General features: G+C 35.0%; 51 protein-coding genes (2 of these 51 cut by a window edge). 23 read left to right on the top strand and 28 right to left on the bottom strand.

Going from position 1 to position 57,671, the window contains the following annotated elements; translation table 11 throughout:
* The 8 genes from D778_RS01170 to D778_RS01135 all read left to right on the top strand — a co-directional run.
* On the top strand, positions 1-1,137 hold the 3' portion of the coding sequence (locus D778_RS01170; RefSeq protein WP_007646925.1) for a homogentisate 1,2-dioxygenase. It extends 24 nt beyond the left edge of the window; 1,137 of the gene's 1,161 nt are visible here — the last part of the coding sequence; the start codon falls outside the window, past its left edge; its stop codon occupies positions 1,135-1,137.
* 14 nt (positions 1,138-1,151) lie between these two features.
* A complete protein-coding gene (gene hppD, locus D778_RS01165) occupies positions 1,152-2,312 on the top strand; it encodes a 4-hydroxyphenylpyruvate dioxygenase (RefSeq protein WP_007646924.1) in 1,161 nt (386 codons plus the stop codon).
* A 147-nt stretch (positions 2,313-2,459) separates the two neighbouring features.
* Entirely contained in the window at positions 2,460-3,284 is an 825-nt protein-coding gene (locus tag D778_RS01160) for a DUF3108 domain-containing protein (RefSeq protein WP_007646923.1), read from the top strand.
* On the top strand, positions 3,284-4,207 hold the full coding sequence (locus D778_RS01155; protein ID WP_007646922.1) for a tryptophan 2,3-dioxygenase family protein: 924 nt from the start codon (positions 3,284-3,286) through the stop codon (positions 4,205-4,207). Before D778_RS01160 ends, D778_RS01155 begins: the two co-directional genes overlap by 1 nt.
* A complete protein-coding gene (locus tag D778_RS01150) occupies positions 4,207-5,463 on the top strand; it encodes a M23 family metallopeptidase (RefSeq protein WP_007646920.1) in 1,257 nt (418 codons plus the stop codon). The genes D778_RS01155 and D778_RS01150 overlap by 1 nt, the downstream gene beginning before the upstream one ends.
* Positions 5,464-5,467: 4 nt before the next feature.
* Positions 5,468-7,111 (top strand): glucose-6-phosphate isomerase, encoded by a 1,644-nt coding sequence (gene pgi / locus D778_RS01145; protein ID WP_007646919.1) that lies wholly within the window; start codon positions 5,468-5,470, stop codon positions 7,109-7,111.
* Positions 7,112-7,272: 161 nt separating this feature from the next.
* Positions 7,273-9,813 carry a TonB-dependent receptor gene (locus D778_RS01140; protein WP_007646917.1) on the top strand — a complete coding sequence of 847 codons (2,541 nt, stop codon included), beginning with the start codon at positions 7,273-7,275 and terminating at the stop codon, positions 9,811-9,813.
* Between the two features lie 102 nt (positions 9,814-9,915).
* On the top strand, positions 9,916-10,356 hold the full coding sequence (locus D778_RS01135) for a hypothetical protein (protein WP_007646915.1): 441 nt from the start codon (positions 9,916-9,918) through the stop codon (positions 10,354-10,356).
* Positions 10,357-10,549: 193 nt separating this feature from the next.
* Here D778_RS01135 and D778_RS01130 read toward each other — a convergent pair whose 3' ends face one another.
* Positions 10,550-11,602 (bottom strand): endonuclease/exonuclease/phosphatase family protein, encoded by a 1,053-nt coding sequence (locus D778_RS01130; RefSeq protein ID WP_007646913.1) that lies wholly within the window; start codon positions 11,600-11,602, stop codon positions 10,550-10,552.
* A 138-nt stretch (positions 11,603-11,740) separates the two neighbouring features.
* Here D778_RS01130 and D778_RS01125 point away from each other — a divergent pair, with 138 nt between their 5' ends.
* The 3 genes from D778_RS01125 to D778_RS01115 all read left to right on the top strand — a co-directional run bounded on the left by D778_RS01125 (position 11,741) and on the right by D778_RS01115 (position 16,519).
* Positions 11,741-14,503, top strand: a complete 2,763-nt coding sequence (locus D778_RS01125) for a TonB-dependent receptor (RefSeq protein WP_040491392.1) — start codon at positions 11,741-11,743, stop codon at positions 14,501-14,503.
* A 39-nt stretch (positions 14,504-14,542) separates the two neighbouring features.
* The gene (locus D778_RS01120; RefSeq protein WP_007646908.1) at positions 14,543-15,967 is read left to right on the top strand and encodes a DUF5689 domain-containing protein; all 1,425 of its coding nucleotides are present in this window, start codon (positions 14,543-14,545) and stop codon (positions 15,965-15,967) included.
* A 99-nt stretch (positions 15,968-16,066) separates the two neighbouring features.
* Positions 16,067-16,519, top strand: a complete 453-nt coding sequence (locus D778_RS01115; RefSeq protein ID WP_238307538.1) for a hypothetical protein — start codon at positions 16,067-16,069, stop codon at positions 16,517-16,519.
* 88 nt (positions 16,520-16,607) lie between these two features.
* Here D778_RS01115 and D778_RS01110 read toward each other — a convergent pair whose 3' ends face one another.
* Positions 16,608-17,513 carry an endonuclease/exonuclease/phosphatase family protein gene (locus D778_RS01110; RefSeq protein ID WP_007646904.1) on the bottom strand — a complete coding sequence of 302 codons (906 nt, stop codon included), beginning with the start codon at positions 17,511-17,513 and terminating at the stop codon, positions 16,608-16,610.
* A 130-nt stretch (positions 17,514-17,643) separates the two neighbouring features.
* On the opposite strand from D778_RS01110, the gene hflX reads away from it, so the two are divergent.
* Complete coding sequence (gene hflX, locus D778_RS01105; RefSeq protein ID WP_007646902.1) at positions 17,644-18,855, top strand: GTPase HflX; 1,212 nt, start codon at positions 17,644-17,646, stop codon at positions 18,853-18,855.
* A 36-nt stretch (positions 18,856-18,891) separates the two neighbouring features.
* Here hflX and D778_RS01100 read toward each other — a convergent pair whose 3' ends face one another.
* From D778_RS01100 to D778_RS01040, 13 genes are all read right to left on the bottom strand, one after another.
* On the bottom strand, positions 18,892-19,833 hold the full coding sequence (locus tag D778_RS01100) for a DUF3078 domain-containing protein (RefSeq protein WP_007646901.1): 942 nt from the start codon (positions 19,831-19,833) through the stop codon (positions 18,892-18,894).
* Between the two features lie 120 nt (positions 19,834-19,953).
* Complete coding sequence (locus D778_RS01095; protein ID WP_007646899.1) at positions 19,954-20,469, bottom strand: DUF2480 family protein; 516 nt, start codon at positions 20,467-20,469, stop codon at positions 19,954-19,956.
* Between the two features lie 60 nt (positions 20,470-20,529).
* A complete protein-coding gene (locus D778_RS01090; protein WP_007646897.1) occupies positions 20,530-20,853 on the bottom strand; it encodes a DUF59 domain-containing protein in 324 nt (107 codons plus the stop codon).
* Between the two features lie 67 nt (positions 20,854-20,920).
* A complete protein-coding gene (locus D778_RS01085; RefSeq protein ID WP_007646895.1) occupies positions 20,921-21,343 on the bottom strand; it encodes a SufE family protein in 423 nt (140 codons plus the stop codon).
* Positions 21,344-21,391: 48 nt separating this feature from the next.
* A complete protein-coding gene (locus tag D778_RS01080) occupies positions 21,392-22,192 on the bottom strand; it encodes an META domain-containing protein (RefSeq protein WP_081602609.1) in 801 nt (266 codons plus the stop codon).
* 53 nt (positions 22,193-22,245) lie between these two features.
* Positions 22,246-23,460 carry an aminotransferase class V-fold PLP-dependent enzyme gene (locus tag D778_RS01075; protein WP_007646891.1) on the bottom strand — a complete coding sequence of 405 codons (1,215 nt, stop codon included), beginning with the start codon at positions 23,458-23,460 and terminating at the stop codon, positions 22,246-22,248.
* Positions 23,460-24,053 (bottom strand): outer membrane beta-barrel protein, encoded by a 594-nt coding sequence (locus D778_RS01070; RefSeq protein ID WP_007646888.1) that lies wholly within the window; start codon positions 24,051-24,053, stop codon positions 23,460-23,462. Before D778_RS01070 ends, D778_RS01075 begins: the two co-directional genes overlap by 1 nt.
* Positions 24,054-24,070: 17 nt before the next feature.
* Entirely contained in the window at positions 24,071-25,384 is a 1,314-nt protein-coding gene (gene sufD, locus D778_RS01065) for a Fe-S cluster assembly protein SufD (RefSeq protein WP_007646886.1), read from the bottom strand.
* 63 nt (positions 25,385-25,447) lie between these two features.
* Positions 25,448-25,837 carry a four helix bundle protein gene (locus tag D778_RS01060; protein ID WP_007646879.1) on the bottom strand — a complete coding sequence of 130 codons (390 nt, stop codon included), beginning with the start codon at positions 25,835-25,837 and terminating at the stop codon, positions 25,448-25,450.
* Positions 25,838-25,865: 28 nt separating this feature from the next.
* On the bottom strand, positions 25,866-26,615 hold the full coding sequence (sufC, locus tag D778_RS01055; protein WP_007646876.1) for a Fe-S cluster assembly ATPase SufC: 750 nt from the start codon (positions 26,613-26,615) through the stop codon (positions 25,866-25,868).
* A 52-nt stretch (positions 26,616-26,667) separates the two neighbouring features.
* Entirely contained in the window at positions 26,668-27,075 is a 408-nt protein-coding gene (locus D778_RS01050) for a hypothetical protein (protein ID WP_007646874.1), read from the bottom strand.
* Positions 27,076-27,170: 95 nt separating this feature from the next.
* Positions 27,171-28,619 carry a Fe-S cluster assembly protein SufB gene (sufB, locus tag D778_RS01045; protein WP_007646872.1) on the bottom strand — a complete coding sequence of 483 codons (1,449 nt, stop codon included), beginning with the start codon at positions 28,617-28,619 and terminating at the stop codon, positions 27,171-27,173.
* 73 nt (positions 28,620-28,692) lie between these two features.
* Positions 28,693-29,022: a HesB/IscA family protein gene (locus D778_RS01040; protein WP_007646870.1), complete on the bottom strand. Its 330-nt coding sequence runs from the start codon at positions 29,020-29,022 to the stop codon at positions 28,693-28,695.
* A gap of 386 nt (positions 29,023-29,408) precedes the next feature.
* On the opposite strand from D778_RS01040, the gene thiL reads away from it, so the two are divergent.
* Complete coding sequence (gene thiL, locus D778_RS01035) at positions 29,409-30,455, top strand: thiamine-phosphate kinase (RefSeq protein ID WP_007646868.1); 1,047 nt, start codon at positions 29,409-29,411, stop codon at positions 30,453-30,455.
* A gap of 288 nt (positions 30,456-30,743) precedes the next feature.
* On the opposite strand, the gene D778_RS01025 is transcribed toward thiL, so the two are convergent.
* Together D778_RS01025 and D778_RS01020 are read right to left on the bottom strand one after the other, a co-directional pair.
* The gene (locus D778_RS01025; protein ID WP_007646864.1) at positions 30,744-31,007 is read right to left on the bottom strand and encodes a hypothetical protein; all 264 of its coding nucleotides are present in this window, start codon (positions 31,005-31,007) and stop codon (positions 30,744-30,746) included.
* A 61-nt stretch (positions 31,008-31,068) separates the two neighbouring features.
* On the bottom strand, positions 31,069-31,914 hold the full coding sequence (locus D778_RS01020) for an alpha/beta fold hydrolase (RefSeq protein WP_007646862.1): 846 nt from the start codon (positions 31,912-31,914) through the stop codon (positions 31,069-31,071).
* A 53-nt stretch (positions 31,915-31,967) separates the two neighbouring features.
* Here D778_RS01020 and brnQ point away from each other — a divergent pair, with 53 nt between their 5' ends.
* A complete protein-coding gene (gene brnQ / locus D778_RS01015) occupies positions 31,968-33,248 on the top strand; it encodes a branched-chain amino acid transport system II carrier protein (protein ID WP_007646861.1) in 1,281 nt (426 codons plus the stop codon).
* 77 nt (positions 33,249-33,325) lie between these two features.
* Here the strand turns inward: brnQ and D778_RS01010 are convergent, their stop codons facing one another.
* Entirely contained in the window at positions 33,326-34,618 is a 1,293-nt protein-coding gene (locus D778_RS01010) for an aminopeptidase P family protein (protein ID WP_007646860.1), read from the bottom strand.
* 223 nt (positions 34,619-34,841) lie between these two features.
* Here D778_RS01010 and D778_RS01005 point away from each other — a divergent pair, with 223 nt between their 5' ends.
* The 5 genes from D778_RS01005 (at position 34,842) to D778_RS00985 (ending at position 41,198) form a co-directional block, all read left to right on the top strand.
* Positions 34,842-35,714, top strand: a complete 873-nt coding sequence (locus D778_RS01005) for a hypothetical protein (protein WP_007646858.1) — start codon at positions 34,842-34,844, stop codon at positions 35,712-35,714.
* A 162-nt stretch (positions 35,715-35,876) separates the two neighbouring features.
* Entirely contained in the window at positions 35,877-36,554 is a 678-nt protein-coding gene (locus tag D778_RS01000; RefSeq protein ID WP_040491181.1) for a succinate dehydrogenase cytochrome b subunit, read from the top strand.
* Between the two features lie 14 nt (positions 36,555-36,568).
* A complete protein-coding gene (locus D778_RS00995) occupies positions 36,569-38,581 on the top strand; it encodes a fumarate reductase/succinate dehydrogenase flavoprotein subunit (RefSeq protein ID WP_007646852.1) in 2,013 nt (670 codons plus the stop codon).
* A 7-nt stretch (positions 38,582-38,588) separates the two neighbouring features.
* A complete protein-coding gene (locus tag D778_RS00990; RefSeq protein WP_007646850.1) occupies positions 38,589-39,335 on the top strand; it encodes a succinate dehydrogenase/fumarate reductase iron-sulfur subunit in 747 nt (248 codons plus the stop codon).
* A 93-nt stretch (positions 39,336-39,428) separates the two neighbouring features.
* Positions 39,429-41,198 (top strand): MutS-related protein, encoded by a 1,770-nt coding sequence (locus tag D778_RS00985; RefSeq protein ID WP_007646848.1) that lies wholly within the window; start codon positions 39,429-39,431, stop codon positions 41,196-41,198.
* An 87-nt stretch (positions 41,199-41,285) separates the two neighbouring features.
* On the opposite strand, the gene D778_RS00980 is transcribed toward D778_RS00985, so the two are convergent.
* Entirely contained in the window at positions 41,286-43,403 is a 2,118-nt protein-coding gene (locus D778_RS00980) for a S46 family peptidase (RefSeq protein ID WP_007646846.1), read from the bottom strand.
* Positions 43,404-43,592: 189 nt separating this feature from the next.
* On the opposite strand from D778_RS00980, the gene D778_RS00975 reads away from it, so the two are divergent.
* Positions 43,593-44,735 carry a methionine aminotransferase gene (locus tag D778_RS00975; protein WP_007646843.1) on the top strand — a complete coding sequence of 381 codons (1,143 nt, stop codon included), beginning with the start codon at positions 43,593-43,595 and terminating at the stop codon, positions 44,733-44,735.
* Positions 44,736-44,810: 75 nt separating this feature from the next.
* On the top strand, positions 44,811-45,590 hold the full coding sequence (locus D778_RS00970; RefSeq protein ID WP_007646841.1) for an amidohydrolase: 780 nt from the start codon (positions 44,811-44,813) through the stop codon (positions 45,588-45,590).
* Here D778_RS00970 and D778_RS00965 read toward each other — a convergent pair.
* Together D778_RS00965 and D778_RS00960 are read right to left on the bottom strand one after the other, a co-directional pair.
* The gene (locus tag D778_RS00965; protein ID WP_040491179.1) at positions 45,582-47,189 is read right to left on the bottom strand and encodes an Ig-like domain-containing domain; all 1,608 of its coding nucleotides are present in this window, start codon (positions 47,187-47,189) and stop codon (positions 45,582-45,584) included. The genes D778_RS00970 and D778_RS00965 overlap by 9 nt on opposite strands.
* 58 nt (positions 47,190-47,247) lie before the next feature.
* Positions 47,248-47,925 (bottom strand): ComF family protein, encoded by a 678-nt coding sequence (locus D778_RS00960; RefSeq protein WP_007646835.1) that lies wholly within the window; start codon positions 47,923-47,925, stop codon positions 47,248-47,250.
* 161 nt (positions 47,926-48,086) lie between these two features.
* Here D778_RS00960 and D778_RS00955 point away from each other — a divergent pair, with 161 nt between their 5' ends.
* Positions 48,087-48,971, top strand: a complete 885-nt coding sequence (locus tag D778_RS00955; protein ID WP_007646832.1) for a hypothetical protein — start codon at positions 48,087-48,089, stop codon at positions 48,969-48,971.
* A gap of 63 nt (positions 48,972-49,034) precedes the next feature.
* Positions 49,035-50,576: a glycine--tRNA ligase gene (locus D778_RS00950; protein WP_007646830.1), complete on the top strand. Its 1,542-nt coding sequence runs from the start codon at positions 49,035-49,037 to the stop codon at positions 50,574-50,576.
* A gap of 208 nt (positions 50,577-50,784) precedes the next feature.
* Here the strand turns inward: D778_RS00950 and D778_RS00945 are convergent, their stop codons facing one another.
* The 7 genes from D778_RS00945 to D778_RS00915 form a co-directional block, all read right to left on the bottom strand.
* A complete protein-coding gene (locus D778_RS00945) occupies positions 50,785-51,162 on the bottom strand; it encodes a hypothetical protein (RefSeq protein ID WP_007646828.1) in 378 nt (125 codons plus the stop codon).
* Positions 51,163-51,164: 2 nt separating this feature from the next.
* Positions 51,165-51,746 (bottom strand): TlpA family protein disulfide reductase, encoded by a 582-nt coding sequence (locus D778_RS00940; protein ID WP_007646826.1) that lies wholly within the window; start codon positions 51,744-51,746, stop codon positions 51,165-51,167.
* Between the two features lie 64 nt (positions 51,747-51,810).
* Positions 51,811-52,287, bottom strand: a complete 477-nt coding sequence (locus tag D778_RS00935) for a hypothetical protein (RefSeq protein ID WP_040491175.1) — start codon at positions 52,285-52,287, stop codon at positions 51,811-51,813.
* A 356-nt stretch (positions 52,288-52,643) separates the two neighbouring features.
* A complete protein-coding gene (locus tag D778_RS00930; RefSeq protein WP_007646825.1) occupies positions 52,644-54,863 on the bottom strand; it encodes a TonB-dependent receptor in 2,220 nt (739 codons plus the stop codon).
* A 375-nt stretch (positions 54,864-55,238) separates the two neighbouring features.
* Positions 55,239-55,643 (bottom strand): alternative ribosome rescue aminoacyl-tRNA hydrolase ArfB, encoded by a 405-nt coding sequence (gene arfB, locus D778_RS00925; RefSeq protein WP_007646823.1) that lies wholly within the window; start codon positions 55,641-55,643, stop codon positions 55,239-55,241.
* Position 55,644: 1 nt separating this feature from the next.
* Positions 55,645-57,195 carry a DUF4301 family protein gene (locus D778_RS00920; protein WP_007646822.1) on the bottom strand — a complete coding sequence of 517 codons (1,551 nt, stop codon included), beginning with the start codon at positions 57,193-57,195 and terminating at the stop codon, positions 55,645-55,647.
* A gap of 4 nt (positions 57,196-57,199) precedes the next feature.
* Positions 57,200-57,671, bottom strand: the 3' portion of a protein-coding gene (locus tag D778_RS00915; protein ID WP_007646812.1) for an AAA family ATPase. 53 nt of this gene lie beyond the right edge of the window; only the last 472 of its 525 coding nucleotides appear in the window; the start codon falls outside the window, past its right edge; its stop codon occupies positions 57,200-57,202.

The raw sequence follows: 57,671 nt of genomic DNA, 5'->3' as shown, positions 1-57,671 counted from the left end.
AACATACCTCCTAAACGACACATACAGTTTAGAAAACCAGATGGAACACTTTACAGCGAACAGCTTTTTGGAACAATTGGTTTCGACGGAATGTCAACAAATTCATACCACCAGCAAAGACCAACACAGGTTAAGGCTATCAAAAAACAGTATAGCGTAGCGCCAAAAATAGCCAAAGAAAACAGCATTCAATCCTATCGGTTTAGAGGCTTTCAAATAAAACCGGAAAACGATTACCTGGAAAGCAGGAAAACAGTACTTACCAATAGCGATTGCAGCATCATTCTTGCTGCTCCAAAACAGTCTACGACAGATTATTTTTATAAAAATTCCGATGCAGACGAGCTCATTTTCATCCATAAAGGTACAGGAAAATTGCGCACTCACCTTGGGAATTTGGATTTTAAATATGGAGACTATTTATTGGTGCCTAGAGGAACCATTTATAAAATAGATTTTGATACAGAAGATAACAGGTTGTTTATAGTGGAGTCCAGAAGGCCCATCTATACCCCAAAACGTTATAGAAACTGGTTTGGACAGCTATTGGAGGATGCACCTTTTTGTGAAAGGGATATTCGTCAGCCTCAAGAATTGGAAACCTATAACGAGAATGGCGATTTCTTGATGAAAGTTAAAAAACAAGACGATATTTTTGAAATGGTTTACGCATCACATCCATTTGATGTTGTTGGTTATGATGGTTACAGCTATCCTTATGCGTTTTCTATTCACGATTTCGAACCCATAACAGGTCGTATCCATCAACCACCTCCAGTACACCAAACTTTTGAGACAGATGCCTTTGTTGTGTGCAGTTTTGTGCCAAGGCTTTACGATTATCATCCGTTGGCCATTCCTGCTCCATACAACCATAGCAATATTGATAGTGATGAAGTCCTCTACTATGTAGATGGCGATTTTATGAGCAGAAATGATATTGATGCTGGACACATTTCCTTGCATCCAGCAGGTATTCCTCATGGGCCACATCCAGGAGCAGCAGAACGAAGTATTGGAAAAGTAAGAACAGACGAGTTGGCAGTGATGGTAGACACCTTTAAACCCTTAAAAATCACAGAAGACGCATTAAAAATAGCAGACGAAGATTATTATAAATCTTGGTTGGATAATTAAAAAACATTAAAAAAATGAGTAAAGAAATAAAATCAGTAGAATACGGATTGGAAAAAATATTTGAAGGCGCCCAAGATTTCCTTCCATTATTAGGAACAGATTATGTAGAGTTTTATGTAGGGAATGCCAAACAAGCAGCACATTACTATAAAACAGCGTTTGGATTTCAATCTTATGCCTACAAAGGCCTGGAAACAGGATCCAGGGACGAAGTGAGTTATGTGTTAAAGCAGGACAAAATAAGATTGGTTTTAACCACGCCTTTAAACAGTAAATCTCCTATAAACGATCATATAGTAAAACATGGCGATGGCGTAAAGGTGGTTGCCCTATGGGTTGAAGATGCCAGAAGTGCTTATGAAGAAACCACCAAGAGAGGAGCCAAATCCTATATGGAACCAAAAGTGGAAACAGATGAGCATGGCGAAGTGGTTCGTGCTGGAATTTATACCTATGGAGAAACTGTTCATATGTTTGTGGAGCGCAAAAACTATAAAGGCAAATTTATGCCAGGTTTTAAAGAGTGGAAATCTGATTACAACCCAGAACCTACAGGTTTAAAATACATAGACCACATGGTAGGAAATGTAGGTTGGGGAGAAATGAATACTTGGGTTAAATGGTACGAAGATGTTATGGGTTTTGTGAATTTTCTGTCTTTTGACGACAAACAAATCCATACCGAATACTCAGCATTAATGAGTAAAGTAATGAGCAATGGTAACGGACGAATTAAATTCCCAATTAACGAACCAGCCGAAGGAAAAAAGAAATCGCAGATAGAAGAATATTTGGATTTTTACGAAGGTCCTGGAGTACAACATATTGCTGTAGCTACAGATAATATTATAAAAACCGTTTCCGATTTACGTTCCAGAGGTGTGGAGTTTTTATCAACACCACCAGAAGAGTATTATAAAGCTGTTCCAGGACGTTTGGATGAATTTAGTCACGAACTTCGTGAAGATATAGAAACACTTAAAAAACTAGGTATTATGATAGATGCAGACGAGGAAGGCTACCTATTGCAAATCTTTACCAAGCCAGTAGAGGATAGACCAACACTTTTCTTCGAAATCATACAACGTATGGGAGCACGTGGTTTTGGAGCCGGGAACTTTAAAGCTCTTTTCGAGTCTATAGAGCGCGAACAGGAATTAAGAGGTACATTATAACAAATATTTAACTAAAATAAACCTAAAAACTCTATCAAATTTTCTGATGGAGTTTTTTTGTTTCATACATTTGGAATGGTAATTGTAAATAAAAGGTTGAAACAAGAAAATAGGTTTCAATAAGTTACATTTACAGATATATAAATTATGAAAAAAACAGTTCTATTACTCTTATCCATTTTAATATTGCAAACCGTTTTTGGCCAAAGCGAAAACAAATCTGGAATAAATGGTAACAAATTTGTTCAGACAGAAAGCTCTTTTAGTCATGGAGAGTGGTTTCGGTTTGAAATGAGTTATAGCGGGTTTTTAAAAGCTGGGGAAGCAACCATCACGGTTAACGAAACCGTTTATAAAAACAAACCAGTATATCATGTGGTTGGCAAAGGTTGGACAACAGGAGCCATCTCATGGTTTTTTAAAGTGGAAGACAGGTATGAGAGTTATTTCGATAAACAAGACATTAAACCCTATAAATTTATTAGGGACATCAATGAAGGTGGCCATACCAAAAACATAGAAATTGAATTTGATCAAGTCAACCATAAAGCCTACGTAAACAATATCAAGCACAACAGAAAAAAAGTATTCGACACCAAACCGAATATTCAAGACATGATTTCCACTTTTTATTATTTAAGGGACAATCTGGACATAGATAATTTACAAATTGGAAACGAAGTGCATGTGGATATGTTTTTTGACGACGAAAACTATGGCTTTAAATTAAAATATTTGGGAAAAGAAACCATAACAACAGAATTTGGTAAAATAAGAGCGCTAAAATTCAGACCATATGTAATGGCAGGAAGGGTGTTTAAAGAAGAAGAAAGTTTGACACTTTGGGTCTCAAATGATAAAAATAAAGTACCTTTACGTATCCAAGCAGATCTAGCTGTTGGCTCTTTAAGAGCCGATCTGGATGCTTTTAAAGGATTAAAACACCCATTTAAAATTTTAGTAACAGATTAATGGAATTAAATAAAGAATTAACCAGTCAATTAAAAGAAAAATTCGATGATCTTGGGCAAGACCTGGAAGTTCACTTAAAAGGGTTGTTATATAGCAAACCCATAAATTATTGGGACTACATTCAAACAGATGCTCTGTTGGACCTTCAAACCCAACGTACGGTTTTACCAGATGAGATGGTTTTTATTATGTACCATCAAATTAACGAGTTGCTGTTTAAAATGATTCTGTGGGAAATTGACCAAGTGGCAAAAAATGAAAACCTGGACGCTGCGTTCTTCTCCAACAAGCTCATGCGAATTAGCAGATATTTTGATATGCTAACATCTTCTTTCGAAATCATGAAAGATGGTATGGAAGTGGAGCAATACAACAAGTTTAGAAACACCTTAACGCCAGCAAGTGGGTTTCAAAGTGCACAATACAGAAAAATTGAATTTGCTTCCACAGAGCTTATCAACTTGATAGATAACAGGTTTAGGGCAACCATAGATAGAAACACCTCTTTTGAACATGCTTTTAACCATTTGTACTGGCAAGCAGCAGGAAAAGACTACAATACAGGCAAAAAATCTTATTTATTAACAGTTTTTGAAGAACGATACAAAGATGAATTTATTAGATTTGCCAAATTCTATAACACCAATAATTTGTGGACCAAGTTTAAGCAGCTGCCACAGGAAGTTAGGGAAGATAAAGAGTTAATTAAGGCCATGCGTCATTACGATTACACTGTAAACATAACATGGGTCATGGCACATTACAATACAGCAAACCACTATTTGAACATAGGAGGAAAAACAGCTGAAGCAACAGGAGGAAGTGAATGGGTAAAATACATGCATCCAAAATATCAAAGAAGAATATTTTTTCCAGAACTATGGAGCGAACAAGAATTGAAAGATTGGGGAGAAAATGTCTAATGCTTTTTGCAATTATTTTAACCTTAAATAGTTGCAAAAATGAAAAATCGCCAGTTATTGAAGAAGAATTGGCCGTTGTAGAGCCAATTATTGAAGATGTTTATGAATTTGGTTTCAACCTAAACGATTTTCACGTTAAAAGAGATACCGTAAGAGCTGGAGACAGCTTTGGCGAAATCATGCAACGTAACAACATAGGTTATCCCAGAATATTTCAAATTGCTGAGAAAGCACGCGATAGTTTCGATATAAGAAAGCTTCAGATAGGGAAACCTTATACCATTCTTTGTACCAAAGACTCACTTCAAGAACCTAAATGCTTTATTTACCAGCCAAATAGGGAAGAATACATTGTCTTGAATTTTCAGGATTCCATTCATGCCTACACCAGCAGAAAACCTATAAAATATGTAGAAAAGGAACTTTCAGGAGTTATCACAAGTAATATTTCTGAAACTTTGGCCCAACAAGGTATCAGTTTTGTATTGGCATACAAAATGTCTGACATTTATGCTTGGACCATAGACTTTACCAGACTGCAAAAAGGCGACAGGTTTAAAGTTATCTATACAGATAAATATATAGACGATACCATTTATGCAGGAATAGACAACATAAAAGCTGCTGTTTTTGAACATAAAAACGAACCATTTTATGCCTTTGAGTTTGAAACCGACAGCATTAAAAGAATCAAAGATTACTTTAATGAAGAAGCCAACAACCTTCGTCGTGCCTTTTTAAAAGCTCCAGTGGAATACAAACGAATCTCATCCAGATACAACCTAAGAAGACGAATTGCGCTTTATGGCAACAAAATAAGGCCTCATAAAGGAACCGATTTTGCTGCAGATATAGGAACACCCATTCGTGCCACTGCCAATGGAACCGTTACCAAATCCAGTTTTACCAGAGGAAATGGTAATTACGTGAAAATTAAACATAATTCTACCTACGAAACCCAATATTTGCACATGAAAAAACAAAATGTAAAAGTGGGACAATATGTAAGACAAGGCGATGTGATAGGTTGGGTTGGAATGACTGGAAATACGTCTGGGCCACATGTATGCTACAGGTTCTGGAAAAATGGGGAACAGGTCGATCCGTTTCGTGAAAAACTACCCGAAGCAGAACCTATTTCAGATAGCTTAAAATCCAGGTATTTAGAATATATTGCTCCTATAAAAGTGCAATTGGACCAGATAGAATTTGAAGCTAAAACACCTTCAGATAAGTTAATTACCCAGGTAAATTAATTTTATGAGCTTACCAAAGATTGATCCAACATCTACACATGCCTGGAAAAAACTTCAGGTACATTTTCAATCTATGGAAGAGGTTCGTATGAAAGAGCTGTTTGAACAAAATCCAGATAGAGCAAATAAACTATCCCTTGAATGGGAAGATTTTTATGTGGATTTTTCTAAAAACAGGCTAACCGAAGAAACACTAGCCTTATTGTTTCAATTGGCAAAGGAAGTTAAGCTGGAAACTGCCATAAAAGCTTATTTTTCTGGAGAAAAAATTAACGAAACAGAACAAAGAGCCGTACTTCATACAGCTTTAAGAGCTAAGGAAACCGATGAAATTTTTGTGGATGGAGAGAATGTGGTCCCTAAAGTTTTTAAAGTAAAACAACATATAGAAAACTTTACCAATAGTATTGTTAATGGTTCTAAAAAGGGGTACACAGGAAAACCGTTTACAGATATTGTCAATATTGGGATAGGAGGTTCAGACCTAGGTCCAGCCATGGTTGTTAGCTCCATGGAGTTTTACAAAAATCATTTAAACACCCATTTTATAAGCAATATAGATGGCGATCATGTCCATGAGCTTTTAAAAAAACTGAACCCAGAAACCACTTTGTTTGTAGTGGTTTCAAAAACATTTTCCACACAAGAAACCCTTACAAATGCTCATACCATTAAAGAATGGTTTTTGCAAATAGCAAATCATGAAGCTATTTCCAAGCATTTTGTGGCCGTTACCACAAATACCGAAAAAGCTAAAGCTTTTGGCGTAAATACAGACAATATATTCCCTATTTGGGATTGGGTTGGTGGCAGGTTTTCACTTTGGAGTGCTGTTGGACTTTCCATAAGTCTTGCAATTGGTTTTGAAAACTTCAACAAACTACTTTCAGGTGCCAATAAAATGGACACCCATTTTAAAACAGAACCATTTCAAAAAAATATTCCAGTTGTTTTAGCCCTAATAAGTATTTGGTACAATAATTTTTTTAAGACCGAAACCGAAGCCGTTATTCCGTATTCGCAATACTTGAATAAGTTTTCAGCATATTTGCAACAAAGTTGTATGGAAAGCAACGGAAAATCGGTAGATAGAAATTCTAAAAATGTTTCTTATCAAACAGAAGGTGTGGTTTGGGGAACTCCAGGCACCAATTCGCAACATGCTTTTTTTCAATTAATCCATCAAGGAACAAAACTTATTCCAACCGATTTTATTGGCTTTGCAAACGCCTTGCATAAAAACAAAGCGCATCAGGACAAATTGATTTCCAATTTTATAGCCCAAACGGAAGCCTTATTATTTGGAAAAACAAAGGAAGCTGTATTACAAGAATTGCAAAATCAAAACGTACCAAAGGAACAAATGGAACGCCTTTTGCCTTACAAGGTTTTTGAAGGCAATAAACCAACCAATACCATTTTCATTCATAAATTAACACCAGAGAGCTTAGGAAAACTTATTGCCATGTACGAGCATAAAATTTTTGTACAAGGTGTTATTTGGAATATTTTTAGTTTCGATCAATTTGGGGTGGAATTGGGCAAGCAATTAGCTGGAAATATTTTAGAAAAAATGCAAAAAAACAGCTTTGATAATCTAGATGCTTCTACTTCAAAATTATTACAATTTTATAAGAAATTAACATAAAACATGTTGAAAAACATGTTAATAGCTTTTTCATTGAAAAAGTGTCAATAGCTTATTTATTCCTTATCTTCAAACAACAAAATTTCTTAACAATTAGATAATATTTATCAATTAATTAAGCGTAGTTTTGCAAAAAATTTAAAACAAATCTTTTTAATACAATGAAAAAAATTACAAGATTATTATTTTTAGCAGGAGCATTAATGTTTACTGCTTTTTCAATGGCTCAAACAGTTGTAACAGGAACTGTTATGGATGCTGAAATGGCTGCGCCACTTCCTGGTGCCAACATCGTTGAAAAAGGCACTACCAATGGTGTGTCATCAAATTTTGATGGTGAATTCTCTATCATTACCCAATCAACCGAAGGGGAAATTGTTATTTCTTATGTTGGTTATACCAAGGTGGTTGTTAAATTTAGTGGAAGCACAAATTTAGGAAACATAACCCTTAAGCCAGATAACACGTTAGAAGAAGTGGTTATTATTGGTAGTGGTGTAATCGATTTAGCTGAAGATAGAAAAACGCCTGTGGCTGTTTCTACCATTACAGCAAATCAAATTAGAGAAAAAGCTGGTAACTCAGATTTACCAGAAGTGTTAAAACAAACACCTTCTGTACAAAGTGTACAAGCTGGTGGTTTTGGAGACGGTCAAATGTTTTTACGTGGTTTCGACCAAACAAACACAGCGTTCTTATTAAACGGACAACCAATTAACGGCATGGAAGATGGTAGGATGTACTGGTCTAACTGGTCTGGTGTTTTAGATGTTGCTAACGCTGTTCAAGTACAACGTGGTTTAGGAGCTTCCAAACTTGCTATTTCATCAGTTGGTGGTACGGTTAACATTGTAACTAAAACCATAGATAGAAGAGAAGGTGGTTTTGTACAACAAATGGTTGGAAACGACAACTATATTAAATCAACTGCTTATTACTCTACTGGAGTAAATGATAAAGGATGGTCTTTAGGCGTGTTGTTTGGTCACTGGCAAGGTGATGGTTATGTAGATTATACACAAGGTCAAGGACAAACCTATTATATTTCTGTTGGGTATCAACCAAACGATAATCACGCCTTAAACTTTATGTTAACTGGTGCGCCACAATGGCATGCAGCTGCAGGAAGTGGAGATATTCAAGACTTTTTAGACAATGGGAGAAGATATAATTCTTGGAATTTTACTGGTGTTGATAGTGATAACAATTTACATGGAGGTGTGTATCCAGGTGGTAGAAATATTTACCACAAACCAGTGGCTAACTTAAGTTGGGATTGGACCATTAACGATAAATCTGAGCTTTCTACTGTACTTTACGGATCAATGGGTAGAGGTTCTTTCGCACAAGCAAGAACATCGGGAGATGAAGTAACTTATGCAAGAGGTTCAAACAACAACCACAACTGGTATGGTTTGGTTACTAACTTCAACAACCAGTTAACGGAGAATTTAAACTTTAACGTAGGAGCCGATGTACGTTTGTATAACGGTATTCATTTTAGAGATGTAAGAGAGTTTTTGTCTGTAGATTCTGTAAGTGCTAGTTCAGGTTATAGTGGTGGTGAAACCTATTATTTAACCGAAGCAGGAGGAATCAATCCTTGGAATGTGTTTTTTAACCCAAATACAGACCATCTACAACGCTTTGGATACGATTACGAAGAGCAAATTAACTATGCTGGTATATTTACACAATTAGAATACTCTAAAGATAATTTATCTGCTTTTTTCCAAGGTGCCTTATCTAACCAATCTCATGTTAGAACCGAGTATTTAAACACATCAACTCCAGGACAAGGGGAAGAGGGAGACAAAGTAAATAACATTGGATATAACCTTAAGGTTGGTGCTGCTTACACCATTACAGACATGCATAAAGTGTTTGTAAACGCAGGATACTATTCTCGTCAGCCTTTCCATGATAACTTATATAAGGATGATAGAAGTAGTAATGAATTACTACAACCAGAAGCAAAAAATGAAGAAATTACAGGTTTTGAAGCTGGGTATCAATTTGGAGGCGAGCGTATCCAAGCCAATTTAAACTTATACCATACTACTTGGGGTGAAGTTACTCAAACATTTACAAATGGTGAAGAAGGTGATGATTTTTTAAGCTTTCAAACACAAGGAATAAAACAAGTGCATTATGGTGTTGAGTTGGAAGTGTTTACACAACCTCTTGATAATTTAAGTGTAAATGGGTTTCTTTCTTTAGGAGAGTGGCAATATAAGGACAATGCAACTCAAAGAACTTTTGATATTGATGGGAATCAAGTTGGAGATGATTTAGATGTAGAAATAGATGGATTTAATGTTGGTGGAGCTGCTCAGGTAACTGCAGGAATCAATGCCAGTTATGAGTTTTTACCAAGATTAAGCGTGGATGGAGCATGGAACTGGTACAACGATATGTATTCTACTGGGTCTTTAGAAGAAGAAACTATTGCTATGCCTTCTTATGATTTGGTAGACGCTGGTCTGTCCTACAAAATGTTAGTAGGTAAAGACGATAGAAATTCATTGCAATTTAGAGTGAATATCAACAATATTTTCGACGAGGTATATTTAGAATCTGTTAATGGAAACACTGCAGCTTCTTCAAATCCTGAAGACAATTACAAAGGTGTTAACACTAGCAATACAGGACGTTTTGGTTACGGTAGAACGTGGAACACAAGCATCCGTTTTAACTTCTAGTCTTATTTAGATAAATTTAAAAAACCTCTTCCTCTCGAAGAGGTTTTTTTATGTGTTTATAATGACTACATTTGTGTTATAATCAATAAAACACGTATCGATATGTATAACATGGTAAAAATACTTCACTCTTATTGGGCTTATTTAGTGCTTTTAATATTAGTGTTGGCAGTTATTAATAGTATTGTTAAGCTGGCAGGTAAAAAGGAATATGAAGCCAAGGACTTTAGAATTGCATTGTTCGCTTTAATTGTCTCCCACATACAGTTGCTTTTGGGATTCATCCTTTATTTTGTATCTCCAAGGTTTAGTTTGTTCAGTGAGTCTGGCATGGGAGAGATTATGAAAAACTCTGTGGACAGATTGTATTTGGTTGAACATCCTCTAATAAACATTATTGCTATCGTGTTAATTACTATTGGGTACTCCAAGCATAAAAAGAAACTGTTGTCCAATGCGAAATTTAAAACCATTTCAGTGTTTTATGCCATTGCGCTGGTCTTGTTTTTATCAAGAATCCCTTGGAACACTTGGTTGGCATAGCAAAGAAAAGTCATCAATTAAAAAAGACGCTTTCGTTCAAAATGAACGAAAGCGTCTTTTTTAATACAAATAACAAAGTTATTGGGAAATTAAGTTGTTGGGAATTTCATTTTATAACTCAATAACACAGAAACCAGCAACTATTTTATTGTTATCCAGGAAAGATTTTAAAAGCTTATTAAAGCAGCTGTCCTTACTGTATTTCTTTAATCAAGAAAATATATACCGGAAAATGATCGCTAAAACCATCGGTAAATCCACCATCTGCAAAACTACGCAACGGATAGCCTTTCCATCTACCTCTTTTGTTCACCAAATAGTTTTTATTGTAAATTCCAGCTTTGTAAAATCTAAAAGAGCTGTAATCTTTTTCCAAAAAAGGCTGAGTCATCATAATTTGGTCAAACAAACTCCAGCTATCTCTATACGCATTGGAGCCCAAGCCCATTTTAAAGAAATTTTCCATAGGGTTGTAAATCCCTTTTAGTTTTACATCTTCTTTCTCTTTTTCTGCTTTTAAAACCTCTTTAACACTTGCGTTTGTAGGATCATCGTTTAAATCTCCCATAATCAATATTTTCGCATAAGGATCAATGGTTTGTAACGAATCGATAATCTTTTTGTTCAATTTTGCAGCAGCCACACGTTTAGGTCTGCTTCTAGCTTCGCCACCACGTCTGGAAGGCCAATGATTAACAATAATATGTATCATTTCGTCTTCCAATTTTCCACTAACCAAAAGTTGGTCCCTAGTGTAAACACGTTCTCTGGTATCGTCGTCAAAGATTATCAGTTCATGGCTACTGGTGTGTAAAGGGGTGAAAAATTTCTTCTGATAAAACAATCCAACATCAATACCACGTTGGTCTGGAGAGTCGTAATGCACAATGCCATAATCTTTATCCAATAGTAAAGGGTCGTTGGCAACGTCTTCCATCACTTCCCTGTTTTCAACCTCAGACACACCTATGATAACTGGTGAATTTTGGGCAACCTCTGTACCTATGTCAGAAATCACACGAGCCATATTGCTCACTTTCTTTTTGTACACTTCTTGGATATCGCCTTTCATTTCCATGATAGGACTGGCTTCATCGTTTTTATTAGGGTCGTTAATGGTATCAAACAAATTCTCTAAATTATAGAAGGCAACTGTATGGATTTTAAATGTTTTCTTTTCTTGGGCGTTTACAGTTATAAAAGCAATAAATAGCATAGCCGTAAGCCCTAATTTTAAATGTTTCATTTACTTGTATGTTATGTTATAGTTATGTTAATACAAATGTTCTGCCAAAAGTAGATATTTATTATAAATAATGTAAATTTGCAAGCCTTAATTAATGATAAATTAACGCAAATTAAATTATTAACTATAAATTCAAGTATGAAAAAAAGTTTATTTATTTTTCTATTCGGAATTTTTTCAACTATTACAGCAGTGGCCCAAGAAACTGTTGTAAAGGGAAGTGTCACAGAGGCCATTTCTTTTGAACCTATTCCAAGTGTAACCGTAACTGTTGAAGGAACTGTGCTATCTGTTGAAACTGATGAAAACGGTGAGTTTCAATTTTTAGAACAAGTTCCGTTGGGAGAACAAGTGTTGCACATTTCTAAAAGTGGATATATCTCTAAAAGATATCCAATAGTGGTTAACCAAGGGCAAACTGTTAACATCACAGATATGACCTTAACTAAAGATGTTTCTGAAGCAGATTTGTTTACCATTACTTTAACAGACGATGAATTGGATAGTGACGATAGTGGCCTGGATAATATTTCAGGATTATTACAATCGTCTCAAGATGTGTTTCAACGTACTGCAGCATTCGAGTTTAGCTCTTCTTTCTTTAAGGTAAGAGGATTGGATTCTGAAAACGGTTCGGTTTTAATTAATGGAATCGAGATGAACAAATTGTACGACGGAAGACCTCAATGGAGTGATTGGGGAGGATTGAACGATGTGTTGCGTAACCAAGAGTTAACAACAGGTTTACAGCCTTCTAGCTATAACTTTGGTGGTGTTTTGGGAACTACTAACATGATTGTTAGAGCGTCTCAATATAGAGAAGGTGGACGTGTTACATACTCTTCTTCTAATAGAAGTTATACAAACCGAGTAATGGCCAGCTATGCTTCCGGATTATTAGATGGAGGTTGGGCTTTCACTTTCATGGCTGGAAGACGTTGGGGTAACGAAGGCTATCAAGATGCTACTCTGTACGATGCCAATTCATTCTTTGCTTCGGTGGAAAAAGTAATAAACGAAAAACATAGTTTAAACTTCACTTCTATTTACACACCAAACCGTAGAGGAAAATCGTCTCCAAACACCCAAGAAGTTTACGATCTAAAAGGGATTCGCTACAACGAATATTGGGGATGGCTAGATGGTGAAAAGAAAAACTCACGTATAAAAGAAGTAGAAGAGCCCATTTTAATGTTAAACCATTATTGGGATATTAACAGCAAAACAAGCTTAAACACAAACGTAGGTTACCAATTTGGTAAAATAGGAAACAGCCGTTTGGATTATGCAGGAGGAGCCAACCCAAGTCCAGCCTATTATCAAAATTTGCCTAGTTACTTCTTGGCAGATGCTGATGGTCCAGATTATGCTGGCGCATATTTGGCAGAGCAAGAGTTTATCAATAATGGACAAATAGATTGGGAACGCATTTTAGATGCCAACCTTACCAATAACATTCCTGTTAATGGCGAAGAACCTGGTGCCTATGTCTTGTATGAAGACAGAAGCGATGACACGCAATTTACTGTAAACTCCATATTCAATACAGAGATTAACGAAAATATTTTAGTGAACGCAGCTGTTACCTATAAAAATTTAAAATCTGAAAACTTTGGTGAAATCCTAGATTTATTAGGTTCTACTGTAGGATATTTAAACGTAGATTCTTTTGACGGCTATCAGTATGATAACCAAAACCCAGACCGTTTGCTGGGCGAAGGCGATAAATTTAGATACAACTACAACATCTTATCAGATGTAATCTCTGGATATGCCCAAGCACAATTTAAATACAATAAAATAGATTTTTATGTCTCTGGAAGCTTAACAAGCACTACCTACCAAAGAGAAGGTTTATGGGAACATAGCGCATATCCAGGAAATGAATCTTTAGGGAAAGGTGAAAAATTAAACTTTACTGGTATTGGAGCAAAAGGTGGATTTACTTATAAAATTACCGGGAAACATTTAATAGATGTTAATGCTGGTTATATAACCAAAGCGCCAACTATTAGAAACACGTTTTCCAATTCTAGAGAAAATAATAGCATAGTAGATAATATCACTGAAGAAAAAATAACGTCTGCTGATATTAGCTATATTTTTAGATCCCCAATTGTAAAAGCAAAACTTACAGGTTTTTATTCTAAAATTGAAGATGCCAACGAAATTGCCTTTTACTATGCCGACGGGATAACAGGTACCATCCAGCAATATAACGAAACATCTGCCTTTGTTCAAGAAGTGTTATATGGAGTTGATAAAAAACACATTGGAGGGGAATTAGGTCTTGAAGCTCAGGTAACACCAACCATTAAATTAAAAGGTGTGGCCTCTGTGGGTCAATATACTTATGATAATAATCCAAATCTCTACTTAACATCCTCTAGTTTTGATAGAACAAGAACTTTTAAATCAAACTTAAAAGATTATAAGGTGGCTGGTGGTCCACAACAAGCATATTCTGTAGGTTTTGAATATAGAGATCCAGATTATTGGTGGTTTGGAGCTACAGCTAACTTTTTCTCAAATACCTATGTGGACGTGAGCCCAATAACTAGAACAGAAAACTTTTATCAAGATAGTGATGGCTTGCCTTTTAACGATTATAATGAAGATATCGCTAGGGAATTATTGAAACAAGAAGAGTTTGACGATTATATGGTTGTAAACCTTACAGGTGGAAAATCGTGGAAAATTGGGGATTATTACATTGGCTTCTTTGCAAGTGTCAATAACTTGTTGGACGAAGTATATAAAACAGGTGGTTTTGAACAAGGAAGATCTGCTAATTACCAACAGTTATTGGAAGACAACTCAAATCCAAAAAGACGTTTCGGTCCAAAATATTGGTATGGACGTGGAACCACTTATTTTTTAAATGTTAACTTTAGATTCTAAAAAAAGAAAAAGAAAAAAATTAATTAAAAATTATTAATCATGAAAACAAATAAATTTTTAAAAATAGTACTGGGATTAATGGTAACCTTTGCCATTGTTTCCTGTGTACAAGACGACGATTATTCGGTTCCTAGCAGCATGGGAAATGAAGAGAATACAGCATTAAATAATTTATTGGCTACTGGAACTGAAGTTTCTATGGCAGAATTAAAGCAAATGTATCTTACAGAGCCAGACCCAGGAGATAATGCAGCGGTTCTTATTGAAACCAATATTTATGTGAAAGGGTATGTGTCTTCTTCTGATAAAACAGGAAATTTCTTTAAAGAATTTTTTATTCAAGACAGTCCTTCAAACCCAACCATTGCTATTAAGGTTATTTTAAACGAAGTGGATACTTACAACCAATTTAATTTTGGAAGAGAAGTATATGTTAGCTTAAAAGACTTATATGTTGGTGAAGAACGCATAGAGAATGGCGTTGTTACCATTGGAGGAGGCACAGAAACAGACCAATACGGAACAACTGTAACCAGTTTGGGAACTATTCAAACAAATTCACACGTTTTTAGATCTACAGTTACTGAAGAAATTGTACCACTTAATCTTACCTTTTCTCAAATAAACGCTAGCCATGTAGGTTTATTTGTTCAAGTAGATAATGCAGAATTTGCAGACAATTTAATTGGAAAACGTTATTTCGATCCATTTCAAGATTTTGATACAAGTAGAACTTTACAATCTTGTGAAGGGTTTTCCTACTCAACATTCCAATTGGAAACAAGTAGCTTTGCCTCTTTTAGAGACGAATTATTACCAGTTAAAAATGGCTCTATTGCTGCCGTAGTTAATAAAACATACGATGGTTCAGGACTTGTATTGGCTTTAAATACTACAGATGATGTTATGTTTAACAATGATAGATGTACACCTTTGGACATTAACGATTTCACTGTTGTCGCTGAAGAAGATTTTGAATCAGCTGTAAACAATACCAATTTAGATTTTCCAGGATGGACTAACTTTGCAGAAGCTGGTGGATGGGTTTGGAGAGAAAAAACGTTCTCTGGTAATGGTTATACAGAATTCAGCACTTACAATTCCGGAGACGCAGTAAACATTGCTTGGTTGGTAACTCCTGGTATTGATATGTCTGGCTTGGATAATGTTTTTGTGAACTTTGAAGCTGCACAACACCATTTAGATTCACCTGATAATACTTTAGAGATTTTTGTTTCTACAGATTTTGATGGCTCTGATGTATTAGGTGCCACTTGGGAGCCGGTTTCAGCCAATTTACCATCGCAAGCTAATGCTTGGTACGAATTTGTGGATTCAGGATTAATTGATATCTCTGCTTATTCCGGTACTGTGTATGTAGCTTTTAAAGTTACAGGTTCTGGTACAGATACCACTTTGGATGGTGCTTATCAAATTGATAACTACAAAGTATTGGCTAACTAATTTTAACCATTGTTTCATCGATTTTAAATCATCAAGAACCTGTAGTTCAGAAGATTAATTATTTCGGTGGTTAATGGTATTATATGCCAAATGTCCATTATGGACTTTCATATATTAAAACCTGCCAATGGGAAACATTGGCAGGTTTTTTTAATTTTTATCTCCACATTCTTTATGACACTTTTCGACGCATTGTTCTTCAACGTATTTAAACACTATAAGGAAGCTAAAAGCAAAAAAGCAAATCAAATGGCTACCTTGTATATCTCTATTTTACAAGTAGCTATTTTATTGGTGTTAGGTGCGTTTTTTGCAGGTTTTTTTAATCAAATGAACATGGATACCATGTCTCAGGATAAAGCTTGGTTTTTGTTTGTTTTGGCAGCTGTTTTTATTTTCTTTAAAAATTGGATTCAATATGCTGGCAGAAAACGTAAAGTATTAAATGCCAAAATGCTTAAAAAGAAAGGGACTAACTATTCTATGGTTATGCTTTGGTTATTGCCAATAGCTTGTGTGGTTCTGGCTTTGGTAATTTTACAGGCTATTTAGTTTTTTTGCCAGGAACCAGTTTTGCATCTTTGTGTCTTTGCAAGAAGAAAGGATTCATAATTGCTCAGCAAATCTTTGTGTTATAACTCTAGCCCAAGACAATATACACTGGAAAATGATCGCTATATCCACCATGATATCTGTTTCCTTGAAACGTTCTATTTGGACTGCCTTTATGCTTGCCTTCAGAATTCTTTAAAAAAGCTGCATCAAAAATATTAGCGCTATTAAAAGATAAACTGTTTTTTTCAACATTAAAAAAAGAAGTGGTTAAAAGTATCTGGTCAAACAAATGCCATTGTTTGTTATGGATGGTTGAACCTCGACTAAAAGACCTAAGTGCTTCAAAAGGATTTTGTAATTTGTGCTGATTTACCAAACGTTTCACGCTCTTACTAGTGGGATTATCGTTAAAATCCCCTAAAACAATAATCCTAGCTGCTTTATCTTTAGTTATTATGGAAGTGATAATCTCACTTACTTTATGTGATGCAGCCAAGCGTTTGTGTTCCGTTTCTTTATCGTTTTCTCGTTTAGAAGGCCAATGATTTACTAACAAATAAATTTTCTCAGTATTTAAAAAGCCTGAAATGAGTAAAATATCCCTTGTGTATTCTGTTTTTCCAAAAGCATTTTTCAATTCAAAAGAATAGGGTTTGGAGCTTTCAACCTTAAAATATCCAGAATCATACAACAAAGAAATATTTATGCCTCGTTCATCCCTAGATTTATAAAAAACATAATTGTAGTTACAGCCCTTTAAAGGCGTTGATTGAATCAAATCTTCCAAAACGGTTTCGTTTTCAACTTCGGCTAAACCAATAATTGTAGGGTGTTTATCAGTTTCAGTCTTCCCAATTTCGGACAACGTATAACCAATATTGTTTAATTTTTCAAGATAGCGTTTTACAGTCCATTTTTTATCTCTTGTCAAGGACAAATCGCTAAATGGTTCAAATAAGTTCTCGATATTGTAAAATGCTATGCTGTGCATGTTTTTTTGGATTCGTGAAACCAGACAACCGTCAGGCAGGTTTATATCTTCAGTTTAAACTTATTGAAGATTTAAAAATATAAAAATTAAAATGCTTACAATTACGTAACTTTGTACTTTATTAACATATATGATAGAAAAGAAAGATATAGCATTAGAAAGAGCTGTTTTAATAGGAGTTGTAACAAAAGAACAAGACGAAGCGAAATCCAAGGAATATTTAGATGAGCTAGAGTTTTTAACCTATACAGCAGGAGGTGAAGTAGTAAAACGGTTTACTCAAAAAATGGATATGCCCAATCCTAAAACCTTTATAGGCACAGGTAAAATTGAAGATGTTAGGGTGTTTATTAGTGAAAATGATATTGGTACAGCCATTTTTGACGACGAATTGTCTGCTGCACAAGAACGAAACATCAGTAAAATTTTGGGTTGTAAAGTCTTGGACAGAACCAATTTAATCTTGGACATTTTTGCGCAAAGAGCACAGACTAGTTATGCCAGGACACAAGTGGAATTGGCACAATGCGAATACTTACTGCCTCGTTTAAAAGGAATGTGGACACACCTTGAAAGACAAAAAGGAGGTATTGGAATGCGTGGTCCAGGAGAAACAGAAATTGAAACAGATAGACGTATTGTTAGGGACAAAATTGCACTTTTAAAAGATAAAATAAAGACCATCGACAAACAGATGGCTGTACAACGTGGTAATCGAGGAAAAATGGTTCGTGTTGCTTTGGTAGGTTATACCAATGTGGGAAAATCTACTTTAATGAACGTGATTAGCAAAAGCGATGTCTTTGCCGAAAACAAACTATTTGCAACTTTAGACACAACAGTTAGAAAAGTAGTTATTCAAAACCTGCCATTTTTATTAAGCGATACCGTTGGATTTATTAGAAAATTGCCAACCCAATTAGTTGAAAGTTTTAAAAGTACTTTAGATGAAGTTCGTGAAGCCGATTTACTGCTTCATATTGTTGATATTTCACATCCTAATTTTGAGCATCACATAGAATCTGTAAACAAAATTTTGGGAGAAATTGATAGTTCAGACAAGCCAACCATTATGGTGTTCAATAAAATAGATGCCTATAAGCCGGAACCTTTTGATGAAACCGATCTCGAGACCGAAAGAACCGAAGCAAATTATACCTTACAAGAATGGAAAAAAACCTGGATGAACCGGGTTGGAAACAATGCCTTGTTTATTTCTGCTTTGAACAAAGAAAATATGGACGACTTTAAAAAACGGGTTTATGATGAGGTTCGGGAAATTCACGTAACACGTTTTCCGTACAACCATTTCCTGTATCCGGATTATAACGAAGAAGAATAAAAAAGGCGCCAATTGGCGCCTTTTTTTTAATATTGTTTAGAAATTATAGCTTAAACCAAAGGTGGTGTAAACCTGTACAGCATTATCAACATTGTCGAAATCTGGTGCAGTACCTGTTCCATCCCATTGGCCCAACGCATAATTAAGTGCTTCTTGCTTACTGTCTCTTAAACCTAGTTCAAAACCAAGACCAATTCCTTTCCAAACAGTATAACTAAGAGAGTTGATCCAAGTCCAGTTTGATAAATCAGAATCTTCATAACTCATAAATGCAGAAAGATTTGAGTTAAATTTCAATCCTCCAAAAGAACGGTTGTAGTTAGCAACTACTTTAGCACCCAAAGATGATTCAAAAATAGCATCGTTATCAGCAAAAACAAAGTTATAGTTTAAAGGATGAACCACAACAACCAAATTCTCGATTGGTGTCCAAGTAATACCAACACCTAAATCCAAGTATCCAGGATCGTTAAAGTTTTTAATTATTGTTGTTCTATATTCAGCCAAGGTTGATGCAGCTAAACTTTTGGTTATTTTATAACCAAAAAGAGAGGTTACGTTAAACACATCGCTGGACTCCCTAAAGCTATCATCGTCATTTGGATCGTCTTTATCTTTATCATCAAACTTTACCCAACTTAAGTTAATGTTTGCCGTATTGTACCAAAAATAGTTGTCCCTATCTAATTTAGCATGAGGATTTACTGTAATGCTAATGTTTCCTGCAGAATTGTTAGGAGAGCCTTGCGCATACCAGTTATTAAAGTTAGAGAAACTGGCACCAATTGTACCAAAAGCACCAAATTTCCAGCCTGGATAGGTGTCTATTTGTTTTTGAAGGTCGTCAACACGTGCTTGAATGGCGCTAATAGAATCTTTCTTAGCTTTTTGCTCAGATTTTAATTCTTCTTTTGTTTGAGAAAATCCAGCTGAAATAGTAAATACCACAACTAAGATTGAAAGTAATTTTTTAGTCATTTTTAAGAGTTTTTATGGATTAAATAATTATAAAAGCCTGCAAATATAGATGTTACATCACAGTTATCAAAAAATAATGAATTAATAAATAAATGTAAACAATTAAATTGAAATGAATATCTATAAGTTTTTTGGTTGTTTAAATAAGGGAACAGAAGAACAAGCTTCTCCGTACATAATGGATTTTGCAACAGGTTTTAGTTTCTCTGTAATCATTAAATAAGCATTTTTTGGAACAGGTTTGTTGGAGCAACCTTTAATGATTACAGGTTTGTTTTTGAAATGACTTACATCCAATTGATTGATTATGTCTTGGTAAATGGCTGTCTCCAACAGCTCCAAATCCCCAATAATGGTTTTCTTGGATATGGATTCCAGTTCCAAAACAATAAGCATATAAGCCCAAGCCGGAATTATGGCATCTGTAGAGCAGGTTAAGGCAATGTATTGATCTTGGTATTGAGACCAAGAGTGTTGTTTAACATATTCCCTAAAGTCTTTTTCACGCAGAACAAAACCTTCAAAAAGCCAGTCTTTAATATCCAACAATTGTCTTTTTCCTTGTGGATAATAATCTTCCAGGTCCAAAACTTCCAGCTTGCTGTTCGCAACACGATTTATGATTTCTTCTTTCACAGTTTGTTGTTTGTGTTTGTTGTTAAATTGTGAACTGAACACTGAATAAGGATCACTATTTTATAACATACCAAGTTCTAGCTTCGCTTCTTCGCTCATAAGTTCTTGACTCCAAGGTGGATCGAAAGTAATTTCAACCTCTGCAGTTTTTACTTCGTCTAAAGATTTTACTTTTTCTTCAACTTCCAATGGAAGTGTTTCTGCTACTGGACAGTTTGGTGTTGTTAGTGTCATTAAAATCTTCACTTCATAATCTTCGTTTACAAACACATCGTAGATTAAGCCCAGTTCATAAATGTCTACAGGTATTTCCGGATCGTAAATGGTTTTTAAAACTCTTACTATTTTTTCGCCCAAAGCGTTGGTATCTATGCTTGTTTCCATGGTTTTTTTTTGTTCAATGTTTAAGGTTCAAGATGCTTTAAAATTTAAAATTTTGAACCCTGAATTTTTAATTCAATTGCGTTTGGTATGCAAAGGCATACATTTTTAATTGTTTTATCATACTCACCAAACCGTTGGCACGTGTTGGCGATAAATGTTCTTTCAGTCCAATTTTATCAATAAAATCGGTATTGGCATCAATAATATCTTTAGGACGTTGATTGGAGAATACGCGAATTAATATAGCAATAACACCTTTGGTGATAATGGCATCGCTATCTGCCGTAAAAACAACCTTGTTGTTTTCCATGTTTGCGTGTACCCAAACTTTACTTTGGCAGCCTTTAATAAGATAATCATCTGTTTTGTATTGCTCGTCTATAAGAGGTAAGGTTTTCCCTAAATCTATCATGTATTGATAGCGTTCCTCCCAATCGTCAAACATGGCAAATTCCTCTATAATATCGTTTTGAATGTCTTGAATGCTCACTGCTTATTATTTTATACAAAAGTACAATAACTATTGCTTCTAATCAATTTATTGCTTTTTTTCAGCAAGTCCCAAAAGAGTTGAAACCAATGAAGCAATGTATTGGTTTGGTTCTCCATGATCAAATTCTGGGGTTTGGTAAGTGTCACCTTGATAGCTTACTTTTAAAATGGCAATGGCAGCAGCATCCACAAATCTTTTTTCTGAAGGTGCTTTTAAGCTGTTTAATTTTTCCAACTCCAAGGCTCTAACTTCTTCAAGAAGGGTGTTGATTTCTTCTTGGGAACAGGTTCTAACTGTTGGTGTGGATGCTCTGTCTTTTTGAATGGAGATCTTTCCGTTTTCAAAAACATACTCATTAAACAGGCCTCTGGACATGGCTGTATAGGTTATTTTGTAACCAGTGTCCTGTTCTGAATTGTCCTCCAGTATTTTAGTGGCTTTTATAAGCGCTTTATCTGAATTCAGTAAAGTAAGCTCCCTATTGTTCAATGAAAGGGCGTTGGTATTGCTCAAGGCTTCCAACATGGTTTTTTCTATTTGGTTTTCGGTTTCCCTGCAAGCCATCCTGGTGGAGGCCAGTGGGCCAAAAGAGATTGTGTTTTCACTAATTTTATAAGTTCCTGTAAATCTATTGCACCCAGAAAACCCAGATACTGTGTTTGTTTTTTCATCAAATAAGAGTGTCAATTCTGAGGACGTATAGTTGGTTTCGTGAATGGAAGTCACCAAATAGTTTCCCGAAATCTGATCCATAACTTCTCTGTTATTTACCATAGCTGTTGCATCTTTTGAGTTTCCACAAGACATGAACGTAAATAAACTTAGTATAATAGTAATGTATTTCATGATATTGTTTTTTTAATTTAAAAATAAAAGATACAAAAAGGAAGCCAAAGTGTTTAGGCCAACATCATTTTTGCTTTCTTAACTCCTGCAACCAAAATATCCACTTCTTCTTTGGTGTTATAAAATGCAAACGATGCTCTAACAGTTCCGGGAATTTTAAAGTAAGCCATGATAGGTTGAGCACAATGATGGCCAGTTCTTACAGCAATTCCTAACTTATCTAAAATGGTTCCAATATCGTATGGATGAATGCCTTCAATATTAAATGAAATGACTGAAGTTTTGTTTTTAGAAGTCCCATAAATTTTTAATCCTTCTATTTCCATAAGTTTTTCTGTGGCATATTCCAAAAGCTCGTGTTCGTAAGCAGCAATGTTATCAAATCCTATGGCATTTAAATAATCTATGGCAGCACCAAAAGCAATACCACCACAAATGTTTGGTGTTCCAGCTTCAAATTTATGAGGCAAGCCAGCATAGGTTGTTTTTTCAAAAGTAACATCTGCAATCATTTCGCCACCACCTTGGTAAGGTGGCAATTTGTTAAGCCATGCTTCTTTTCCATAAAGCATCCCTACTCCTGTTGGGCCACACATTTTATGTGCAGAAGCCACATAAAAATCCACATTTAATGCTTGAACATCTGGTTTGACGTGTGGACAAGCTTGAGCTCCATCAATTAAGACAGCTGCTCCAACTTGATGGGCTTTTTCAATAATGAGCTCTATAGGATTAATGGTTCCCAAGGCATTTGAGATATGATTTACAAAAACCAGCTTGGTTTTATTTGAAAGCAATTTGCTGTATTCTGTCAAAACCAATTCGCCTTCATCATTCATGTGAATAACTTTTAAAACAGCTCCAGTTTTTTCACATAACATTTGCCAAGGCACAATATTACTGTGATGTTCTAAGGCCGAAACCATAATTTCATCACCTTTATCCAATAATGAAGCAAAACCGTGGGCCACCAAATTGATGCTTTCAGTAGTGCCAGAGGTCATGATAATTTCATGTGCATGCTTGGCATTAAAATGGTTTTGAATTTTATGTCTGGCTTCTTCGTATTTGTCGGTCGCTTCCTGACTTAAGTTGTGAACACCTCTGTGAATATTGGCATTGTAGTTGGAATAATAATCCACTATAACATCTATTACCTGAATAGGTGTTTGCGACGTTGCTCCATTATCTAAATACACCAAGGGTTTGCCATGTACTTTTCTTGAAAGTATGGGGAAGTCTTTGCGAATTTCTTTTATTGGAAACATTATTTGTTTATTATTGATTCTAGGTTTATAGCAAAATTTAAGTAACCACCAAAGGTTTTAATTTCAATTGGTTCAGCCTCAGAAATATCTGAAAATCCATAATCACCAATAAATTCAATAGCAAAATATTTAGAAGGATTGAAACCAAAACCAAGTTGGGCACCTATTAAGTAACTTTTGTAAAAATCTTTAATGTCTTCACCATCTCTATCTACTGAAATAACAAAACTAAACCTAGGTCCAGACAAAAAATAGAATTTTGGGTGGAAATTTAACTTAACTTGAGGTATAATTTCTAACGCATTTATATTATTACTGGTTGTATAGCTTGAATAAGTGTATAAATAATTTTGATATATCCTGTTGTATTGAGTGTTTAGTTTTACACCCAATTTTTCTGAAAATTGATAGCTAATAAAACCACCTAAATGAATATTGGGCCTATCTGGATTTTGGGATGATATACTACCTGACGAATTTTTTACTTGTGGATGTAGATAATTTCCCCCAAATACAACTCCATAAGACAAATCTTGAGCTTGAGACAATGAACAGGTAAAAATAAATACAAAAAGTATAAACTGCTTTTTCATAGTTAAAGAGATAGAGACTAAAGGTCAAACCCAATATTAACACCTAATTTGGTGGCTATAATTTTATTGATTCGTTGTTTTATTTCAGGAATTTTAACCGAACTCAACACATTATTGCTAAAGGCATACATCAATAAAGCCTTGGCTTCTTTTTTTGGAATCCCTCGAGATTGCATGTAAAACAAAGCGCTTTCGTCCAATTGTCCAATGGTACAACCATGGGAACATTTTACATCGTCGGCAAAAATTTCCAGTTGGGGTTTTGTGTTTATAGAGGCTTTATCGCTTACAAGGATGTTGTTATTGGCTTGAAACGCATTGGTTTTTTGCGCTTCTTTGTTTACCAAGACTTTTCCGTTGAATACACCTGTTGCATTGTCGTTAAAGATACCTTTGTAATCTTGATGACTCTCACAGTTTGGTTCTATATGATGCACCAAAGTGTTGTGGTCCACATGCTGTTTGTTACCAATAATGGTCACTCCTTTTAAGGTAGAATCGATGCGTTCTCCATTTTGATAAAAATTAAGGTTGTTACGTGTTAATTTACCACCAAATGAAAACGTATGAACCGAACAATGACTCTCTTGCTTTTGGTTGATGAAGGTATTGTCTATTAAAGACGCATTTTCATTGTCGTTTTGAATTTTGTAATAATCTACTATAGCCCGTTTATTTGCAAAAATTTCAGTCACACTGTTTGTTAAAACCGGATTATTGGTTAAACTTTGGTGACGTTCGATAATTTGCACATGGGAATTCTCGTTAACCACAATTAAATTACGTGGTTGATGCATGATAGCTGTTTCATTTCCTGTAGAGAAATGGATGATTTGAATAGGTTTCTCTACCAATTTGTTTTTAGGAATATGAATATAAGCCCCTTCTTGGGAGAAAGCCGTATTTAAAGATGTTATGCTGTCTTTAGTGGCTGCTTTGTTGAAATAATTATCAATAACCAATTGGTATTTGGGTTTGTTTAAAGCTGCAGACATTAAACAAACATCTATGCCATCATGTGTGGTTTGAGATAAATGCGATGAGTATTTTCCATCTATAAACACAATTTTATAACTGTCTATTTCGTGTATAAAATACTTTTTAACATCGTTGTATTCAATGTTCTTTTCGTGTTTGGGAAACACACTGTAATCGTGCTTTAAAATGCTTTTTAAAGATGTGTATTTCCAGGCTTCTTCTTTTTTGGAAGGAAACCCTTGACTTTCAAATATTTTTATGGCTTCACTTCTAACATCGTGAACCGGTGAATCTATATCCACACGGTTTTCAAATGCTAGAAAGGATGAAATGAGTTTGTCTTTTAATTCCATTTTTTTATTGTTTCAAGTTTTTTGTTTAAAGTTTCAGGTTGCTCACTTATTCACTTTAAAACTTTATTTAAACTTGTTTCCTTTAAAATCTTTTTTGTTTAAATATGAAATAAATGCAGCTATTCTTTTGCTTAATTTTTCATATTCATCTACTAATAATTTTAGTTTTTCTTCTGAAATATATTCAGAATCATAAACTCTATATAATTGAGATCTTGCTTCTCCTGCAGAACCTTTTGCGATAGAAAGAAATTGTCTAAATTCAAGATTTCCGTCTCTTTCAAAACCTTCAGCAATATTGTCCATTACAGAACCTGAAGACTCTTTAATTTGATCTTTCAGTCTAAAATCATTTTTTAAATCTGTTTCAATTGTAATGTCTTTGATTATATTAAATAGCCTTCTGGCTTCCTGGCATATTTCTAAATCTTCAAACCGTGATATAGTTGCCATAAACCTGGAACATTAAACTTGAAACTTTTTAAACTAACTCCTGTTTAATCCAGTCGTAACCTTTTTCTTCCAGCTCATGTGCCAATTCCTTTGTGCCAGATTTTACAATCCTTCCATTGTGCAATACATGAACAAAATCTGGAACAATGTAATCCAATAGTCTTTGGTAATGTGTAATAACAATAACAGCGTTGTCTTTGCTCTTTAATTTGTTCACACCATTTGCAACAATACGCAAAGCGTCAATATCCAGACCGGAATCTGTCTCGTCCAAAATGGCCAATTTAGGTTCCAACATGGCCATTTGAAAAATTTCGTTACGTTTTTTCTCACCACCAGAAAACCCTTCGTTTAGAGAACGCGATAAAAACTTTCTGTCTATTTCCAATAATTCAGATTTTTCGCGAATTAATTTCAGCATTTCATTGGCAGGCATTTCTTCCAGTCCTTTGGCCTTACGGGTTTCGTTAATTGCAGTCTTCATGAAGTTGGTTACGGAAACTCCTGGGATTTCCACTGGATATTGAAACGATAGAAAGATGCCTTTGTGAGCGCGCTCTTCTGCTGCCAATTCCTCAATGTTTTTGTCTTCAAAAAGTATGTCTCCATTTGTAACTTCATATTCTTCTTTCCCAGCAATAACTGAAGCCAGAGTACTTTTACCAGATCCATTTGGTCCCATAATGGCATGTACTTCTCCAGGATTTACTTCTAAATTAATGCCTTTTAAAATGGCTTTATCTTCAACACTTGCGTGTAGGTTTTTTATTTTTAACATAATTTATTTATTCAAAAAAAATCAGTGTTTTAAACACTAATTCCTGTTCTTATTATTTATCGGTTCCTATTACAATATCTTTTTTGTTTGGGTTTGGCTTGCTCACATTAATGATTTCCTTAATCTCTATACGAAAAGGCCAACCTTCTTCTCCTTCTGGTTTTGGTATCACGTTCCCTCTAATTTCTACAGGAACCATGTCTGTGTCCTCTGTTTTATAGCCTTTAACCATGTCGTGCAATTCATGCATTTTTTGGTTTATAACAACGCCATATACTTCTTGAGGTGTTTGTAAAACAGCTGCATCGGCATAATACACAAAATCACCAGTTAACAAGGTTAAGCGTTCGGTTTGCTGTTCTGTAGCAGTGTTTTCAGTATCGGTTGTGCCTGTTTTGGAATCGTTTTTACAACTGTAAAGCGTTGTGATTATTAAGAATAAGATGACTGTTTTTTTCATGATTATTATTAATTAAAATTTAGATGCTTCAACGTTTCCATCGTTATTGTTTTGGTGGATGGGTACGCTCAGCATGATATTTCATTCCAATAAGTTTAACCAACAGATCCTTCTAAAGAAATTTCCAATAATTTTTGGGCCTCAATAGCAAATTCCATTGGGAGTTTGTTTAAAACATCTTTACTAAAACCGTTTACAATTAGTGCAATGGCTTTTTCTGTATCGATACCACGTTGGTTGCAATAAAAAATTTGGTCTTCACCTATTTTACTGGTTGTTGCCTCGTGTTCAATTTGTGCCGATTTGTTTTTTGCTTCAATGTAGGGAAACGTGTGTGCACCACACTCGTTGCCCATCAACAAGCTGTCACATTGTGAAAAGTTACGCGCATTGTCTGCATTGGCATTTATTTTTACCAAGCCTCTGTAAGAGTTTTGTGATTTTCCTGCCGAAATACCTTTAGAGATGATGGTTGATTTGGTATTTTTTCCCAAATGAATCATTTTGGTACCAGTGTCTGCCTGTTGGAAATTATTGGTTACGGCAATGGAATAAAATTCACCAACCGAATTATCCCCTTTTAATATGCAACTTGGATATTTCCAGGTAATGGCAGAACCGGTTTCAACTTGTGTCCAGGAAATTTTTGCGTTTTTCTCACAAATCCCTCTTTTGGTTACAAAATTGTAAACACCACCTTTACCTTCGTCATTTCCAGGATACCAGTTTTGAACGGTAGAATATTTTATTTCGGCCCCATCAAGTGCAATAAGTTCCACAACAGCTGCATGCAATTGGTTCTCGTCCCTACTTGGAGCAGTACAACCTTCAAGGTAACTAACGTAACTGTCTTCGTCTGCAATTAAAAGTGTACGTTCAAATTGTCCGGTTCCAGCTTGATTGATTCTAAAATAGGTAGATAACTCCATAGGGCAACGAACACCTTTGGGAATGTAGCAAAAACTACCATCACTAAACACGGCTGAATTTAATGCAGCATAAAAGTTGTCTTTTTGTGGCACAACCGTTCCGATGTATTTTTTAACCAATTCTGGATGTTCTCTTATGGCTTCACTAATGGAGCAGAAAATAATTCCTTTTTCGTTTAGTGTTTTTTTGAAAGTTGTTGCTACAGATACAGAATCAACAACCACATCCATTGCAACTCCAGCCAGCTTTTTTTGTTCGTCTAACGAGATTCCTAATTTTTTGAAAGTGTCCAATAATTCTGGATCCACTTCGTCTAAACTGTCGTATTTAGGTTTGCTATTTGGCGCAGAATAATAGGATATGGCTTGAAAATCCGGTTTTTCGTAAGTAACATTTGCCCATTCCGGCTCAATCATTTCTTTCCAGGCACGAAAAGATTCCAGCCTCCAATCTGTCATCCATTGTGGTTCTTCCTTTTTCAAGGAAATAGCTTTTACTATTTCTTCATTTAAACCAACAGGAAAGGTGTCTGATTCAATATCAGTATAAAAACCGTATTCGTATTCCTTGGTTTTTAGTTCTTCTCTTAAATCGTCTTCAGTATATTTAGTCATAGATTCTAATTATTTTTATAAAGTCTTCACAAAAGGAAGACCTATCTGCCAATAGGCAGGTTTGGATAAGCTGTTATAGTGAAAAAGATTCACCACAGCCACAAGTTCTATTTGCGTTTGGATTGTTAAAAACAAAGCCAGCGCCATTTAAGCCTCCGGAATATTCTAAAGTGGTCCCTATGAGGTACAAAAAGCTTTTTTTGTCAACAATAATTTTCACACCATTGTCTTCAAATACTTTATCTCCTTCCAGTTGCTCCTTATCAAATTTTAAATCGTAGGACAAACCAGAACAACCACCACTTTTAACACCAACCCGCACGAAATCCGTAGCTGAATTAAAGCCGTCTTCAGACATTAATTCCACTACTTTCTTTTTTGCTGTTTCCGATACTTTAATCATAAATAAAATAGATTAATTCACGTGTAAATATTAATTTTTCTATTGTTGCCAGTTGCTTTCATTCATAAAGACAGGCTTAAAGTACCAGGTTCTTTATTAAGAAAGTTTCTAAATAGAAACGCAAAGATACAATATATGTCCTATTTTACCATGGAACATAACATTATATTAGCAAATACTTAGATAGGTTTTTGTTATGGATTTTACAGAAGCATAAACTTAATAAATAACAAACTTTAAAAAAGCGTGTCACTGTACATTAGGTGGTTGGTAAAGTCTTGTTTTCTCTTGAGTTTTCTAATGTATTTGCATGAATCTATGTTGCTTGTTTGATTTAAATATAATTTTTTTCTGCATATCAGCAAGAAGGTTCTTATTTTTGCAATATGATAGAAGATAAAAACCAAAACAGAACAGATTTGGGTTCCTTGGGGGAATTTGGCTTGATAGACCATTTAACTAAAAATTTTACCATAAAGCAAAAGTCTACCATAAAAGGTGTTGGTGATGATGCTGCTGTTATGGATTTTAAAAAAGAACAGGTTGTGGTTACAACCGATATGCTTGTTGAAGGTGTACATTTTGATTTAAGTTATGCGCCATTAAAACATTTAGGTTATAAGGCCATTATTGTGAATCTATCTGATGTTTATGCCATGAATGCCCAAGCAACACAAGTAACGGTTTCTATTGCTGTTTCAAACAGATTTCCATTGGAAGCTTTGGAAGAGTTGTATGCTGGTATTGAAACGGCAGCCAAGATTTATAATATTGATGTAGTAGGAGGGGATACTACGTCCTCCACAACAGGATTGATTATTTCTGTAACTGCCATAGGTGTGGTGGATGCTAAGAAAGTAGTTTATAGGAATGGTGCAAAACCTAACGATTTGTTGGTGGTCACTGGCGATTTAGGTGCAGCATATATGGGTTTACAAGTTTTGGAAAGAGAAAAAGAGGTGTTTAAAGTGAACCCAAACAATCAACCGGAATTAGACAACTACACCTATATTATAGAAAGACAATTAAAACCTGAAGCCAGGAAAGATATTGTAAAATTACTTCATGAATTGGGAGTGAAGCCTACTTCCATGATCGATATCAGTGATGGATTATCTTCTGAAATTATGCACTTGTGCAAACACAGCAAGGTAGGATGTGATTTATACGAAAACAAAATCCCATTGGATCCTCAAGTAATTTCCACTTGCGAGGAATTTAAAATTGATAGCACCACAGTTGCTTTAAATGGAGGAGAGGATTATGAGTTGTTATTTACTATTTCTCAAGAAGATTTTCCTAAAATTAAAGGCAATCCTAACTTTACGGTTATTGGTTTTATGAAAGAAGAAGCTGCTGGCATGCACTTAATTACTAGGGCAGAAACAAGTATTCCTTTAAAAGCACAAGGCTGGAATGCCCTTAATAATTAGTTGTTAATTGGGCTGCTTTTCGTTTCTTTTTTTTGTGAATATAGTTTAACACAGAATTTATCTCTTTTTGTTTTTGTGTTAATGGCGTTAATGCCCCATTTTCATTTGTGGACATTTGCTTTTTGCATTGCACGCATTGGTATTCATTTACATAATCAGTCACTCTTCTGGTTATTTTAAAATCATGACCTTTTAGGGAACAAATCAGATTTTTCATGTTGTTTTGGCTATCATCAATTTTTGTTAAAACAGAATATAGTCAATTCAACCGATACACCAAGGAATTGCCTAATAAATCGATGAAACGAACGATTTGTTCTTTAATCGCAACATGCGTCTGGTATAAAAATCTTCCAAAAGCATATTTATTTCCTTGTATTTAGGTGTTAGCTCGGTAAGGTTTCCGTTACTGTTGGTGGTTAATTGTTTTTTACAGCACTTGCAAGTGTACTCTTTGACATGTGATGTTACTTTTTTTGAAACTTGATAATTGTGTCCAAAAACATCGCAATAAATTTTGAATGGGTTTCGGTTGGTAGTAGGTTTTTTCATAATAAGCTAGTTTGGAATGCCTAACTTAATTAAAAAAAGCAATATAATAGCCAAAAAGCAATTATTTTTCGATGAAACGCATGATATTGTAAGTTAATTCTTCTTTATTTTCGATATGGCTCATATGGCCTTCTGTTAGTTCCACGATATCCACATCAGTCCCTTTTAATTGTTTTTTCACGCTATCAGCATCCAGAATGGGATCTTTTTTACCAATTATTAACAGTTTTTTTGTTGGTAATGTCCTAAAAAGTTGGGTTTTGTCTGTTCTTAATTTCATTCCTTCGTTAGCAGCCATGTAACCTTGAACACTTGTCTTTAAGGCTTCGGTTAAAGCAATTTCCAATTCTTGTTTATGGGTTTCCTTACTTTTCAAACTGAATAAATTAGTAAAAGACATCCTTACTAAATTGTCAAAATTGGTTTGTGCCATGAGGTTGGCTCGGGTCCTTAGCATTTTTCTTTCTTCACTATCCGGAAGAAAAGTGGAATTCATCAAGCAAAGTCCCTGCATGCTATTTGGGTTCTTTTCTGCCATGGCCAAAGCTACATAGCCACCCATGGAATGACCTATTATGGTTTTGTTTTCAATATTTAAATGGTTTAAAACAGCATTAACAGTCTCTGCCATTAACTCCATGCTGTGCACGTACCCAAGACAACCTGTTAGTCCGTGTCCCAATAAATCTATGGTAATAACCCTATGGGTTTTCAATAAATCTGGAATTAAAGGTGTCCACATATTGGAACTCTCAAGAAAACCATGTAATAAAACAATTGGTTTGCCATAGCCTTGATCTGTATAAAAAACTTGAATGCCTTTGTGCTCTAAAATCATTTTTAAACTATCTTGTGCAAAGATAGCAAGACCAAGCTGTTTGAAGAAACAGGAACCAATTAATTGCATTAAAAATATTTGTTTACTAATAGTTGCCGTAACCCTTTTTGAAACAATCTCTTATGAATAGAAATAAAGAAGTATTAGTAACTGCATTTGCCCTTTTTTCTTTGTTTTTTGGTGCCGGAAATTTAATCCTGCCTCCTTATTTGGGTTTTAAATCTGGTGAATATTGGGTTTTAGTGGCCATAGGTTTTTCAATTACGGCTGTTTTGATTCCGGTTTTGGGAATTTTTGCACATGCCAAATTACAAGGGACCATGTTTGATTTTGCCAAAAAAGTGTCGCCTGTTTTTAGTGGCATCTATTGTTTTGTGGTATATGCCATTGCTATTTCTTTGCCTTCACCAAGAACAGCATCTGTAACACACGAAATGGCCATTGCGCCTTTTTTTAACACAAATGCCTTAGTAACAAGTAGTGTTTATTTTATTTTGGTTTTTGTTTTTGCAATTAATAGGAATAAAATATTGGATTTAATAGGAAAGTTTTTAACTCCTTTAATTGGTATTATCCTCTTGAGCATTATAGGTGTTGGTCTTATTGCATCTCCTTTTGAAGTTAGCCAGACATTGTTGAAGTCCCCTTTTTCAGAAGGAATCCTTGAAGGCTATCAAACTTTCGATGCCATAGGAGCAGTGGTTGTGGGAGCTGTAATTGTTATTTCCTTGAATTTAAAAAACACTAAAACATACCAAGAAAAAAAGGATTTAATAACCAAAGCTGGATGGGTAGCAGGATTTGGACTTATTGTAATTTATGCAGGACTTATATTGAGTGGTTCGCTATTTCAAAGTAAATTTCCATTAGAGGCTACAAGAACTGATGTACTTATAGGATTGAGCAAATTAACCTTAGGGCACATTGGTTCCATGGTTTTAAGTGTGTTAGTGGCATTGGCTTGTTTTACAACTGCCGTTGGAATAGTTACAGGAACATCAGATTATGTAAAAGGCTTGTTTAAGGGTTCGCAAATAGCTTATGTTGCAACTGCTGTCATTGGTTGTTTGATAGGGATATTGGTTGGAAGCTATCAGGTAGGGTTTATTATAGACATTGCCTTGCCAGCGCTAATGTTTATTTATCCAATTACCATTGTGTTGATACTTTTAAATATACTACCAGAAAAGTATGCCTCAAAAAGGGTCTTTAGGGCAGTTGTGTTTATAACATTTTTATTTAGTATCCCAGATTTTTTAAAACATATAATCCCATTGGAGAAAGTGCAATATCTTATAGATTATATACCTTTGGCTTCATATAGCTTGGCTTGGATTTTACCAGCCGTTTTAATGTTTGTATTTTTAAATGTTGTAAACCTTAAAAAAGACATTGTAAGGTAATGGAAGAAAGGGTAAAAAAGCCAAAACCTTATAAACATGAACTTATAAGGTTTTGGTTTAATAAGCGCCATGAATCTTTATGAGTTCATGATATCTTCAATTTCTTCGGCTTCAATAGGAATGTTGCGCATTAAATTAAAAGGCTCCCCGTTTTTTTGAATCACGACATCATCTTCCAATCTAATTCCAAAACCTTCATCTGGAATATAAATTCCTGGTTCAACGGTAAATACCATGTTTTCTTGCATAGGTTCTGTTAGAATGCCATAGTCATGTGTGTCTAATCCCATGTGATGTGATGTGCCATGCATGAAATATTTTTTATAAGCAGGCCAATCTGGATTTTCATTTTTTACATCAGCTTTGTCCAATAATTTTAAGCCAATTAATTCAGATGTCATCAGTTTCCCAACTTCCACATGGTAGTCTGCCCAAATGGTTCCTGGCACCAATAATTTTGTGGCTTCGTTTTTCACTCTGTTTACGGCATTATAAACCTCTTTTTGGCGTTTGGTGAATTTTCCTGAAACAGGAATGGTTCTGGACATGTCACTGGAGTAATTGGCATATTCAGCTCCTGCATCTATTAAAATTAAATCGCCTGCTTTACACTGTTGGTTGTTTTCTATATAATGTAACACGTTGGCATTGTTTCCAGAGGCTATAATAGGAGTATAGGCAAAACCTTTAGAACGGTTTCTTAAAAACTCGTGCATAAATTCGGCTTCAATTTCGTATTCCCAAACATTGGGTTTTACAAAACCTAAAACCCTTCTAAAACCTTTTTCGGTTATATCGCAAGCTTGTTGCAATAGGTCTAATTCTATTTGGTCCTTTACCGAGCGTAAACGTTGTAAAATAGGGTTACTCTTTGCTACGCTATGGGCGGGATATTTTGCTTTTAGCCATTTGTTAAAACGGTCTTCCCTGGTTTCTGTTTCAACATTGGCCCTGTAATGTTCATTGGTGTTTATGTAAACGGTATCAACCTGAGACATAAGTTCGTGCATGATTTTTTCAAAGTCCTGTAGCCAATAAACGGTTTTAATGCCAGAAGTTAGTAAGGCAGCTTCTTTGGTTAGTTTCTCCCCTTCCCAAACAGCTATATGGTCGTTGGTTTCTTTAAGGAATAAAATTTCCCTGTGTTTTTCCTTCGGACAATCAGGAAATATAACCAGGATACTTTCTTCCTGATCCACGCCACTTAAGTAAAAAAGATCTCGATTTTGTTGAAACGGCATTGTACTGTCTGCACCAATTGGGTAAATGTCGTTTGAATTAAACACAGCCAAACTGTTTGGTTTCATTTTATCTGAAAAATCTTTTCGGTTTTTTATAAAGAGTTTGTTGTTGATTAAATGGTATTTCATGAAAATGGTTTTATTTCATTTCCGTGAAGACGGAAATCTTATTGTTTTGTTTTGTCAATTTTTCAAAAATACGGATTTCCTTTTGGCTAATAAAAAAGCCCCATCTATTTATTATAATTTTAACTGAAACATACTATAAAAGTGCCTTTGGGAGTTATTAATACATACTTTTTTTAAAAAAAAATGTTATTTTGGTATTAGTGAATTTTAAAAACCCCAAGTTATGAAACTGTTAAAACCTATTTTTTTATTGGCCATTTTGTTGTTGATTTCCTGTAATAACGATGATACTGAATGTTGTGCAAATCCAGAACCTCAAGCTAATTTAATTGTCAAATTAAAATTCGATCCCAACCAAGAACGCTTGAACAATCTAGGACAGCCAGCCAGTATTCCGTCAGGAAATGCAGCGCAAACTCCAACCATTTCCAGAATGAGTGCCAATTACATAGAGTTTGCTCCAAACGCTTTTACGGGTTTAGGTGAAGGAGAAATTATTTTTGAAGGTTCCAAAACAACTGAAGGAGGGACGGAAGCCATCGATTTTCAGGATGCCATATTTGCTGGAAATAACGATGTGTTCTTGTCCATTCCTCTCAACCAGATAACTCCTGGCGATTATAATTGGGTTCGCGTATCTTTGGCTTATCAGGAAGGAGATATCGATTTATTGGTAAATGGTGTGGATTATACAGGAACCTTAGCCAGTTTTGTTGGATTCAACACTTATATCTCTTCTTTTAATATAAACGGAAGCACCTTTACTGTTAACGAAAACAAACTACAAGGGTTTTGGGCTTTCGAAGCTTTAGGTTTTACATCTCAAGGCCAAGCGCCTCCTGGAGCCACCACCGTTCCAAACCCATTGTTTGATTCATCTCCAATCCCTCAAGGGTCTTGTGTAGTAACAGGACAGTTTGAAAACGGATTGACATTAACTGGAAATGAAACCGAAGATGTAGTTGTGACCTTGTCTTTTTCCATTAACAATAGTTTTGAATGGACCGAAGTGAATACCGACGGTAAATACGAGCCAGAAGCTGGCGAGCAGGTGGTTGATATGGGATTGAGAGGCTTGATTCCTATGGTTGATTAAATGTAAATACTTTAGGTCTATTTGAGACACTTTTTCACTCTTTAAAAATGGGTATCATTTTTTTTAATTAAAATCATTCTAAATACCTATTTTAAATTGCTTCGCTTTTGTCTAAAACTGAATGGAAGTGTATCTTTGTTATATAAAAATTAAACTTCAACAATGAGCGGAATTTTGAATTCTTCGATCGGAAGAAAATTTGCCATGGCACTTTCGGCATTCTTCCTAATGATTTTTTTACTACAACACTTTGCAATTAATTCGCTATCGGTTTTTAGTGCAGATGCCTTTAACGAGGTCTCTCACTTTATGGGAACCAATTGGTTGATTCAATTTGTTATGCAACCCATTTTAATGTTTGGTGTGGTCTTTCATTTTGTGATGGGCTTTGTATTGGAAATCAGAAATAGAAAGGCACGACACATTAGCTATGCTAAAAACAATGGTGCAGCCAATTCTACTTGGATGAGCAGAAACATGATTTACAGTGGTTTGTTCATTTTAATCTTTTTAATCATTCACTTTTTAGATTTTTGGTTTCCAGAAATCAACACAAAATACATCCAAGGCGATATGTCAGGATTGTTGGCAGACGGTGAAGGTTATAGATATTTTGAAGAGTTGCAGCATAAATTTGAACCAGTTTGGCGTGTGGCTTTGTACTGTGTAGGTTTTGTGTTTTTAGCACTTCATTTATTGCATGGTTTCAATTCTGCATTCCAATCTGTTGGAGCAAATAACAAATACACAAAAGGATTAAAAGGATTTGGAAAGGCTTATGCCATTCTCATTCCGTTAGGATTTATCGTTATTGCGTTGGTTCATCATTTTAATCATTAAAAAAACATCTAAATATGGCTTTAGATTCTAAAATACCAGAAGGTCCAATTGCAGACAAATGGACTAATTATAAAAACAACATCAACCTGGTTAATCCTGCCAACAAACGTAACATTGATGTTATTGTGGTTGGAACAGGTTTGGCAGGTGGTTCGGCTGCAGCAACCTTAGCTGAGTTAGGCTATAATGTTAAAGCATTTTGTTTTCAAGATTCTCCAAGACGTGCACATTCTATTGCTGCCCAAGGTGGAATCAATGCTGCTAAAAATTATCAAGGCGATGGCGATTCGGTTTACAGATTGTTTTACGATACAGTAAAAGGAGGCGATTATCGTTCAAGAGAAGCAAATGTGTATCGATTGGCTGAAGTTTCAGCGAATATCATCGACCAATGTGTCGCTCAAGGTGTTCCTTTTGCTCGTGAATATGGAGGTTATTTAGACAACCGATCCTTTGGAGGGGTTTTAGTGTCCAGAACTTTTTATGCAGCAGGACAAACAGGGCAACAGTTATTATTGGGAGCTTATTCTGCCATGAACCGTCAAATTGGTCGTGGAAAAATTAAAATGTACAACCGTCACGAAATGTTAGACGTGGTTGTTGTAGATGGCAAAGCTCGTGGTATTATAACCCGTAATTTAATTACTGGAGAAATTGAAAGACATTCAGCTCATGCAGTGGTTCTTGGAACTGGTGGTTATGGAAACGTTTTCTTTCTTTCCACAAATGCTATGGGTAGTAACGTAACAGCAGCATGGAAAGCACACAAACGAGGGGCTTACTTTGCAAATCCGTGTTACACACAAATTCACCCTACTTGTATTCCAGTGTCTGGAGAACACCAATCTAAATTAACGTTAATGTCTGAGTCATTACGTAATGATGGACGTATTTGGGTGCCTAAACATAAAAAAGATGTAGAGGCTATTCGTAATAAAACACTTAAACCTAAGGATATTAAAGAAGAAGATAGAGATTACTACCTAGAACGTCGTTATCCAGCATTTGGTAACCTGGTGCCTCGTGATGTGGCATCACGTGCAGCTAAAGAGCGTTGTGATGCAGGTTATGGTGTTAATGCAACTGGAGAAGCTGTGTTTTTGGATTTTGCTTCTGCCATTGAACGCTATGGCAAAGAACAAGCCACTGTAAGACATTTAGATATAAATGATGCTGCTTTAGTTAAAAAATTAGGGCAAGAAGTTGTTAAGAATAAATATGGAAACTTATTCCAGATGTACGAAAAAATTGTAGATCAAAATCCATATGAAACACCTATGATGATTTATCCTGCCGTGCACTACACCATGGGAGGAATTTGGGTAGATTATAATTTAATGACTACAGTTCCTGGATTATATGCAATAGGTGAGGCCAATTTTTCAGATCATGGAGCCAACAGACTTGGAGCATCAGCATTGATGCAAGGTTTGGCAGATGGTTATTTTGTATTGCCTTATACTATTGGGGATTATTTAGCAGCAGACATTAGGACTGGAAAAATCCCAACAGATACGCCAGAATTTGATGAAGCTGAAAAAAATGTGAGAGATCAAATCAATCATTTAATAAATAATAACGGAAAATATTCTGTAGACCATTTCCATAAGAAGCTTGGAAAAATCATGTGGAACAAGGTTGGCATGGCTCGTAATGTAAAAGGGCTAACAGAAGCCATTCAGGAAATAAAAGAACTTCGTGCAGAATTCTGGAAAGATGTGAAAGTTCCAGGAACCAACGAAGAATTTAATGAAGAGTTGGCCAAAGCAGGTCGTGTGGCAGATTTCTTGGAATTAGGAGAACTGTTTGCCAAAGATGCCTTACACAGAGAAGAATCGTGTGGAGGACACTTTAGGGAAGATGCTGTGGAAGAAAGTGGCGAACAAAAAGGTGAAGCTAAACGTGACGACGAGAATTTTGCATATGTTGCAGCTTGGGAATACAAAGGCGAACCTAGTGAAGCCGTTCTTCATAAAGAACAATTGGAATTTAAAGATATTGAATTAAAACAAAGAAGTTATAAATAGGAAAGCTATGAATTTAACGTTAAAAATATGGCGTCAAAAAAACGCTAACGATAAAGGAGGTTTAGTCGATTATAAAGTCACTGATGTCTCTCCAGATATGTCTTTCCTTGAAATGCTAGACGTATTAAATGAAGATTTAATAAACAAAAACGAAGAACCAGTAGCTTTCGATCATGATTGTCGCGAAGGTATCTGTGGTATGTGCTCCCTTTATATTAATGGTGAAGCTCATGGTCCAGATCGTGGTATCACAACCTGTCAGTTACACATGCGTATGTTTAAAGATGGAGACACTATTTATATCGAGCCTTTTAGAGCTGCAGCTTTTCCAGTAATCAAAGATTTGGTTGTTGATAGATCTGCTTTTGATCGTATTCAACATGCAGGTGGTTTTATATCTGTAAACACCTCAGGAAATACCATAGATGCAAATGCCATCCCTGTAAATAAACACGATGCAGATAAAGCTTTCGATGCTGCAACCTGTATAGGTTGTGGTGCTTGTGTGGCAAGTTGTAAAAACTCGTCTGCCATGCTGTTTGTATCAGCTAAAGTATCTCAGTTTGCGTTGTTGCCACAAGGTAAAATAGAAGCTACAGACAGAGTATTGAACATGGTAAAGCAAATGGATGAAGAAGGTTTTGGTAACTGTACAAATACTGGTGCTTGCGAAGTGGAATGCCCTAAAGGAATTTCGCTTGAAAACATTGCTAGGATGAATAGAGAGTATTTAAAAGCTAGTTTAAAAGGATAATGTTATTTAGAGCGATAGCGAAGAATCTCTTATAAATTAAAAATCCCAAGCTAAGTCTTGGGATTTTTGTTTCTTTACATTTCAATTTATAGCATGAGACATCCTAATATATTTTATAAAACACAGCTAGAAAAGCATCAGCAGGAGCTAAAAAAATTCAATAAAAAATTGATTGGATTAAGTAGCTTGAGACTGCTTGTATTTTTATTAACCGTTGCAGGCATTTATATGGCTTTTAGCTTCTGGCAAATGGCTTTAGGCATTGGAATTGCTGGAATAGCTGGTTTTATATTCCTATTGTCAAAATACACAGATACCAAACGCTTAAGAGATGTTAGTAAGGCTTTGGTTGTTTTAAATGAGGAAGAGATAAACATCGCATCAGGGAATTTTCACCATCGGGATTCAGGCAAACAATTTCAGGATCCTCATCATTTTTATAGCTTGGATATAGATTTATTTGGAAAAGGTTCCTTTTTTCAGTTTATCAATAGAACAACCATACAAGAAGGCACCAAACGTTTGGCAACTATCTTAACCGCAAACACTATTGATGCTATTGTACCAAAGCAACAGGCCATAAAGGAACTCGCTGAAAAACCAGAATGGCGACAACAGTATTCAGCAACTGCTAAGTTGATACACACAGAAACACCTGCTTTAAAAATTATTGAATGGCTAAACAGCCACCAATCGTTTCTACCAAAAATAATGGGCTGGTTGCCAAAGGTTTTTTCTTTAGCATCCATAGCGGTTGTGGCACTTGGGATGTTTCAAATAATCGATTTGGGTTTTGTGGGTTATTGGTTGTTATTTGGGTTAATAATTACAGGTTTGCATTTAAAGAAAATAAATGTTTTAGCCAGTAACACAGATAAAACCCGAGATACTTTTAGACAATATGCTTTATTGTTGAAACAGATTGAAAATGAATCCTTTTCGTCTGAATGGCTTAAAGAAAAACAGGCTTGTATTCAGCAAGAGCACAAAAAAGCATCTGATATATTTTCACAGTTTTCCAAGTATTTAGACGCTTTGGATAATAGAAACAACATGATTTCAGCCATTTTTGGGAATGGGTTTTTCTTGTCAGACCTAAAGAATGCATACAATATAGAAAAATGGATTTCTCAATACAAAACAACGGTTGACCGTTGGTTTGAAGTGGTTTCTTTCTTTGATGCCTACAACAGCTTGGGAAATTATGCCTTTAATCATCCAGAATATGTATTTCCAGATATTGTTGCAAATCAAACGGTTATTGAAGCCAAGAACTTAGGACATCCTTTATTGGACCGAGACAAACGGATAGATAGCGACTTAAAAATTCTAAATCAGGAATTTTTTATTGTTACTGGAGCCAATATGGCTGGAAAAAGTACTTTTTTAAGAACGGTTTCCCTGCATATAGTTATGGCAAATACAGGTTTGCCAGTGTGTGCAACATCCAGTACTTACAGTCCTGTAAAACTTATAACAAGTATGCGAACCAGCGATTCCTTAACAGATGATAGTTCTTATTTCTTTTCAGAATTGACCAGATTGAAGTTTATTGTGGATGAAATTGCCAAAGAACCTTATTTTATCATTCTAGATGAAATATTAAAAGGGACCAATTCTACTGATAAAGCTATTGGCTCCCGTAAATTCGTTGAGAAACTGGTTGCTGGAAACGCTACGGGAATTATTGCCACACACGATTTAAGTTTATGTGACATTGCCAAAGAGTTGGATGCCGTTAAAAATTACTTTTTTGATGCCCTAATTATTGATGACGAACTCTTTTTCGATTATAAATTTAAAGATGGGATTTGCCAAAACATGAATGCAAGCTTCTTATTAAAGAAAATGGAAATTATTTAAAAACCATAAAAAAGACCCACAAGGATTTTTGAAATCTTGCAGGTCTAGAAATAGGTTTTATTAGCAGTTTTAAATTGCTATGGGAAGTTAATTCTTTTTATTCTTTTGTTTGCTTTTTGCTTTCTTTGGGTGTACCAATTCCATTTCGTCAATTAAGTGTTTTGCTCCAGCATATTTATCAACTATAAACAAAACATATCTTAAATCCACCATAATATTTCTGCAGATTTCAGGATCGTAATACATATCGCTCATGGTGCCTTCCCAAACCCTATCGAAATTCAAGCCTATTAAATTTCCATGCGCATCTATGGTTGGACTTCCTGAGTTTCCTCCAGTAGTATGGTTAGTCCCTAAAAAGCACACAGGCACTTTTCCGTTTGCATCTGCATATGGTCCGTAATCTTTGGCTTCGTATAAATCGATTAGTTTTTGTGGCACATCAAACTCGTAGTCGCCTGGAATGTATTTTTCTATCACGCCATCCAGATAACTAACAGGCGAATAATACACAGCATCTCTTGGCGAATACCCTCTTACTTGTCCATACGTAACACGAAGCGTTCCGTTGGCATCTGGAAAATATCTTTCATTGGGTAAGGCTTTCATTAAAGCTGTCATGTATTCGGTTTGTAAGGCTGTAATTGGTTCGTTTTTAGCTTCAAACTCTGGGTTTATGGTGTTATAAAACTCATCAATCATGGGTTTTGCATAGGCATACGCAGGATCGTTATTGAGTTTTTCAATAACCTCTTCTGGTGTCCCTTCGAATAATTTTAAAGCTGTGTCCAAACTTGTAAAGGCTGTGTTGTTATAAATGGAAACATCCACATTATTCGTGTAAAAAGGCATCACGCTTTCAAAAACACCTTTATCCACATTCACATCATAATTTTTGTGGATTCCTGTAATGGTACCTTCAATAGATGCTTTGGCTTTATCAAAAATATCCGGATTGTTTTTAATGGCCTGTTCAAACTGGTAGGTTCTAAAGGTCATGTTCATTAATTCATTGGTCACCAAAAAGACTTCAATAAAACTTCTACGCTTAATGTTTATATCAGCAAAATTTTCATAAAGGACATCAAATTCAGGAAGAATGTTTCCATATTTGGTTTCCAATCCTTTTTCTTTTAGTGCTTTTTTAAAGGTGGCTTCAAAAGCACGCCTTTCTTCTATAGCATTACTTTTTTCAATTCCAAGGTTTTCACCTATCCATTTTTTCCAAGCATTTGCAATTCGAGCTTGTTTGGAGGCATATTTAATTCGTACCTCGTCGCTTTCCTTCATTTTAGCGTCAATAACCTTTAGCGCTGCTTCACGAATGGCAATATTGCTTGGGTTGTATGCCTTGGTAATATGTTCTATGGCAACAGCAGGCAAATACTCGTCTGTGGTTCCTGGAAACCCAAAGACCATGGTGAAATCGCCTTCTTCAATGCCATCCAAGGAAATTGGTAAAAAGTGCTTAGGTTTGTAAGGCACGTTGTCCTTACTATATTCGGCAGGACGATTGTTTTTATCTGCATAAATTCTAAACATAGAAAAATCCCCTGTATGTCTTGGGAACACCCAGTTGTCTGTATCGCTTCCAAATTTCCCGATACTTGATGGAGGTGCGCCAACCAAACGTATGTCGTTAAAACGCTCTGTTACAAATAAAAAGTACTGATTGCCTTTGTAAAAGGATTTGATTTTGGTATCCTGCCAAGCTTCTTTTTGTACTTCAGCCTCCAAGGCGTTGGAATTTTTAGAGATAGCAGATTGTTTTTCTTTTTCTGTCATGTCTTCTGTAACACCATTTAAAACTTGTGTGGTTACATCTTCAATTCTTACTATAAACTCTATAAAAAGACCAGGATTAGGCAATTCTTCTTCCAAGCTCATGGCCCAAAAACCATCTTTTAAATAATCGTTTTCCAAAGAGGAATGCGATTGGATCTGGCTATAACCACAATGATGATTGGTTAGTATCAAACCTTTGGGAGAGATCACTTCACTGGTACAACCACCATTAAAATGACCAATGGCATCTTTTAAACTGGAGTTGTTTACATCATAAATATCCTTGGCTGTAAGCTTGCTGCCAAGATTGGCCATTTCCTGCTCGTTCATGCCTTCCAATAGCGAAGGGATCCACATGCCTCCTTGTTGGGCAGACACCTGTAATGTGATAAAAAGTAATAGAATTTTAATGAATTTCATAATGATGATAATTTAGTAAGTTTCAAAGATAAAGAACCCGAATATAAAAGATGTTAAAATGAACCAAATTTATCGACCTAACTTGTATCTTTAAGCTATGAAGGCCCATAATGGGTATTTACTAAAAATGCTTAATACTATCAAAATTGATAACTAGTTGAATCATAAGTTTTGGAAAAATTTAATTAGATGATACACCTCTCTAAACTCCCAAATATTGAGACCACCATTTTCACGGTTATGAGTGGTTTGGCGAATAAACATAAGGCGATTAACTTATCGCAAGGCTTTCCAAATTTTAAAGGCGACCAAAAATTGATTGACTTGGTAAGCAAAGCGATGAATTCCGGCTACAATCAATATGCGTTAATGCCAGGAAATATGCAGCTTCGTGAGGCCATTGCTAAAAAATTTGATTTGCTCTACGGAAGTTCCTATCATCCAGAATCCGAAATTACCATTACGGCAGGAGCCACTCAAGCTATTTACGATGTGATTACAGCTTTTGTAAGAGCAGATGATGAAGTGATTATTTTAAAACCGGCTTACGATTGTTACGAACCTTCTATTAGGATTAATGGAGGAAAACCGGTTTCCATTCAATTGGAAGCTCCAAATTATCAAGTGGATTGGAATGAGGTGGCACAAAAAATGTCGTCCAAAACAAAAATGATTATCATAAACACACCACATAATCCTAGTGGTACGATATTTAGTGAAGCAGATATGTTGAAACTTCAAGAACTTACCAAAAACAGCAATATCATTGTGTTGAGCGATGAGGTTTACGAGCATATAGTGTTTGATGGCGAAAAACACCAAAGTGTCTGTTTGTTCCCAGACCTTAAATCCAGAAGTTTTATTACAGCTTCCTTTGGAAAAACTTTTCATAATACAGGTTGGAAAACGGGTTATTGTTGTGCGCCAAAAGAGTTGATGGAGGAGTTTCAAAAAATCCACCAGTTTAATGTGTTTAGCGTGAACCATCCTGTGCAAAAAGGCTTGGCAGATTATATGCAGGATCCGAATACTTATTTGGGTTTATCTGAATTTTTTCAAGCAAAACGCGATTTGTTTTTAAATCTGATTAAAGACTCCAGATTTCAATTCAAACCCTCTCAAGGGACATATTTTCAAGTGTTGGACTATTCAAAAATCACCCAAGAATACGATGTGGATTACGCCAAGCGTTTAACCATAGAGAATGGCTTGGCATCCATTCCTCTTTCGGTTTTTAATGAGAATAAATTAGATAATAAGGTGTTGCGTTTTTGTTTTGCTAAAACGGACGAGACCTTAAAGCAGGCAGCTGATATATTGAATAATATATAGTTTTTTCCTCACAGCCTATCCCAATTTTAAAGACAGACTGAGGCAAATTATTTTAAAAATCCGTACTTTTAATACATGCAAGAAAATCTAAAAATAGTTCTCATTCAAACAGAATTGTTTTGGGAGAATCCAGAACAGAACAGAAATCATCTTACCAATAAGATTGAGCGTATTTCAGAAGCTGTGGATGTGATTGTTCTTCCGGAAATGTTTACCTCTGGATTTACCATGGAACCAAAAAAAGTGGCAGAAACTATGTTTGGGGATACGGTTGATTGGTTGCAAGAATTGGCTTTAAAAAAGCAAACAGCCCTTATGGGAAGCATGGTTGTTTCAGAACATGGATATTTTTATAACCGATTGTTGTTTGTACATCCTAATGGCATTATAGAAACCTACGATAAAAAACACACCTTTACCCTTGCAGGTGAAGACAAAGTGTATGCTGCAGGGCAAAGCAAGTTGATAGTAACTTATAAAGGTTGGAAGATTTGTCCGTTAATTTGTTATGATTTGCGTTTTCCTGTTTGGTCTAGGAATGTGGAAAATTATGATGTATTGGTATATGTGGCGAATTGGCCCAAAGTAAGGGTAGCTGCTTGGGATGCGCTCTTAAAAGCAAGAGCCATAGAAAACATGAGTTATTGTGTGGGAGTAAATAGAGTGGGATTGGATGGGAATGGCCATGAGTATAATGGTCATTCAGCTGTATTTGATGTTTTGGGAAAAAAATTAGATAACATTCCAGAGAATCAGGAAACAACAGAAATAATCACGTTAAGTAAAACCCATATAAAAACCTATAGAGAGAAACTTAATTTCCTAAAAGATAAAGACACCTTTACTTTAGAGTAAGGTAAAATCTATTATGGGATCCCAATTGGCTCTAACATCAATAGGGTCTGGAAAATAGCTTATTTTTTCTGGTTGTTGGTTTTTTAAAAAATTTCCAGAGTCGTACTGTCCATTTTTATTGCTGTCGTGTACAACCCGTAAATAATACGTGTTGGGTGTTACATACTTAAAATCTATAGGTTCTGGTTTTTTGCTGTATTTTTCAACCTTCACCTCTCCTTTGTCATCTGTTAGTTGTACAATTACAGGATAGGTCACATTTTTTAAATTCACTCTCACGTTACCATAGTCGGCAAAGGTTTTTGTGCTAATCGTGTAATTTAAAGTGTCGTTTTTATTGTCGAAAAAATCTACAAAAGTATTTGGTAACACCTGAATGTTATATCTATTGCTTTCGGTTTTATCAAAATTAACAGTCAGTGTATTGGATAATGAATCCAGTTTAATCTTAAAAGCAACATCAGTAGAGTCCTTGTCTTTAACGGAAATGCGCTTTTTGGCAATTCTCTCAAACGGAATATTGCCAGAAATTTTAAAATCTTCTTCAAAACCAATGGTTCCTGTTGGAGATGCTTTCACCACCAAGGTATCTCTAGGTTGCTCGCTAATTTTAACTGTAAACTCTTCGGAATAATTAGTATTGCTTACTTTAAACAGTAAGGAATCGGTATCCTTTAGTCTGGGTTTATACCAATAGTTTAAAGAATCTGTCTTGGCATCTTTGGTAATTCGGGATTTAAAATCTTGAGGTGTGTTTGAGAGTATTTGAATGTTCATTTTTTCATAATCACCTTCAAAGCCAAATGCTATTTTTTCACCAGAAATTAATCGAGGGTTAATGATTTTTGGATCTGCTGCTTCTTTAAATAGTTTTATGGTGTAAAGCGTATCTGTTGGTACAGTTATAGGTTTTTCCAAGAATCCAATTTTATCACTTCGTTGTTGGTATTTGCTGTCTTGGTTTTCATCTTTTAAGGCAATAAGCTTATATGTTCCAGCCTTAATGTTATCTATGGAAAAGGTGGTGGTACTGTCTAAGGTATTGGTTATGTATTTGGGTTGTTTTTTGTACACAATAGAATCTGTATAGGTAGAATCCATTTCGTATAGCATCACAGATACAAAATCATCTGGTTTCCTTAAAGTAGCATCAATAATGTTTCCTTTAACTGAAAGTGAATCTATGTAATTGCCTGTTGAGAATACATATCTATAATATGGATATGGGTTTCCTTCGTTGTTGTCCACTATGCTATTTCCAAAATTAAAGGCATAGGTTGTGTTTGGGTCTAAAGTGTCCTTAATTTTTATGGTAATGTATTTACTTGCCAAACCTTGAGGGGAAATTTCTGGAGCAGGATCCATAGGAGGCGAAATAATTAACTGTTTTTGGAGGTTATTAATTTTAATATACTCGTTAAACGTAATCTTTATTTCGGTTTCATTAAAGTTGGTTGAAAAATTTTCAGGTTCAGATTTTACAATTACTGGAGGTGTTACATCCTTGTCTCCACCACCTGGTCTTCCTTTATTGGCGCAATTGGCCAAAAGCAAAGAAAAAACAACTAGGTATAAAGCGCGATAACAGGTCCGATTCATTTTTCAAAAATAATTTAGATGCAAAGAAACAATTAAATTCCCAATCACGAAACTATCCTTAAGCTATTGCCATGGCTGCAACACTAACTTTAACATTCTGCGCTCTGTTCAAGACCGCAATGCAGGCTTCCATGGTAGCGCCTGTGGTAATAATATCGTCCACCAATAAAATGTGTTTGTTGTTGATTTTTTCCTTGTTTTGGATGCTAAAAAGTTCGTTGTTATTCATCCATCTGCTAAACCTGTTTTTTTTAACTTGAGAAGCTGTGTTGGTTATTTTTATCAGTACATCGTCACAATACGCAGTATTTAGTTGTTTTGCTATTTCCTGAGCAAATTTGGCAACCTGGTTGTAACCTCTTTTCCTTAATTTCTTTTTATGAAGAGGTACTGGAATAACCGCATCAATATTTTGGTAGGCAGCAAGCGATTTTAACTCTTCGCCAAGCCATACACCTAAGAATACTCCTATATCTTCGTACCCTTTATATTTTAAATGATGTATCAATTGTTGGGTTAAGCCTTTTTTTTCAAAACGCAACAAGGCTGTGGCGTGTTCAATTTTAGCACGACCATAAAAGGTTTTTAAAACGGTATCATCGTTTTCCAAATGGAAATTGGTAACTGGCAAATTGTGCCTGCAATTGGTGCAAATGTACGTTTCGTAATCGCTTAACTGGAACAAGCAGGCAAAACATACTTTAGGGAAGAACAAGTCCAAAACCGATTGAAACATTTTGTGCGAATTTACCCTAAAGATATTAATAACAAAGCAACTATGAAACCCTATTTAAACAAAGAATTTAGAACTTTAACAATTTTTTTATCACTTTATCGATTAAAATAAAATTACACAAGCATTATTTATAGTTTCGTGAGGTAAAATTATAAATTAAGATGATAGTTAACCCTCAATTATTTAACTACAGATTAATTATAGGTACATTGGTAATAGCAATTGTTGTTTTAGGGTCTTATAGCTTTTCAACATATAAAACTCTTAAAAATCATCAAGAATTTATGGAACAGGAAACGTTGCTTGTTCAAAATGAATTACACGAAATGATTAAGAGTTACGATGCAGTAAAAGCAGACAACAATACCATGCAATTAGAGTTAAATAAAGCTAAAACAAATCTTTCCAGTGTTTTAGATTCTTTATTGACCGAAAATGCCGATGCATCCGTAATATCTAAGTACAAGAATCAATTAGCAGCTCTTAAAAGAGAAAAAGCTTTTTTATTTGCAAAAGCAGACATGGCTCAAAAACAAAATCAATCCCTTGAGGTTGAGTTGTATTCCATGTCTCAAAATTATCTCAATCAACAACAATATTTGAAAGAGTTAGAAGCTGAAAACACGCTGCTTTCCAAAACCATAAAAAAAATAGTTTCTGTGTCTGCTGTTAATGTTAATGCAGTAGCTTTAAACACTGTAAACCCAAAAACCGATATGAAAACCAACCAAATTAACGACTTGGATCATATTGAGGTTTGCTTAACCTTGTTAAGTAACGAGTTTACTCCAAAAGGAAACAAAAACATCTTTGTTCAAATTATTGGCCCAGATAATAAGTTGGTCGTGGAACGAGGGCATGTGAAATTTAAGAACAATGCCTTGGATTATAGTGGTATGACTGTGGTTAACAACAATTACGACAACATGGATGTATGTACCAAAATTAATGTGGAATCTAAAAACCTATTAAAAGAAGGCACATACAATGTCCTGATTTATAACGACGATTTACAAATAGGAAAAACAGAACTGGAACTTAATTAACTAACCAATTATATTTTTTGAAAAACCGTTCCATTAGTTGGAACGGTTTTTTATTTTTGCAGCATGGCAAACGACGATCAATTTAAAAAAGTAATCTCTCACGCAAAAGAGTATGGTTACGTGTTCCAAAGTAGTGAAATTTACGATGGACTTAGTGCAGTTTACGATTATGCTCAAAATGGAGCAGAATTAAAGAAAAACATACGTGACTATTGGTGGAAAGCCATGGTACAGATGAATGAAAACATTGTAGGCATTGATGCTGCAATTTTTATGCATCCAACTACCTGGAAAGCCTCTGGACACGTGGATGCGTTTAACGATCCTTTAATCGATAACAAGGACTCAAAAAAACGTTATAGAGCTGATGTGTTAATAGAGGATTACTGTGCTAAAATTGAAGCTAAAATAGATAAAGAAGTTGCCAAAGCCGAAAAGCGATTTGGTGAGGCTTTTAATAAAGAAGAGTTTGTAATTACAAACCCTCGTGTCTTAGGGTATCAAGAAAAAATAACCGAGATTCTTTCCAGAATGGGAAAATCTTTGGAAGCAGAAGATTTGGCAGACGTAAAAGCGCTTATTGAAGAATTGGACATTGCGGACCCTCTTACAGGTTCCAGAAACTGGACAGAAGTAAAGCAGTTTAACTTGATGTTTGGAACCAAACTTGGCGCTAGTGCAGAACATGCCATGGATCTATACCTACGTCCAGAAACAGCCCAAGGTATTTTTGTAAACTTTTTAAACGTTCAGAAAACAGGACGCATGAAAATCCCTTTCGGGATTGCACAAACCGGAAAGGCCTTTAGAAACGAGATTGTAGCGAGACAATTCATCTTTAGAATGCGAGAGTTTGAACAAATGGAAATGCAATTCTTTATCAAGCCTGGAACACAAAAAGAATGGTTTGACTATTGGAAGGAAACCAGAATGAAATGGCATAAATCCCTTGGTCTGGGAGAAGAGAATTATCGTTTTCATGACCACGAAAAATTAGCGCATTATGCAGATGCTGCCACAGATATTGAGTTTAAATTTCCTTTCGGATTTAAAGAATTGGAAGGCATTCACTCCAGAACAGATTTCGATTTAAAACAGCACGAAGCATTTTCTGGAAAGAAACTACAATATTTCGACCATGAAGATAATTCCAGCTACACACCTTATGTACTTGAAACGTCTATTGGTTTAGATAGAATGTTCTTGGCTGTGTTTTCCAACGCTTTGGTGGAAGAAGAACTGGATAATAACACTACCAGAACCGTTTTAAAATTACCGGCCGTTTTAGCACCTGTAAAAGCCGCTATTTTGCCGTTGGTTAAAAAAGATGGATTACCGGAAATTGCCAGACAAATTGTAGAAGATTTAAAATGGGATTTCAACGTGGATTACGACGAGAAAGATGCCGTTGGAAGACGTTATAGACGCCAAGATGCCAATGGAACACCATTTTGTATTACTGTAGATCACGATACTTTGGAAGACAATACAGTAACCATTCGACATAGAGATACTATGGACCAAAAACGTGTGAAGATTACAGATTTAAAAGATATTATAAGTGCTGAAGTAGATGTAAAACATTGGTTGATGAAAATGAAATAAACATGGTCACACTGAGCTTGTCGAAGTGCAACATGAGTCTATCTGCCTTTACAGAGAATCTTTAAAAATTAAAACTCCCAAGCTGCATGAGCTTGGGAGTTTTTGTTATATTAAGAATTTTAAAATTAACAACGTAGCAAGTATCATAAATATAGCTATTCCTGTAATTTTTTTGTTTTTCTGATTGTAAAATATCATTTAAAAATGTTTAAGGCTCCCAAATAACCAAACACCAATTTGGAACTATTAGATCTTTACTATCTATAAATGGATTTTCCAAGCTTCTGTGTTGATATTGTAAAGCTACAGGAGATTTGTTAAATTGTTTTTGATTGAACCCAGAAAAAATATAAGAAGAAAAATCAACTAAATGTTCATGAAATAGAAACTGATAATGATCTTTTTGAATTTGAACATTCAATTCATTTATAAATTCAGCTTCTTTTTCAATTTTATAATAATTGGAAAAAGGACTTTTCACAAACACGTTTTCGTTAGCACTTTTAAACTCCTTGTTGTTTGCGTTTTGAGCCACTGAAGAAATACTGATAAATATTAAAATAAAGCTGTTTAGAAGGTATTTCATGCTTAAAGATTAAAGATAGAATTTAAGTTTTGTTTAACTTCAGTTTTACTTTCTAAATGTGTTGAAGCATATAAAAGACGACTATGTTTATCAAAAACAAGACTTAAAGACAAGCCAAACTCATTGTGGTTAGGAGCAATATCATTAATAAATTTAAAATAGCTCTTTCTCCAATTCCCTTTCTCGTAATTTGACACACAAAACAAAGGCTTATCAAAGTTCAATCTATCAAAAAATAGTTTAGTATTATACAATTGTTTACTGTTATCTTTTTCTATTAAAATTATGTAGAGTTCTACATTCTTTCTCATCTTTATTAACTGAAGAACTTCTGGAAAAAATTCTCTACAGGGTCTACACCAAGTAGCAAAAGAGTAAATAAGATGATAGTCTTTATTACTGTTTTTTATTAGATTGAATATGTCATTTTCTGTAAGTGAATATATTTCAGAGCTACTATTATGCTCCATATCATAAACTAACTTATTATAGCTTATTATATCTTTTAGTTTATATTTATTTTGTCCATTTATAGAAGATATTGTGGACAACAATAAAAACAGTATAGCGCATAATTTTTTCATACAATTAAATTAAATAATGTAGTTGCCATTGTAAATTATATGGCAACTTCATTATCTTAAAATATTAATTATTCTCTAATCTAATTTCATATCCACCGTATTCTCCTAAATTATAGTCTAATTCATGTATTCCAGATTTAAAGATTAACTTTCCATCATCTTCATTATAAATATCTTCATCGATATGTAAATCTGAATTTATGCCATAATCAAGTGGTTTGTCTAACTTAATTTGGATATACTCTCCATCAGAATCATTTAACACAGGAACTTCAATTTCACCTTCTTGTCTCTCACAGAAAAAGCATACTCTACAAATTCCCAATCCTCTTGTACAGTTATACTTAGATCTCCAAAGTTTAACAATCATAATCTTAACTTTAAACTCTGATATTGAATTTAAATTATCAAAATTCCCACTTAAAAATATATTCTCATTAAAATTGGCGTCTTTTGTGATATCAGTACTTTTATTTTCATCTATCGTACAAGACCAAATAGTTAAAAGGCTTAATAAACTATAATACAAATATTTTTTCATAATTTCTAAAATTTAAACCAGTTCAAAATATTTTTTTCAAAACTGGTTGGTTAAACAAAACCTGCTTAGAAGCCTTAATTTTAGAAGCCTTTAAAGAAGAAGTCTTTTGAATAAAAAAAACTAGCGCTAGTTATGTTCGAACTAAAAATCTAAAAATCTTGTTGAGAGACTTCTAAATTTGCTCGCCATGATATTTAGACAACTGGAATTTATTAAAAAAAAAATTGACTGAACAGACATTTTTAAGATATTTAAGCATTTCATCGAAAAGCGCTAAAATAAATTACGGTTTTTCCGTACTTGAAATAAAAACTCCCAAGCTAATTTAGCTTGGGAGTTTTTTGTTAATTGGAATTTTAAAACTTTAAAGTTACACCCAACAAAAAGTTTCTGGTTGCTTGTGGATAATATCCCGTTCCTTCAATAGTGGTTATTTGGTTCGGATCTGACCAAGTATCATCATAGGTGTAGTAAAAACCATTAGAACTGTATTTTTCTCCAAAGAGATTGTTTACCAAACCAGAAATGACAATAGTTTTAAATATTGAAGGAGTTTCAATTTCGTACATCACATTAAAATCGTTCACAAAATAACTGTCCAATTTGGAGGTTTCAGAATCTGTATTTCCCATATATTGCTCGCCAACAAATTTGCTTAACAAAGACATTTGCAAGCCATTAATTGGCTTAAAAACAAATGCATTTCCTGCTACTATGTTTGGTGAAAACGAAATATTGGTTTCCCCTAAATCAACTATCCTTCCATCAATAGAAGCAAAGGTCTCTTTGTTTTTATTCATGCTTAAAGCCATGTTTGGTTGTACGCTAAATGCTTTGGAAATATTAAAAACAGCATCTACTTCCAGACCCAAACGGTAACTTTTTCCAGAATTTTCCCTAATAGGGTTCCCACTATTATTTATGGCGCCTGTTAGAACCAATTGTTCGTTATAGAGCATGTAGTATAGGTTGGTGTTTAGGCTAAAAAGGTTGGATGTATGCCTCCAGCCCAATTCAAAATCGTTTAATTGCTCTGGTTTGACATCGGCATTATTTTCAAAATCATCCCTGTTAGGTTCTCTATTGGCTCTTGCATAAGAAAAATACAGGTTGTTATTGGTATTTATATTATAAGAGACTCCTGCTTTTGGGTTGAAGAAATGATAATTTTTATCCACAATAAAAGGTGCCACATCGGAATTTGTTCCAGTAGTTTTATAATGTACATAACGGGATTGCAAATCCAGGTATAAACTAAGATGTTCATTTAATCTATATGTGGCTTTGGCAAACGAACTCGCATCTATTTTTTTGCCATTTCCATTGTAATACCTGTCCCTTATCATGCTATTGCTTGCATATTGGGCCCAAATAATTTCACCAAAATGATCTCCAGAATAAGTGCTGTAAGAGGTTCCTAAAATAACATTTAAGGCATTTGTTTTGTAATTCACATTGGCGTTTACTACATAAAAATCGTTATCCAGCCACCTGCGTCTTATCAAGTCGGTTTCAGTAAGGGTTTCATTACCTATGTCCACATTCTCCAATCCATAGTCCACAAATGCCTGGTCTTCTTTGTATTGCTCAAAATAACCTTTTCCTTTGGTGTAATTTAAGGCAAGATTGGTAGACCAGTTATTGTTGATTTTTTGGTTCCAATGAAATTGGTAATGATCTTGCTGGTAATTGTCAACCTCATTATCGTAAAACTGCACATTACCATTCTCATCGGTATACATGCCAGCAGAGTTAAAGGTTCTATCGTGTTCTAAAAGATAAGGGTCTTCAATCCCGTTCCAAGATTGATAGGTTACTTCCTTTCCACTAAAGGTAATGGCTTTTATTAAGGTGCTTTCATCCACATAGGAGGCTTGAAGAAAATAAGACTTTAAATTTGAAGAAGCCCTATCTATGTAGCCATTGGATGTTATTTGAGACAAACGTCCAGCAATTTCTATGTGGTCGTTTAGCAGTCCAGTACTAAATTTTACGGTATGTTTCCAAGTGTTAAAACTCCCAAAACTATTGGCAATTTCTCCGTATGCTTTATTTGAAACTGCATCTGTAAGCACATTGATACTAGCTCCAAACGCACCTGAGCCATTGGTAGAGGTTCCTACGCCACGTTGCAGTTGCAGGCTTTCTACAGAAGAGGCAAAGTCGCCCAAATTCACCCAAAAAGTCCCCAAGGATTCGGCATCGTTATATGGTATGCCGTTAATGGTTACGTTTGTGGATTGCGCATTCACGCCTCGAACCCGAATTCCAGTGTAACCCACACCAGCTCCAGCATCGGAAGTGGTTACAACCGAAGGTAAATAATTCAATAAAATAGGGACGTCTTGTCCTAAATTTCGCTTTTGCAACTGTTCCTTGGTTACATTAGAGTGGGTAATTGGAGACGTGGCATTGACACGAACAGCTTTTACCAATACTTCGTTCAAGGTTTCCAATTGTGTGGAATCTTGTTGTTTTTCCTGAGAAAAAGCTGAAAAGCCAAAAAATAAAAAAAGTAAAAAAATGTGAAGGTTCTGCCTACTTTTAAAAGACAGGTGGTTGAATAAAAGTTTCATTCGATTAAATAAATTTATTCGAATAAAAAGAGGTGATTATTCTTTTGTTAGTAAATGATTTTTATTGTGAGATGCTTCGCCAAGCTTAGCATGACACGTAACACAAAATTGTGTATAAAGTCCCTAAACAGCATTACCTGTTCTAGGTTCATTGGGTATGATCTCAGCCTAAAAGATTTAAGATTCAGGATTTGGGATTCAAGATTTTTTATGAAGGTTTTAAATTCAGCAATCTATAATCGTTAATCTGCAATCGTCAATCAAAAAAGCACCCCTTTTTGAGAACGCTGCAAAGGTAAATCAGATTTTTTGTTTTTCGGCAATAAAACCTTAAAAAAGTTAGTAAAAACGCTTCTAGTAAACAGCGACAGAATACTAGACTTCAGGTGGCTTTCTATTGGCTTTCTTGTCAGCTTGTTGCTTCTTTTTTGATAAGCGTTTTAGTTTAACGGCTTTTGGGATTTTTGTGGGTTTTCGTTTTTTTGGGACTTTTAAACCTTGCTTAATAAGGTCTAGAAAACGTTTTACAACAAGTTCTTTGTTTTTATGCTGACTTCTGCTCTCATCGCTTTGTAATATAAGAATCCCATCAGTTGTTAGCCTATTGGATAAATTATTGAGAAGTAAGTTTTTTTGTGCCTCTGAAAACACTTCCGATTGTTTCAAATTGAAATTTAAAACCACTTTAGAAGCCACTTTATTGACATGTTGTCCTCCAGCACCAGAACTTCTAATGGCTTTATAGGTCAGTTCAGAAATAAGCAAGGCTTCATCAAACATGTTATTGCACTTGATGGGTTGGTTTCAATAAATCTGTTACCGTTTTAACAGGATTAAAGGTAATTAGTGGCACTTCTACAAAAATGGTATTCCAGTTTGCCATGCTTCCATTCCAAAGACCAGGCAATTCAAGAGCTTTAAGGTCCTTACCGGTTTTGGTTTTCATGGTTATGAATGCTGTTTTATGATCTATAAAGCTTTCTAAATTAAACGGATTGCCTTGATAATCTTTGATACCACAAACCAAATCTACGGGATTGAAATGCGTGGCATTTTTTAAAATGTCTTTTTGATGCTTGTCTTTTTTGTTGATTTGTGCAGACTCCACGATTTGTAAGGATACTTGGCCACTTTCTTCCTTAACCCAAAAAGGGCCTCCTCCAGGTTCCCCTTCATTTTTTACCATCCCACAAACACGTATCGGTCTGTTAAGCTTGTCCCTTAAGTAATCAATCTGATATTCCTTGGCATATTTTTCAAATTCAGAAGAAATAACCACATTCATTTTATTGGAAAGGAAATTGGCAATCTCAACTATTGTATTTTCAGAAATTGTTTGGCTTTCTAAGAGTCTTAAGTATTCAAAAGCTTGACTTTGGATGTCCATTAAAATTCCAGCCAACATTTTTTTGTATTCGCTTACATCGTTTTCATATTTAAAAACCACCACGTTATCTATGTTCTTGATGAAAATAATATCGGCATCCAAATCGTTTAAATTTGAAAGTAAGGCGCCATGACCAGAAGGTCTAAACAACAAACTGCCATCTTCCAGTCTAAAAGGTTGGTTGTCTTCTGTTACAGCAATGGTATCTGTGGCTTCTTTTTGATAGGAAAAGGAAATTTCAAATCTGGTATTGGTTTTACGCTCAACAATGGTTTGTATTTTTTTAAACTCGTCGTCAAAAATATCTTTGTATTTTTCTGAAATGGTGTAGTGTAAATGTGCTTTGTTGTTGGTAGAAGCATAGAGGGCAGCTTCAAACAAATGCTCTTCAAAAGCTGTAGCAATGTGTTCTTTGTATTTATGAAAAGGCAAAAGTCCCTTTGGGTAAAAACCAAAGTTTAACTTATCTGGATCCAGCATGGTTTTTACAAACATATAACGTTGCATGTCTGTAGAGGATTGATGGTAATCTGGATAAATATCCTTTATTTTATTTAACACAATGTTGTAAAAAGGGAGTTTTTCCAATCCAACAAAAAACACAGCCAATAAGGATTCTTTGGTTCTGTTTATGTAAGCATTTACAGTTTCTTGATCTGGATTGTAATCTTCTATAAAACTAAAAAACGACTTAAACATTCTGGTTGCTGCACCAGAAGCTGGTACAAATTTTATAATGGAATGCTTGTTTCGTTTAGAATCGAACAAATTTATATATGCTTGTTTTTCAGATTCAGAGAGTTGTAAAATTCCATTTTGTATGGTGGCAGCAGATTCTAGGTTAATAAATGGCAAACCGGTTTTAAACAGTTCAATTTGTTTGATAATTTTATTTACTGTTAAGCCTTTATTTAAAATCTGGTTGATGTCTTTTTCGGAAAACATGAAATTACTTTTTTAATAATTTATCTATGTGCTCAATAGCTGTATCCAAGCGTTTGGAGAAACTTCCTGATAATAACACATATGGTAAGTTGTTGTTAATTAACTCGTCCTGGAACAAGTTAAACATAACTTCCCTTTCATGGGGTTTGTCTCTTATCCCATCAAATTCCCATGGGATATCAATATTAGTTAAAAAATAGAGATTATAGTAATTTTCCAAGGCATATTTATTTAAAATTTCTGGTGAATACCCTTTGTAATACGCTTTGCTGTATACTTTGGTTTCCAGCAAATTGGTATCGCAAATCAATAAGCGATCTACTTGTTTTGCCAGAGCATTTTCCAAAGCTATTTGTCCTTTGGCAATAGTTAAAACATCGGCTTTGGTTAAGGATTCATTTTTTTTAGCTTTCTCTTCAGCAAAAATTCGAGAAAACTCGGGGACCCAAAGTGTGTTGTAGTGGGCAGCCAATTGT

The sequence above is a fragment of the Xanthomarina gelatinilytica genome, from assembly GCF_000348685.1.
In the GTDB taxonomy this organism is placed as follows: domain Bacteria; phylum Bacteroidota; class Bacteroidia; order Flavobacteriales; family Flavobacteriaceae; genus Xanthomarina; species Xanthomarina gelatinilytica.
This window is presented reverse-complemented; position numbering and strand designations above follow the sequence as displayed.

What these genes read in the sequence shown, in the direction of transcription:
- D778_RS01150 (WP_007646920.1), top strand. Translation starts at nt 4,207, where the DNA reads ATGCTTTTTGCAATTATTTTAACCTTAAATAGTTGCAAAAATGAAAAA.
- D778_RS00935 (WP_040491175.1), bottom strand. Translation starts at nt 52,287, where the DNA reads ATGAAAAAATATTTGTATTATAGTTTATTAAGCCTTTTAACTATTTGG.
- D778_RS00920 (WP_007646822.1), bottom strand. Translation starts at nt 57,195, where the DNA reads ATGTTTTCCGAAAAAGACATCAACCAGATTTTAAATAAAGGCTTAACA.
- D778_RS00930 (WP_007646825.1), bottom strand. Translation starts at nt 54,863, where the DNA reads ATGAAACTTTTATTCAACCACCTGTCTTTTAAAAGTAGGCAGAACCTT.
- D778_RS00945 (WP_007646828.1), bottom strand. Translation starts at nt 51,162, where the DNA reads ATGAAATACCTTCTAAACAGCTTTATTTTAATATTTATCAGTATTTCT.
- D778_RS01100 (WP_007646901.1), bottom strand. Translation starts at nt 19,833, where the DNA reads ATGACTAAAAAATTACTTTCAATCTTAGTTGTGGTATTTACTATTTCA.
- D778_RS01115 (WP_238307538.1), top strand. Translation starts at nt 16,067, where the DNA reads ATGGACTTTCATATATTAAAACCTGCCAATGGGAAACATTGGCAGGTT.
- D778_RS00975 (WP_007646843.1), top strand. Translation starts at nt 43,593, where the DNA reads ATGATACACCTCTCTAAACTCCCAAATATTGAGACCACCATTTTCACG.
- D778_RS01025 (WP_007646864.1), bottom strand. Translation starts at nt 31,007, where the DNA reads ATGAAAAAACCTACTACCAACCGAAACCCATTCAAAATTTATTGCGAT.
- D778_RS01135 (WP_007646915.1), top strand. Translation starts at nt 9,916, where the DNA reads ATGTATAACATGGTAAAAATACTTCACTCTTATTGGGCTTATTTAGTG.
- sufC (WP_007646876.1), bottom strand. Translation starts at nt 26,615, where the DNA reads ATGTTAAAAATAAAAAACCTACACGCAAGTGTTGAAGATAAAGCCATT.
- pgi (WP_007646919.1), top strand. Translation starts at nt 5,468, where the DNA reads ATGAGCTTACCAAAGATTGATCCAACATCTACACATGCCTGGAAAAAA.
- D778_RS01020 (WP_007646862.1), bottom strand. Translation starts at nt 31,914, where the DNA reads ATGCAATTAATTGGTTCCTGTTTCTTCAAACAGCTTGGTCTTGCTATC.
- D778_RS01090 (WP_007646897.1), bottom strand. Translation starts at nt 20,853, where the DNA reads ATGGAAACAAGCATAGATACCAACGCTTTGGGCGAAAAAATAGTAAGA.
- arfB (WP_007646823.1), bottom strand. Translation starts at nt 55,643, where the DNA reads ATGTTTGATGAAGCCTTGCTTATTTCTGAACTGACCTATAAAGCCATT.
- D778_RS00940 (WP_007646826.1), bottom strand. Translation starts at nt 51,746, where the DNA reads ATGAAAAAATTATGCGCTATACTGTTTTTATTGTTGTCCACAATATCT.
- D778_RS00950 (WP_007646830.1), top strand. Translation starts at nt 49,035, where the DNA reads ATGGCAAACGACGATCAATTTAAAAAAGTAATCTCTCACGCAAAAGAG.
- D778_RS00970 (WP_007646841.1), top strand. Translation starts at nt 44,811, where the DNA reads ATGCAAGAAAATCTAAAAATAGTTCTCATTCAAACAGAATTGTTTTGG.
- D778_RS01050 (WP_007646874.1), bottom strand. Translation starts at nt 27,075, where the DNA reads ATGAAAAAAACAGTCATCTTATTCTTAATAATCACAACGCTTTACAGT.
- brnQ (WP_007646861.1), top strand. Translation starts at nt 31,968, where the DNA reads ATGAATAGAAATAAAGAAGTATTAGTAACTGCATTTGCCCTTTTTTCT.
- D778_RS01140 (WP_007646917.1), top strand. Translation starts at nt 7,273, where the DNA reads ATGAAAAAAATTACAAGATTATTATTTTTAGCAGGAGCATTAATGTTT.
- D778_RS01010 (WP_007646860.1), bottom strand. Translation starts at nt 34,618, where the DNA reads ATGAAATACCATTTAATCAACAACAAACTCTTTATAAAAAACCGAAAA.
- sufB (WP_007646872.1), bottom strand. Translation starts at nt 28,619, where the DNA reads ATGACTAAATATACTGAAGACGATTTAAGAGAAGAACTAAAAACCAAG.
- D778_RS01040 (WP_007646870.1), bottom strand. Translation starts at nt 29,022, where the DNA reads ATGATTAAAGTATCGGAAACAGCAAAAAAGAAAGTAGTGGAATTAATG.
- D778_RS01130 (WP_007646913.1), bottom strand. Translation starts at nt 11,602, where the DNA reads ATGAAACATTTAAAATTAGGGCTTACGGCTATGCTATTTATTGCTTTT.
- D778_RS01120 (WP_007646908.1), top strand. Translation starts at nt 14,543, where the DNA reads ATGAAAACAAATAAATTTTTAAAAATAGTACTGGGATTAATGGTAACC.
- D778_RS01125 (WP_040491392.1), top strand. Translation starts at nt 11,741, where the DNA reads ATGAAAAAAAGTTTATTTATTTTTCTATTCGGAATTTTTTCAACTATT.
- D778_RS01080 (WP_081602609.1), bottom strand. Translation starts at nt 22,192, where the DNA reads ATGAAATACATTACTATTATACTAAGTTTATTTACGTTCATGTCTTGT.
- D778_RS00955 (WP_007646832.1), top strand. Translation starts at nt 48,087, where the DNA reads ATGATAGTTAACCCTCAATTATTTAACTACAGATTAATTATAGGTACA.
- D778_RS01160 (WP_007646923.1), top strand. Translation starts at nt 2,460, where the DNA reads ATGAAAAAAACAGTTCTATTACTCTTATCCATTTTAATATTGCAAACC.
- D778_RS00960 (WP_007646835.1), bottom strand. Translation starts at nt 47,925, where the DNA reads ATGTTTCAATCGGTTTTGGACTTGTTCTTCCCTAAAGTATGTTTTGCC.
- D778_RS01155 (WP_007646922.1), top strand. Translation starts at nt 3,284, where the DNA reads ATGGAATTAAATAAAGAATTAACCAGTCAATTAAAAGAAAAATTCGAT.
- thiL (WP_007646868.1), top strand. Translation starts at nt 29,409, where the DNA reads ATGATAGAAGATAAAAACCAAAACAGAACAGATTTGGGTTCCTTGGGG.
- D778_RS01070 (WP_007646888.1), bottom strand. Translation starts at nt 24,053, where the DNA reads ATGAAAAAGCAGTTTATACTTTTTGTATTTATTTTTACCTGTTCATTG.
- D778_RS00980 (WP_007646846.1), bottom strand. Translation starts at nt 43,403, where the DNA reads ATGAAATTCATTAAAATTCTATTACTTTTTATCACATTACAGGTGTCT.
- D778_RS01005 (WP_007646858.1), top strand. Translation starts at nt 34,842, where the DNA reads ATGAAACTGTTAAAACCTATTTTTTTATTGGCCATTTTGTTGTTGATT.
- hflX (WP_007646902.1), top strand. Translation starts at nt 17,644, where the DNA reads ATGATAGAAAAGAAAGATATAGCATTAGAAAGAGCTGTTTTAATAGGA.
- sufD (WP_007646886.1), bottom strand. Translation starts at nt 25,384, where the DNA reads ATGGAATTAAAAGACAAACTCATTTCATCCTTTCTAGCATTTGAAAAC.
- D778_RS00990 (WP_007646850.1), top strand. Translation starts at nt 38,589, where the DNA reads ATGAATTTAACGTTAAAAATATGGCGTCAAAAAAACGCTAACGATAAA.
- D778_RS01000 (WP_040491181.1), top strand. Translation starts at nt 35,877, where the DNA reads ATGAGCGGAATTTTGAATTCTTCGATCGGAAGAAAATTTGCCATGGCA.
- D778_RS01110 (WP_007646904.1), bottom strand. Translation starts at nt 17,513, where the DNA reads ATGCACAGCATAGCATTTTACAATATCGAGAACTTATTTGAACCATTT.
- D778_RS00995 (WP_007646852.1), top strand. Translation starts at nt 36,569, where the DNA reads ATGGCTTTAGATTCTAAAATACCAGAAGGTCCAATTGCAGACAAATGG.
- D778_RS00965 (WP_040491179.1), bottom strand. Translation starts at nt 47,189, where the DNA reads ATGAATCGGACCTGTTATCGCGCTTTATACCTAGTTGTTTTTTCTTTG.
- D778_RS01060 (WP_007646879.1), bottom strand. Translation starts at nt 25,837, where the DNA reads ATGGCAACTATATCACGGTTTGAAGATTTAGAAATATGCCAGGAAGCC.
- D778_RS01075 (WP_007646891.1), bottom strand. Translation starts at nt 23,460, where the DNA reads ATGTTTCCAATAAAAGAAATTCGCAAAGACTTCCCCATACTTTCAAGA.
- hppD (WP_007646924.1), top strand. Translation starts at nt 1,152, where the DNA reads ATGAGTAAAGAAATAAAATCAGTAGAATACGGATTGGAAAAAATATTT.
- D778_RS00985 (WP_007646848.1), top strand. Translation starts at nt 39,429, where the DNA reads ATGAGACATCCTAATATATTTTATAAAACACAGCTAGAAAAGCATCAG.